The 57671-nt window shown below is 45.0% G+C and carries 54 protein-coding genes, 2 rRNA genes and 2 riboswitches (2 of these 58 only partly in view); of the genes, 42 read left to right on the top strand and 14 right to left on the bottom strand.

Annotation, left to right across the window (positions count from 1 at the left end; genetic code table 11):
• Positions 1-1069 (top strand): 23S ribosomal RNA (locus tag AABA11_RS04710) (it extends 1821 nt beyond the left edge of the window).
• Between the two features lie 235 nt (positions 1070-1304).
• Positions 1305-1419 (top strand): 5S ribosomal RNA (rrf, locus tag AABA11_RS04715).
• A gap of 110 nt (positions 1420-1529) precedes the next feature.
• Here the strand turns inward: rrf and AABA11_RS04720 are convergent.
• Positions 1530-2516 (bottom strand): LysR substrate-binding domain-containing protein, encoded by a 987-nt coding sequence (locus tag AABA11_RS04720; RefSeq protein ID WP_338265834.1) that lies wholly within the window; start codon positions 2514-2516, stop codon positions 1530-1532.
• Between the two features lie 64 nt (positions 2517-2580).
• Between AABA11_RS04720 and AABA11_RS04725 the strand changes: the two genes are divergently transcribed.
• Positions 2581-3489: a DMT family transporter gene (locus AABA11_RS04725; RefSeq protein WP_338265837.1), complete on the top strand. Its 909-nt coding sequence runs from the start codon at positions 2581-2583 to the stop codon at positions 3487-3489.
• On the opposite strand, the gene AABA11_RS04730 is transcribed toward AABA11_RS04725, so the two are convergent.
• Positions 3486-4199, bottom strand: a complete 714-nt coding sequence (locus AABA11_RS04730; protein WP_338265840.1) for a TetR/AcrR family transcriptional regulator — start codon at positions 4197-4199, stop codon at positions 3486-3488. The genes AABA11_RS04725 and AABA11_RS04730 overlap by 4 nt on opposite strands.
• Positions 4200-4211: 12 nt before the next feature.
• Between AABA11_RS04730 and AABA11_RS04735 the strand changes: the two genes are divergently transcribed.
• The gene (locus tag AABA11_RS04735; RefSeq protein ID WP_338265841.1) at positions 4212-6233 is read left to right on the top strand and encodes an NADPH-dependent 2,4-dienoyl-CoA reductase; all 2022 of its coding nucleotides are present in this window, start codon (positions 4212-4214) and stop codon (positions 6231-6233) included.
• Between the two features lie 45 nt (positions 6234-6278).
• On the opposite strand, the gene AABA11_RS04740 is transcribed toward AABA11_RS04735, so the two are convergent.
• Positions 6279-6668: a hypothetical protein gene (locus AABA11_RS04740; protein ID WP_338265844.1), complete on the bottom strand. Its 390-nt coding sequence runs from the start codon at positions 6666-6668 to the stop codon at positions 6279-6281.
• A gap of 13 nt (positions 6669-6681) precedes the next feature.
• Between AABA11_RS04740 and AABA11_RS04745 the strand changes: the two genes are divergently transcribed.
• From AABA11_RS04745 to AABA11_RS04850, 22 genes are all read left to right on the top strand, one after another.
• On the top strand, positions 6682-6846 hold the full coding sequence (locus tag AABA11_RS04745; RefSeq protein ID WP_338265846.1) for a hypothetical protein: 165 nt from the start codon (positions 6682-6684) through the stop codon (positions 6844-6846).
• Between the two features lie 277 nt (positions 6847-7123).
• Entirely contained in the window at positions 7124-7612 is a 489-nt protein-coding gene (iscR, locus tag AABA11_RS04750; protein ID WP_265728785.1) for a Fe-S cluster assembly transcriptional regulator IscR, read from the top strand.
• A gap of 74 nt (positions 7613-7686) precedes the next feature.
• Positions 7687-9123, top strand: a complete 1437-nt coding sequence (sufB, locus tag AABA11_RS04755) for a Fe-S cluster assembly protein SufB (protein WP_338265849.1) — start codon at positions 7687-7689, stop codon at positions 9121-9123.
• Between the two features lie 12 nt (positions 9124-9135).
• Positions 9136-9921 (top strand): Fe-S cluster assembly ATPase SufC, encoded by a 786-nt coding sequence (gene sufC / locus AABA11_RS04760; protein WP_338265851.1) that lies wholly within the window; start codon positions 9136-9138, stop codon positions 9919-9921.
• Between the two features lie 3 nt (positions 9922-9924).
• Entirely contained in the window at positions 9925-11184 is a 1260-nt protein-coding gene (sufD, locus tag AABA11_RS04765) for a Fe-S cluster assembly protein SufD (RefSeq protein WP_338265855.1), read from the top strand.
• 11 nt (positions 11185-11195) lie between these two features.
• The gene (locus tag AABA11_RS04770; RefSeq protein ID WP_338265858.1) at positions 11196-12413 is read left to right on the top strand and encodes an aminotransferase class V-fold PLP-dependent enzyme; all 1218 of its coding nucleotides are present in this window, start codon (positions 11196-11198) and stop codon (positions 12411-12413) included.
• 9 nt (positions 12414-12422) lie between these two features.
• A complete protein-coding gene (locus AABA11_RS04775) occupies positions 12423-12773 on the top strand; it encodes a HesB/IscA family protein (RefSeq protein WP_265728789.1) in 351 nt (116 codons plus the stop codon).
• A 4-nt stretch (positions 12774-12777) separates the two neighbouring features.
• The gene (sufT, locus tag AABA11_RS04780) at positions 12778-13308 is read left to right on the top strand and encodes a putative Fe-S cluster assembly protein SufT (RefSeq protein WP_265728790.1); all 531 of its coding nucleotides are present in this window, start codon (positions 12778-12780) and stop codon (positions 13306-13308) included.
• 118 nt (positions 13309-13426) lie between these two features.
• Positions 13427-13852 (top strand): SufE family protein, encoded by a 426-nt coding sequence (locus AABA11_RS04785; protein ID WP_265728791.1) that lies wholly within the window; start codon positions 13427-13429, stop codon positions 13850-13852.
• 21 nt (positions 13853-13873) lie between these two features.
• Positions 13874-15028: an IscS subfamily cysteine desulfurase gene (locus tag AABA11_RS04790; protein WP_265728792.1), complete on the top strand. Its 1155-nt coding sequence runs from the start codon at positions 13874-13876 to the stop codon at positions 15026-15028.
• A gap of 156 nt (positions 15029-15184) precedes the next feature.
• Positions 15185-15592, top strand: coding sequence for a nucleoside-diphosphate kinase (gene ndk, locus AABA11_RS04795; protein WP_338265862.1), 408 nt, complete (start codon positions 15185-15187; stop codon positions 15590-15592).
• 145 nt (positions 15593-15737) lie between these two features.
• Positions 15738-16853 carry a dual-specificity RNA methyltransferase RlmN gene (gene rlmN / locus AABA11_RS04800; RefSeq protein ID WP_338265864.1) on the top strand — a complete coding sequence of 372 codons (1116 nt, stop codon included), beginning with the start codon at positions 15738-15740 and terminating at the stop codon, positions 16851-16853.
• A gap of 39 nt (positions 16854-16892) precedes the next feature.
• Positions 16893-17618: a hypothetical protein gene (locus AABA11_RS04805; RefSeq protein WP_338265866.1), complete on the top strand. Its 726-nt coding sequence runs from the start codon at positions 16893-16895 to the stop codon at positions 17616-17618.
• A gap of 1 nt (position 17619) precedes the next feature.
• Positions 17620-18600 (top strand): RodZ domain-containing protein, encoded by a 981-nt coding sequence (locus AABA11_RS04810; RefSeq protein WP_338265868.1) that lies wholly within the window; start codon positions 17620-17622, stop codon positions 18598-18600.
• Positions 18601-18608: 8 nt separating this feature from the next.
• Positions 18609-19721 (top strand): flavodoxin-dependent (E)-4-hydroxy-3-methylbut-2-enyl-diphosphate synthase, encoded by a 1113-nt coding sequence (ispG, locus tag AABA11_RS04815; protein ID WP_265728796.1) that lies wholly within the window; start codon positions 18609-18611, stop codon positions 19719-19721.
• A gap of 9 nt (positions 19722-19730) precedes the next feature.
• On the top strand, positions 19731-21005 hold the full coding sequence (gene hisS / locus AABA11_RS04820; RefSeq protein WP_338265871.1) for a histidine--tRNA ligase: 1275 nt from the start codon (positions 19731-19733) through the stop codon (positions 21003-21005).
• A gap of 62 nt (positions 21006-21067) precedes the next feature.
• Complete coding sequence (locus AABA11_RS04825; RefSeq protein WP_265728798.1) at positions 21068-21709, top strand: YfgM family protein; 642 nt, start codon at positions 21068-21070, stop codon at positions 21707-21709.
• A 2-nt stretch (positions 21710-21711) separates the two neighbouring features.
• Complete coding sequence (gene bamB, locus AABA11_RS04830; RefSeq protein ID WP_338265874.1) at positions 21712-22845, top strand: outer membrane protein assembly factor BamB; 1134 nt, start codon at positions 21712-21714, stop codon at positions 22843-22845.
• A gap of 90 nt (positions 22846-22935) precedes the next feature.
• The gene (der, locus tag AABA11_RS04835; protein WP_265728800.1) at positions 22936-24273 is read left to right on the top strand and encodes a ribosome biogenesis GTPase Der; all 1338 of its coding nucleotides are present in this window, start codon (positions 22936-22938) and stop codon (positions 24271-24273) included.
• A 212-nt stretch (positions 24274-24485) separates the two neighbouring features.
• The gene (gene rimK, locus AABA11_RS04840; protein ID WP_338265875.1) at positions 24486-25391 is read left to right on the top strand and encodes a 30S ribosomal protein S6--L-glutamate ligase; all 906 of its coding nucleotides are present in this window, start codon (positions 24486-24488) and stop codon (positions 25389-25391) included.
• A complete protein-coding gene (locus AABA11_RS04845; protein ID WP_265728802.1) occupies positions 25391-26440 on the top strand; it encodes a succinylglutamate desuccinylase/aspartoacylase family protein in 1050 nt (349 codons plus the stop codon). The genes rimK and AABA11_RS04845 overlap by 1 nt, the downstream gene beginning before the upstream one ends.
• A 139-nt stretch (positions 26441-26579) precedes the next feature.
• Entirely contained in the window at positions 26580-27173 is a 594-nt protein-coding gene (locus tag AABA11_RS04850) for a hypothetical protein (protein ID WP_338265877.1), read from the top strand.
• A 351-nt stretch (positions 27174-27524) separates the two neighbouring features.
• On the opposite strand, the gene tnpC is transcribed toward AABA11_RS04850, so the two are convergent.
• From tnpC to AABA11_RS04870, 4 genes are all read right to left on the bottom strand, one after another.
• Entirely contained in the window at positions 27525-29075 is a 1551-nt protein-coding gene (tnpC, locus tag AABA11_RS04855) for an IS66 family transposase (RefSeq protein ID WP_338264682.1), read from the bottom strand.
• Positions 29076-29101: 26 nt separating this feature from the next.
• Positions 29102-29464 (bottom strand): IS66 family insertion sequence element accessory protein TnpB, encoded by a 363-nt coding sequence (gene tnpB / locus AABA11_RS04860; RefSeq protein ID WP_338265879.1) that lies wholly within the window; start codon positions 29462-29464, stop codon positions 29102-29104.
• Positions 29465-29713: 249 nt separating this feature from the next.
• Positions 29714-31978: a YgiQ family radical SAM protein gene (locus tag AABA11_RS04865; protein ID WP_338265881.1), complete on the bottom strand. Its 2265-nt coding sequence runs from the start codon at positions 31976-31978 to the stop codon at positions 29714-29716.
• A gap of 137 nt (positions 31979-32115) precedes the next feature.
• The gene (locus AABA11_RS04870; protein ID WP_338265884.1) at positions 32116-32754 is read right to left on the bottom strand and encodes a class I SAM-dependent methyltransferase; all 639 of its coding nucleotides are present in this window, start codon (positions 32752-32754) and stop codon (positions 32116-32118) included.
• Between the two features lie 179 nt (positions 32755-32933).
• Between AABA11_RS04870 and rsmS the strand changes: the two genes are divergently transcribed.
• Positions 32934-33095: a pleiotropic regulatory protein RsmS gene (rsmS, locus tag AABA11_RS04875; RefSeq protein ID WP_265728806.1), complete on the top strand. Its 162-nt coding sequence runs from the start codon at positions 32934-32936 to the stop codon at positions 33093-33095.
• Between the two features lie 137 nt (positions 33096-33232).
• Positions 33233-34474 (top strand): leucine-rich repeat-containing protein kinase family protein, encoded by a 1242-nt coding sequence (locus AABA11_RS04880; RefSeq protein ID WP_338265887.1) that lies wholly within the window; start codon positions 33233-33235, stop codon positions 34472-34474.
• Positions 34475-34545: 71 nt separating this feature from the next.
• Here AABA11_RS04880 and AABA11_RS04885 read toward each other — a convergent pair whose 3' ends face one another.
• Positions 34546-35037 (bottom strand): 6,7-dimethyl-8-ribityllumazine synthase, encoded by a 492-nt coding sequence (locus AABA11_RS04885; RefSeq protein WP_265728808.1) that lies wholly within the window; start codon positions 35035-35037, stop codon positions 34546-34548.
• 121 nt (positions 35038-35158) lie between these two features.
• Positions 35159-35320, bottom strand: a riboswitch (FMN riboswitch).
• Positions 35321-35568: 248 nt separating this feature from the next.
• On the opposite strand from AABA11_RS04885, the gene AABA11_RS04890 reads away from it, so the two are divergent.
• The 6 genes from AABA11_RS04890 (at position 35569) to AABA11_RS04915 (ending at position 44134) form a co-directional block, all read left to right on the top strand.
• Positions 35569-35934 carry an MliC family protein gene (locus AABA11_RS04890; RefSeq protein WP_338265891.1) on the top strand — a complete coding sequence of 122 codons (366 nt, stop codon included), beginning with the start codon at positions 35569-35571 and terminating at the stop codon, positions 35932-35934.
• A gap of 131 nt (positions 35935-36065) precedes the next feature.
• Positions 36066-36842 (top strand): precorrin-3B C(17)-methyltransferase, encoded by a 777-nt coding sequence (gene cobJ / locus AABA11_RS04895; protein ID WP_338265894.1) that lies wholly within the window; start codon positions 36066-36068, stop codon positions 36840-36842.
• A gap of 35 nt (positions 36843-36877) precedes the next feature.
• Entirely contained in the window at positions 36878-37651 is a 774-nt protein-coding gene (gene cobM, locus AABA11_RS04900; RefSeq protein ID WP_338265896.1) for a precorrin-4 C(11)-methyltransferase, read from the top strand.
• A 38-nt stretch (positions 37652-37689) separates the two neighbouring features.
• Positions 37690-38775 carry a cobalamin biosynthesis protein CobW gene (gene cobW / locus AABA11_RS04905; protein WP_265728812.1) on the top strand — a complete coding sequence of 362 codons (1086 nt, stop codon included), beginning with the start codon at positions 37690-37692 and terminating at the stop codon, positions 38773-38775.
• A 182-nt stretch (positions 38776-38957) separates the two neighbouring features.
• Entirely contained in the window at positions 38958-42821 is a 3864-nt protein-coding gene (gene cobN, locus AABA11_RS04910; protein ID WP_338265898.1) for a cobaltochelatase subunit CobN, read from the top strand.
• An 83-nt stretch (positions 42822-42904) separates the two neighbouring features.
• Complete coding sequence (locus AABA11_RS04915) at positions 42905-44134, top strand: sirohydrochlorin chelatase (protein ID WP_338265900.1); 1230 nt, start codon at positions 42905-42907, stop codon at positions 44132-44134.
• Positions 44135-44209: 75 nt separating this feature from the next.
• On the opposite strand, the gene AABA11_RS04920 is transcribed toward AABA11_RS04915, so the two are convergent.
• From AABA11_RS04920 to nspC, 3 genes are all read right to left on the bottom strand, one after another.
• Positions 44210-45424 carry a hypothetical protein gene (locus AABA11_RS04920; protein WP_338265901.1) on the bottom strand — a complete coding sequence of 405 codons (1215 nt, stop codon included), beginning with the start codon at positions 45422-45424 and terminating at the stop codon, positions 44210-44212.
• 163 nt (positions 45425-45587) lie between these two features.
• Positions 45588-46826, bottom strand: coding sequence for a saccharopine dehydrogenase family protein (locus AABA11_RS04925; RefSeq protein ID WP_265728815.1), 1239 nt, complete (start codon positions 46824-46826; stop codon positions 45588-45590).
• 49 nt (positions 46827-46875) lie between these two features.
• A complete protein-coding gene (gene nspC / locus AABA11_RS04930) occupies positions 46876-47973 on the bottom strand; it encodes a carboxynorspermidine decarboxylase (RefSeq protein ID WP_338265904.1) in 1098 nt (365 codons plus the stop codon).
• A 315-nt stretch (positions 47974-48288) separates the two neighbouring features.
• On the opposite strand from nspC, the gene AABA11_RS04935 reads away from it, so the two are divergent.
• The 4 genes from AABA11_RS04935 (at position 48289) to AABA11_RS04950 (ending at position 52705) form a co-directional block, all read left to right on the top strand.
• Positions 48289-48870, top strand: coding sequence for an NnrU family protein (locus AABA11_RS04935; protein WP_338265907.1), 582 nt, complete (start codon positions 48289-48291; stop codon positions 48868-48870).
• A gap of 273 nt (positions 48871-49143) precedes the next feature.
• Positions 49144-50508, top strand: coding sequence for a molecular chaperone (gene yegD, locus AABA11_RS04940; protein WP_338265910.1), 1365 nt, complete (start codon positions 49144-49146; stop codon positions 50506-50508).
• Positions 50509-50590: 82 nt separating this feature from the next.
• Entirely contained in the window at positions 50591-51658 is a 1068-nt protein-coding gene (locus AABA11_RS04945) for an FUSC family protein (protein ID WP_338265912.1), read from the top strand.
• An 82-nt stretch (positions 51659-51740) separates the two neighbouring features.
• Positions 51741-51969, top strand: a riboswitch (cobalamin riboswitch).
• 64 nt (positions 51970-52033) lie between these two features.
• A complete protein-coding gene (locus AABA11_RS04950) occupies positions 52034-52705 on the top strand; it encodes an energy-coupling factor ABC transporter permease (protein ID WP_338265915.1) in 672 nt (223 codons plus the stop codon).
• A 60-nt stretch (positions 52706-52765) separates the two neighbouring features.
• Here the strand turns inward: AABA11_RS04950 and AABA11_RS04955 are convergent, their stop codons facing one another.
• Positions 52766-53647 (bottom strand): LysR family transcriptional regulator, encoded by an 882-nt coding sequence (locus AABA11_RS04955; protein WP_338265918.1) that lies wholly within the window; start codon positions 53645-53647, stop codon positions 52766-52768.
• 110 nt (positions 53648-53757) lie between these two features.
• Between AABA11_RS04955 and AABA11_RS04960 the strand changes: the two genes are divergently transcribed.
• The 3 genes from AABA11_RS04960 (at position 53758) to AABA11_RS04970 (ending at position 56171) form a co-directional block, all read left to right on the top strand.
• The gene (locus tag AABA11_RS04960) at positions 53758-54960 is read left to right on the top strand and encodes an MFS transporter (RefSeq protein WP_265728867.1); all 1203 of its coding nucleotides are present in this window, start codon (positions 53758-53760) and stop codon (positions 54958-54960) included.
• Between the two features lie 183 nt (positions 54961-55143).
• A complete protein-coding gene (locus tag AABA11_RS04965) occupies positions 55144-55563 on the top strand; it encodes a tetratricopeptide repeat protein (RefSeq protein WP_265728823.1) in 420 nt (139 codons plus the stop codon).
• A 20-nt stretch (positions 55564-55583) separates the two neighbouring features.
• Complete coding sequence (locus AABA11_RS04970; RefSeq protein ID WP_338265921.1) at positions 55584-56171, top strand: 3'-5' exonuclease; 588 nt, start codon at positions 55584-55586, stop codon at positions 56169-56171.
• A gap of 561 nt (positions 56172-56732) precedes the next feature.
• Here the strand turns inward: AABA11_RS04970 and AABA11_RS04975 are convergent.
• Both AABA11_RS04975 and AABA11_RS04980 read right to left on the bottom strand, forming a co-directional pair.
• Positions 56733-57059 carry a type II toxin-antitoxin system RelE/ParE family toxin gene (locus AABA11_RS04975; RefSeq protein ID WP_338265924.1) on the bottom strand — a complete coding sequence of 109 codons (327 nt, stop codon included), beginning with the start codon at positions 57057-57059 and terminating at the stop codon, positions 56733-56735.
• Positions 57059-57334, bottom strand: coding sequence for a type II toxin-antitoxin system Phd/YefM family antitoxin (locus AABA11_RS04980; RefSeq protein WP_338265928.1), 276 nt, complete (start codon positions 57332-57334; stop codon positions 57059-57061). Before AABA11_RS04980 ends, AABA11_RS04975 begins: the two co-directional genes overlap by 1 nt.
• 197 nt (positions 57335-57531) lie before the next feature.
• On the opposite strand from AABA11_RS04980, the gene AABA11_RS04985 reads away from it, so the two are divergent.
• Positions 57532-57671, top strand: partial view of an IS110 family RNA-guided transposase gene (locus tag AABA11_RS04985; RefSeq protein ID WP_338264851.1) — the 5' portion only. 898 nt of this gene lie beyond the right edge of the window; only the first 140 of its 1038 coding nucleotides appear in the window; it begins with the start codon at positions 57532-57534; its stop codon lies off the right edge, out of view.

Genomic DNA, 57671 nt, shown 5'->3' on the forward strand with positions numbered 1-57671 from the left:
GCCCGGTGCTTGAAGGTTAATTGATGGGGTTAGCGCAAGCGAAGCTCTTGATCGAAGCCCAAGTAAACGGCGGCCGTAACTATAACGGTCCTAAGGTAGCGAAATTCCTTGTCGGGTAAGTTCCGACCTGCACGAATGGCGTAACGATGGCCACACTGTCTCCACCCGAGACTCAGTGAAATTGAAATCGCAGTGAAGATGCTGTGTATCCGCGGCTAGACGGAAAGACCCCGTGAACCTTTACTATAGCTTCACAGTGAACTTTGAACCTACTTGTGTAGGATAGGTGGGAGGCTTTGAAGTGCAGACGCCAGTTTGCATGGAGCCACTCTTGAAATACCACCCTGGTATGTTTGAGGTTCTAACTCAGGTCCGTAATCCGGATCGAGGACACTGTGTGGTGGGTAGTTTGACTGGGGCGGTCTCCTCCCAAAGAGTAACGGAGGAGCACGAAGGTGTGCTCAGCATGGTCGGAAATCATGCATAGAGTGTAAAGGCAAAAGCACGCTTAACTGCGAGACAGACACGTCGAGCAGGTACGAAAGTAGGTCTTAGTGATCCGGTGGTTCTGTATGGAAGGGCCATCGCTCAACGGATAAAAGGTACTCCGGGGATAACAGGCTGATACCGCCCAAGAGTTCACATCGACGGCGGTGTTTGGCACCTCGATGTCGGCTCATCACATCCTGGGGCTGAAGCCGGTCCCAAGGGTATGGCTGTTCGCCATTTAAAGTGGTACGCGAGCTGGGTTTAGAACGTCGTGAGACAGTTCGGTCCCTATCTGCCGTGGACGTTTGAGATTTGAGAGGAGCTGCTCCTAGTACGAGAGGACCGGAGTGGACGAACCTCTGGTGTTCCGGTTGTCACGCCAGTGGCATTGCCGGGTAGCTATGTTCGGACGGGATAACCGCTGAAAGCATCTAAGCGGGAAGCCTCCCTTAAGATAAGATCTCACTGGGACATAAGTCCCCTAAAGAGCCGTTCGAGACTAGGACGTTGATAGGTTGGGTGTGTAAGTGCTGTGAGGCATTGAGCTAACCAATACTAATTGCTCGTGAGGCTTGACCATATAACACCAAAGTGGTTTTAGATGAAGAGAGTGAAAGCTCAAGATCATCAAAATGACAAAGACACAGATACGATACAACATCAGCAATGATGAGCATCGGTTTGATACTTGGTTATCACTATTTCAAAATGAATTGTTAAAGATCCAAGCACGTATTCGCGTGTTTTGAGTCAAGCTAACCTTAAAAGGTCAGCGCACAACACAGTGCAGCTCAGAACAAACGCAAAACGAATTGCTTGACGGTCATAGAGGCGTTGAACCACCTGATCCCATCCCGAACTCAGAAGTGAAAAGCGCCATCGCCGATGGTAGTGTGGGAGATCCCATGTGAGAGTAGGTCGTCGTCAAGCTTTAAACAAAGAGAAACCCCATCCTGCTATGCAGGGTGGGGTTTTTTCGTTATGGGGAAGGCTTATTAATTTTAAGATAACCACCAGATTATCTTAAAATAGTAATTGGTTTATGTGATTGTTTTGGTCAAAGATCTTGCTTGTTCTTTTACCCAACGCTTTAAATATCCTATGGCTTCTTCATTTCTTCGACTTTCTTTATAAGCCAAGTAAAAATTATCACCTGTTTTAAAAGCTGGGCATGGAAGCTTAATCAAGGCTACTTCATTTTCTTTTTCATTCATCATGTAGTCGTTTACAAGAGCGATTCCAAGCGAGTGTTTCGCGGCTTCATAAGCCAGCATCAAGTGACTAAATCGATGGAATTGAGTATTTTCGGGTAGAAGCCTACCTTGGCTTGAAAACCATCGCTTCCAGTCTTCTGTGTGTCTGTCGTAAATGCTGTGAGATGTGATTAAAGGGAAGTCGGCTATTTTCTGTGGTGATACATTCAGCTTGCTTTGAAGGTCTTGGTAGCTGGTTACTCCTAACTTATTCTTTATAGTCTCAAAGTAGCCATGACTGCATATCGGAAATAGTTCTTCTTGGTATAGGGTTTCAAAGACAAAGCCTCTTTTTTCTCTTTCTACTGTGATAAAAAAGTCAGCTGTTTTGTCTGACAAATCGGGAGTGCCGTGACTCATTTCAATGCTAAGTTCTAGGTTAGGATACAGATAACGTAGACTAGGGAGCCTTGGGATTAGCCAGTACACGGCAAATGAACTATAAACGGCCAGTCGAATGTGGGTTTTTTGTTGTCCTTTGATTTTATTGGTTGCTTCTTCGATTAATGATAGCGAGTTACTGATCGAGTCCAGATACTGCTTGCCTTCTTTTGTCAGCTCTACGTTACGCCCTTGTCTATAAAAAAGGCTTTCACCTAAATGGTTTTCTAGTAGGCGTATTTGGTGAGATACGGCGCTTTGGCTCACATTAAGTTCATTAGCGGCAAGTGAAAAGCTATTTAGTCTTGCGACGGCTTCGAATACAGGAAGGGCTTTTAGGGGCGGTAGCATTTTATTTATCCAAATAACTAATAATGAAAGAAAATATATCATTTTATCTAATATATTGAACTGTTTAAGCTAGTAAGATGCATATTAGTTGTAAAGGAATAAGAGTGTGTCAGGAAAAACAGTAAGCAGCGCTATTTTCATTTTGGTATTAGGCAGCTTTTTTGCCACCTTATGTGACGTGTTTATCAAGATGGCGGGTGCTGATGTCGCTATTTTTCAGTTTACTTTTCTGCGAGCTGTCTTTATGTGTCTTATCCTTTCTCCTATTGCACTCGTTCAATTCCTGCGTTCTTCTAGAGTGAGCGCAATGCAGGGGCTTAAATTGCATTTTATCCGAGGAAACTTGTGGGTTTTGGCCGCATTGTTGTTAGTGGTGTCTTTGGCTGAGTTGCCTTTGGCTACTGCAAACGCGGTATTTTATACCGCCCCGATTTTTATCATGCTGTTTGGTGCTGTTTTTTATAAAGAGCGTTTGACTATAGATATTGCCTTTGCTGCCGTATTGGGGTTCATCGGTATTTTGGTGATTTTGAGACCAACGGCGTTATCGTTTTCAATGATCAGCGCAATTGCTTTTGCTATTGTTCTGGCGGCGAATAGTTTATTGATTAAGAAATTGCCGCAAGAGCAAAGTATGCTTTATGGTCTATTCATTACTCAGCTTTTTGCCTTACCTTTGGCTGGTAGTTTGGCGCTTTGGGAAGGGCAAGAATTTGACCTAGATGTTTTAATGTATTCTGTGCTTTCTTCAATATGCTCTATTTTATACAGCGTCTCTTGTCTGATTGGGTATCGCTTTATTGAGTCGAGTAAAGTGACGAGTGCGGAATACTCAGGATTGGTTTTTGCTTTTTTACTTGGGTGGTGGATATTTGGTGATACACCGGACTTATGGGTATTTGTGGGGTCTTTTTTCGTTATTGCTCCATTGCTTTACCTAAGTCACCGAGACATTAGAAGACTACGAAAGTCACAATCTTTGACAAATACTCGGTCTAGTTTAGGGGCTGGTTAAGCCTTTGTGTGAGTACATACATTTTCGATCATTTGTTCGATCATCTCAGATAAATCAGCTTTGTCTAAATAGATACCATCGATAAACAATCGTGCAAGTCCATGTAGGCTTGCCCATGTTGTTTGTCCAATTCTTAATGGGGTGTTGTTATTAGGTAGTATCTTTTGATGCTGTAGTTCTTCAACCCATTCAATCCAGCTTTTAAAAGTGTGTTTTGATGCTGCTTTTAGAGAGTCGCTTGGGTTCCCTGCTTTCCATAATGTTCTGCCGTACATCAAGTCGTAGATTTCACTGTGCTGTAACGCATATTCCAAATACGCGTAAACATATTTCTTAAAGCTTTCTTGAGCGGTATTTTGCTCAGCTCGTAAGCGGCCAAGAATTTTTCCTTGTTCATAAAAACCTTCTTCTGCCAACGCACACAGTAGGGCATTTTTATCTTTAAAGTGATGATATGGCGCGGTTCTCGACACGCCAACGATATCCGCTAGCTTTCGCATGCTAAGGCTTTCGACTCCGTGATCTTTAATAATGGCGGAGGCTGATTCAAGCAGTGACTTTGTTAAATCACCGTGATGATAATGTTTTTTATTGAGTGTTGTCATGACGGTATTAAATCTCTTCATCTTGACAATGTCAAAATTAGATTCTATCTTGACAGTGTCAAAATAAACTGCGTTTTTCGTTGTCTTTAAAAAAATAATAAACAAGCGAGTCCAAGTATGAGTCAGTCAATTTATCCTCACCTCTTTCAGTCACTAGACCTTGGTTTTACTCAATTAAAAAATCGAATCATTATGGGGTCCATGCACTTGGGCTTAGAAGAGGTTAAAGGCGGCTTTCCTCGGATGGCGGCTTTTTATGCAGAGAGGGCTAAGGGTGGGGTAGCCTTAATAGTCACGGGAGGTATTGGCCCTAACGCTGAAGGTGGTGTGTATGCTGGGGCTGCATTGATGGTGAGTGAGCAAGATGTCGAAAACCATCGTCAGGTAACCGCAGCGGTCCATGCTGAAGGGGGAAAGATTTGCATGCAGATCTTACATACAGGGCGTTATGCTTACAATCCCAAACTGGTGGCTCCATCCGCATTGCAAGCGCCGATCAACCCGTTCATGCCGCATGAGCTAACAAATGATGAAATTTCACAGCAAATAGACGATTTCGTCCGTGCTGCTGTGCTGGCGAAAAGAGCCGGTTACGATGGCGTAGAAGTCATGGGGTCAGAAGGCTATTTAATTAATCAGTTTATTGTGTCTCGTACTAATCAACGACAGGATGAGTGGGGAGGAGAATATGATAATCGGAGCCGTTTGGCATTGGAAATTGTTCGCCGTATTCGAGAGGCCGTTGGCGAGAAGTTTATCATTATTTATCGCTTGTCTATGTTGGACTTGGTTGAGCAAGGAAGCACGCTAGAAGAGGTGGTTACTCTTGGGCTGGGTATTGAGAAGGCCGGTGCAACGATCATAAATACCGGTATCGGTTGGCATGAAGCAAGAGTGCCAACGATAGCCACAAAAGTGCCTAGGGCGGCATTTACTTGGGTGACGGCGAAATTACGAGAGTCTTTGAATGTGCCTTTGATAACCTCTAATCGAATCAATATGCCAGATGTCGCTGAACAAGTGCTTGCAAGGGGGGACGCGGACTTAGTGTCAATGGCAAGGCCTTTTCTGGCGGACCCTGAGTTTGTGATCAAAGCCATGCAAAATAGAGCGGATGAAATTAACACGTGCATTGCCTGTAATCAGGCTTGTTTAGATCATGTGTTTGATCACAAAATGACGTCGTGCTTAGTGAACCCAAGAGCGTGTCACGAAACCGAGTTGGTGATTATTCCTGCGGATGGATCCAAACACATTGCCGTGGTGGGGGCTGGACCAGCAGGGTTGGCTTTTGCCACAACCGCAGCGAAGCGCGGCCATAAAGTGACTTTATATGATGCGGCAAATGAAATTGGTGGACAATTTAATATTGCGAAACGCATACCTGGAAAAAGCGAGTTCTATGAAACTCTGCGCTATTTTGCTCGCCAAATAGAGCTAACCGGTGTGAACCTTCAACTGAATACACGTGTGGATGGTAATTTACTGAAGCAGAAACGCTATGATGAAGTGGTGTTGGCGACAGGGATCCTACCGAGAAAACCTGATATCGAAGGGATTGATCACCCTAAAGTGCTTAGTTATTTGGAGGTGATGAGCGGTCATCCTGTTGGCCAGCGTGTTGCCGTTATTGGCGCTGGCGGAATTGGCTTTGATGTGTGTGAATACATCATTCACTCTTCGACGGACAAGGAGCATGATATTCCCAGTTTTATGTCGCAATGGGGAGTAGACATGAGTTTTACATCGAGAGGTGGAGTAGAGGGAGTGAGGCCTACGTTTAAAAAAGCGGAGCGTGAGGTGTTTTTGCTTCAGCGCAAAAAAAGTAAGGTGGGCGCCAACTTAGGAAAAACCACAGGCTGGATTCATCGCACGGAATTGCTGAAGAAAGGCGTGGAATTTTTGTCTGGTTGCGATTATCAACGCATAGATGATTCTGGCTTGCATGTTGATATAGACGGCGAGATTCGTTGTCTTGACGTTGATACGATTATTGTTTGTGCTGGGCAAGAGTCGAATAGGTTATTAGAGAGCGAGGTCGACAAACCAATACATTTTATAGGAGGGGCATCAGTGGCTTCTGAGTTAGACGCCAAACGAGCGATAAAGCAAGGTACGGTTCTGGCCTCAACCATATAAGGCTAGAATTCATATGTCTGTTTTGGAGCAGCCTATATCGCCCTTTTAAGGGGAAGGCTGCTCATTTGGTTCCCCTGTTTTTAGTAGTTTTAATAAGTCCTCTCTCTCCAAACTGCCTTTCAATGCTAAGTCGAGCTGATATTGGTATTTTTCGTTCCAGTCAATGGTTCTTGAACTCAACGCGGACAGCTCAGCCATCGCAGATTTCATGACTTTCAAATACGCCTGAATGTTCTGTTCTTGGTCTATTAAAATGTTTTTTAACGCGGTAGAGCTACTGTGCCTTAGGTAAAGCTTTAGTACTTCCGCTTGTTGTTCCATGGCTTGAATTTTCTCTTCTTGTTGTGACAATGATTTTTGCAGAAGGTCTATTGTGTTGCTTTGTTCAACAAGAGGGTTAGTTGCGATTGACTCCTCTGTAGAGGGGGATTGCATTAAGTAAAACGTTATGCCAGAAGAGCTCCCGACACTGAGTAGGAAGCAGGCGAAAAAAGTGATTAGCAACGTTTTGGGCTTCTTCTTTGGTGTGCTGATTTCTTCTTCTTTTTTTGGTGTGTTATTGGTTTTCGTTGGCATGGTGTTTTCCTCTCCTTTTTATGTCGGTGGTGTGTAAATCCATAAAAAGTGATTGATGAGCTTTATGTTAAATATAGACTCGACCTTTTACTGTAATGTTCTGTGGTTTTTTCTTTGTTGTGCGTTGCCGATTATGCTCGACATTTGTTCACAGATTGATTCTGCGGTTTTGTTTTCCTTGTAGTACACGTAAAATACGCGCTGATTATTTAAGATGCACAATAACCGACTAAAATAGTCAGGTAAATACTTGATAGAAATAGTAGGTTTTGTGTACTATTTGTTCTCACAGAATAATCTAGATTGGATAACTTATGCGCCTGACAACAAAAGGCCGTTATGCGGTAACCGCTATGCTTGATCTAGCATTGCATTCAGATCAAGGTCCGGTGTCTTTATCTGATATTTCAAGTCGACAAGGGATCTCACTGTCTTACCTTGAGCAGCTGTTCTCGAAACTTCGTAAGAAGGCGTTGGTGAGCAGTGTTAGAGGTCCAGGTGGTGGCTATCGTTTGAGCCGATCAAACAACGAAATTTATGTTGCACAGATAGTTGACGCCGTAAATGAGTCTGTCGATGCAACAGGTTGTAAAGGACGAAGTGATTGCCAAAGTGGCAATACTTGTCTTACCCACCATTTATGGTGTGATTTAAGCGATCAAATTCACGATTTTTTAAATCAAATTAGCCTAGATCAACTCGTACGTCGAAATGATGTACGACAAGTCGCAGAGCGACAAGAATTCGAAAGCCGTCAACGTTGTCTTGAAAATGACAAAATTAGCGCGGCCATTGTTGATTAAATAGAGAATAAATTAGTAGAGCTTAATGCACTGATTCACGGTGTATTAGTGACTATAATTGAGTGAGTTTTTATATGACTGAGCAGATTGATAAGGCGCTGGCACGGGAATACGAAGCGGGTTTTGTCTCTGATGTGGAATCAGAAACGTTCGAACCTGGTTTGAATGAGGATGTTATTCGTCGTATTTCTGGAATGAAAGGCGAACCTGAATGGATGCTCGAGTGGCGTTTAAGTGCATTCCGTGAATGGTTAGAAATGGAAGAACCAGAGTGGGCTTTGGTGGATTATCCAAAGATAGACTTTCAATCCATTTCTTACTATTCAGCCCCTAAAAGCATGAAGGACAAGCCTAAGTCTTTGGACGAGATAGATCCAGAGCTGTTGCGTACATACGAAAAACTGGGCATTCCTCTTATCGAGCAACAAATGCTTGCTGGTATTGCCGTTGATGCGGTGTTTGACTCGGTTTCTGTTGTGACGACATTCCGTGAAAAATTGGAAGAAGCGGGCGTTATTTTTTGCCCTATTTCAGAGGCGGTTCATAAATACCCAGATCTTGTTAAAAAATACATTGGCAGTGTCGTTCCTAAGAAAGACAACTACTATGCCGCATTGAATTGCGCCGTATTTACTGACGGTTCTTTTGTCTATATTCCAAAAGGCACTCGCTGTCCGATGGAGCTGTCTACTTACTTCCGTATTAATGAACAAAACACCGGTCAATTCGAGCGCACCTTGATTATTGCGGACGAAGGTAGCCATGTTAGCTACCTCGAAGGTTGTACAGCGCCACAGCGTGATGAAAACCAGTTGCATGCTGCTGTTGTAGAACTGGTTGCTATGGATAACGCTGAGATTAAATACTCAACAGTCCAAAACTGGTATCCAGGCGATGAAAATGGCAAAGGCGGCATTTACAACTTTGTCACCAAGCGTGGTATTTGCCATACGAATGCCAAAATTTCTTGGACGCAGGTAGAGACAGGTTCTTCTGTTACTTGGAAATACCCAAGCTGTATTTTGAAAGGTGATAACAGTGTTGGTGAGTTCTACTCAGTTGCTTTGACGCGCGGTCGTCAGCAAGCCGACACGGGTACGAAAATGATTCACCTTGGTAAAAATACTAAGTCTACCATCATTTCTAAAGGCATCTCAGCAGGCAGAAGTAACAACAGTTACCGTGGTCTTGTTCGCATGAACCCAGGTGCAGAAGGTGCTCGTAACTTCACTCAGTGTGACTCTTTGTTGATCGGTGATCAGTGTGGCGCACACACTTTCCCTTACGTAGAAAGTCGTAATCCGTCCGCTATTGTGGAACACGAAGCGACGACGTCTAAAGTCAGCGACGAGCAGATGTTCTTATGTCGTCAGCGTGGTCTTGATCCTGAAAAAGCCGTGTCCATGATTGTGAATGGCTTCTGCAAGGAAGTATTTAAAGAATTACCAATGGAATTTGCCGTTGAAGCGGGCAAGTTACTAGAAATAAGCCTTGAAGGCTCAGTAGGTTAAGGAATTATAGAAATGTCGAACACGAACAGTTTGTTGACGATAAAAGATTTGCACGCCAGCGTGGAAGAAAAACAAATCATCAAAGGGTTAGATTTAGAGATCAAACCGGGCGAAGTACACGCTATCATGGGGCCAAACGGTGCCGGTAAAAGTACCTTAGGTTATGTTTTGTCTGGCCGTGATGGTTATAGTGTCGAAAGCGGCAGCGTTACTCTTGATGGTGAAGATTTATTGGACATGGAAACAGAAGACCGCGCTCGCGCTGGTTTGTTTCTGGCGTTCCAATACCCAGTTGAGATTCCTGGTGTGAGTAATTTGGAGTTCTTAAAAGCCTCTGTCGATGCGCAGCGTGAAGCGCGTGGAGAAGATGCGATTACCTCTGCTGATTTTTTAAAAGAAGCGAAAGCGGCTTGTAAACAAGTTAACTTGCCAGTGGCTTTCTTGAAACGCGGTGTCAACGAAGGTTTCTCTGGTGGTGAGAAAAAGCGTAATGAGCTAATGCAAATGTTGTTGCTTAAGCCAAAGCTTTGCATCCTTGATGAAACAGATTCAGGTTTGGACATCGATGCGCTGCAAGTGGTTGCGGAAGGTGTAAATAGCCAACGTTCTGCAGATCGTAGCTTTATTGTCGTGACGCATTATCAGCGTCTATTGGATTACATCAAACCTGACTTCGTGCATGTTTTGTCTGACGGTAAAATCGTTAAGAGCGGCGATGCATCTCTTGCTCTTGAGCTAGAAGCTCAAGGTTACGCTTGGTTGCAGAAAGAGCCTGCTGAAGACGAACTTGAGGGGTAATGCATGAGTGAATGGTTAGAAAGCGCCATTGCTCGAGCGCAAGGTATTAATGACTGGTTGGCCCCAAAACGAGCACATGCGCTTGATTTATTGGCGAATACCAAATGGCCAAATCGCAAAACCGAAGCATGGCGTTACACGCCGCTTCGACCAGTAGAACGTACAGCAGCGAAAGTAATGGCTGACAAAGTGAATTTGTCGCCTGTCGTTATTGCGGAATTATCTGCCATTGAATTGGTGTTTGTGAACGGTCAGTTTGATCAAACTCAATTAGCGCAAACCTTGCCGGAAGGTTTGTCTATTGCTTTGGGCAGTGATTTAGGCTCAGCTGAACAAGCTGACGCGTTAAACGTTTTTTCAACGATTAAGCCTGAGCGTCATCTCTTTGGTTTGGTAAACGATGCACTGGCAAAAGATGTGGTGGTTGTATCGGTTGCACAAGGTGTTGAGATTGCTGAGCCGATTCGTATTAGTTCTTTGTTGAGTTCAGGTGCCGAATCTCATACACGTGTTCAAGTTGCTCTAGCTGCAGGCTCTAAATTAACCGTGATTGAAGATGTTCAAGCGCAAGGTGATAGCTTTAATACCGCGTTTGTTGAATACAATGTGGCCGCCAATGCCCGTTTAGAACATTACCGTTTTGCCCTGCAAACAGGCAGTAATGTTGCTATTGGCGGTAGTCATTTTAACTTGCATGACCATGCGAAAATGAACAGCACGATTGTTGGTTTTGGTAGTGAGTTGTCTCGTTTGGATACAGACATTATCCATGCTGGCGAGTTTGCAGATGCCAAGCTCAATGCTATGTATTTGCTGGATGGAAAAGAGTTGTTCGACCTTCATGCAACCGTTGAGCACGCCATGCCTAATGGTAAAACAGAAGAAAATGTTCGTTGCATCGTTGCTGACCGCTCTCGTGCTATTTTCAATGGCCGTATTCATATTCATCGTGATGCACAGAAAACCTTGGCAGAGCTGAATAACCGCAACTTATTGTTATCGGATAAAGCTGAGATTAACACCAAGCCTGAGTTAGAAATTTACGCTGATGATGTGAAGTGTGCTCATGGTGCGACGGTTGCTCAGATTGACAAGCAAGCTTTGTATTACTTGCAGACTCGCGGTGTGAGCCGTTCGAAGGCGCAAGTGATGCTTAACTTTGGTTTTATTAATGAGTTAATTGATTTAATGCCAAATGCGGCGCTAGCGGAGTGGATTCGTCCGATTATCCGTGAACGTTTTGCGCAGATGGAAGTGAAATAAGCGAGAATCGAATGAGTTTTGATGTAGCGGCTATCCGCGAGCAATTTCCGATTTTAAAGCGCGTCATTGACGGTAATCCGCTTATTTATCTCGATAATGCAGCGACAACGCAAAAACCGCAATGTGTGATTGATGCTTTGGTGGATTACTACACGACATGCAATTCCAATGTGCATCGTGGAGCCCATCGTCTTGCAGATGAAGCAACGCGTCGTTTTGAAGACGCACGCGACATCGTAAAAGGCTTTATCAATGCGCCGAAACGCGAAGAGGTGATTTGGACGACGGGAACCACAGAGGCCATTAATATTGTCGCCAATGGTTTGGGTTCTTTGTTGTCTGCGGGTGATGAAATTATCGCAACAGAAATGGATCATCACGCCAATCTTGTGACATGGCAGCAAGCCTGCAAAGCGTCTGGGGCGGTTCTAAGAACCATCCCTGTGACCGATGCGGGTGAATTAGATCAAGCGGCTTATGATGCCATGTTAAATGAGCGTACTAAGTTTGTGGCTTTTCCGCATGTTTCTAACGCATTGGGCACAGTGAATCCAGTCAAGGCAATGACGGCGAAAGCAAAAGCGGTTGGTGCTTGGGTTTTAGTGGATGGTGCGCAGGGCGCCGCACATGGCTACGTAGATGTGCAAGATATCGGTTGCGACTTTTATGCACTTTCGGGACATAAAATTTATGGCCCAATGGGAATTGGTGCATTGTGGGGCAAGGAATCGGTACTGTCTACTTGGCCTGTTTGGCGCACCGGCGGGGAGATGATTTCTACCGTAACACTGCAAGATGCGACGTGGAATGTGTTGCCTTATCGCTTTGAAGCTGGCACGCCTAATGTGGGCGATGCTATCGCAATGGGTGAGGCGATTCGTTGGTTTAGTGCCTTGGATCAAGAGGCTGTAGCGGCCCATGAAAAAGCATTATTGGATCGAGCAACTGAACTTGCTGAGCAATTTGAAGGTTTAACCATCATTGGTACGGCCAAAGAAAAAATCGGCGTGTTGAGCTTTGTTATGGATCAGGGGCATCCTGCGGATATTGGTTTCTTGTTGGATCGACAAGGTATTGCCGTTCGTACGGGAGATCATTGTGCGCAGCCACTGATGGCGCGCTTTGGTGTTCCAGGTACGGCGCGAGCTTCGTTCGCGATTTATAATACATTAGAAGAAGTTGACGCGTTGTTTGTTGCACTGAAAAAAGTGCGAACAATGCTGGCTTAGGAGGTTTCAATGACAGTAACAACATTTGATCCTGTCTCTAGCGTGTCCTTAACCGCTTCTGCGCAGAAATATTTTGCCTCGAAATTGACAAAACAGCCCGGCAAGCTGATTCGACTGAGTACCAAAGAAAGTGGCTGTACGGGGTTTTCTTATGTGCTGGATATTGTTGATGCGGCGTCAGATGAAGACACGGTATTAGAATTTGGCAGTGTCACGCTTGCGGTTGATTCTCAGTCGACAGCCATGCTGAAAGGCACGGAGATTGACTTGGTACGCGAAGGCGTTAACGAAGTTGTGAAGTTCAAAAATCCTAACGTTGTAGCTGAATGTGGCTGCGGCGAAAGCTTTAGTGTGAGTTAACTTCATGCAAAAAATGGTAGTAACAAATCGTGCTTGTCCTGCAAGACGAGTTCCAAGCGGCGAGCCGATTAGTATTCCTGAAGGTCAATTTATTACAATCAACCAAAGTTTGGGCGGCAATTACACTGTTACGTGGCAAGGCAATATGCTGCGCATTGATGGCACAGACGCTGAAGCGATTGGTCAGCAACCTGAGGTTTTGGATTTCGAAGATCTTGGTACTGGCGAAGTAAACGAAGAACAAGTTTGGCAGGCGCTGGATACCATTTACGACCCTGAAATCCCTATCAGTTTGGTGTCGTTAGGCTTGGTATACAAAGTGACGATAGATCAAAAAGCAAAATCGGTTTTGATTGATATGACATTAACCGCGCCGGGATGTGGAATGGGGCCTGTTTTGGTTGGTGATGTTAAGTATCGAGTGGCGAAAGTACCGAATGTTGATTCTGTCAAAGTGGATTTGGTATTTGATCCACCTTGGTCACGAGAAATGATGAGTGAAGAAGCGCAATTAGAAGCTGGTCTTTTCTTCTAATGACTTTCTTTTGATCGCTTCGGTCATCGATTAAAATCGAATACAATAGGAAACGGCCTTGGCGCTTAGCCAAAGCCGTTTTTGTTTTAATAGGCTTTAGTGCACAAAGAGGGTAGTCATGGCTTTACCTAGTACGGAAGACATCGTAGACGATCTGTCGTTTTTTGACGATTGGGAAGATAAGTACAAGTACATTATTGATTTAGGTAAATCTTTGCCCGCATTTGATGATGCGTGGCGCACGCCTGAACGTTTAGTGAAAGGTTGTCAGAGCAGCGTTTGGATCCAACCTGGCAGTGAGCAGGATACAGAAAAAGGTGAAGTGCTGACTTTTTCTGTCGACAGTGATGCGATTATTGTTCGCGGTTTACTGGGTTTGGTGTTGGCGGCATTGGATCATAAAACACCGCAAGAAATTTTAGATTTCGATATTACAGCGTATTTTGAAGAGCTGGATCTTGAGAGACATTTGAGCCCGACCCGTGGCAATGGCTTGCGTTCTATTGTGGGCCGCATCAAAGGTATCGCGCAGGCTGCTGCTTAATTTTTTATTGGAGAGCGTTAAATGAACACCCCGGTTTACCTAGACAATTCTGCCACCACACCCGTTGACCCAAGAGTGGCTGAGAAAATGATGGCGTGCCTAACGCAGGACGGTAATTTTGGAAACCCTGCTTCGCGTTCTCATCTTTTTGGTTGGCGAGCAGAAGAAGCGGTAGAAGAAGCTAGGTTGCAGGTGGCGAGTTTGATCAACGCAGACTCCCGTGAAATCGTGTGGACGTCAGGTGCAACGGAAGCCAATAATTTAGCGCTGAAAGGTGTTGCTCACGCTTATCGTCAAAAAGGCCGCCATATAATTACGTCTATGATTGAACATAAGGCGGTTTTGGACCCTTGTAAGCAGCTAGAGAAAGATGGCTTTGAAGTGACCTACTTGCAGCCAGATGTTCATGGCGTGATTTCACCGAGTCAAGTGGAAGACGCGCTTCGTGAAGACACTGTTTTAGTTTCCTTGATGCATGGCAATAATGAGCTGGGTGTGTTGACCGATATTGCGGCGATTGGCGAGTTAACACGTTCTCGTGGCGTGTTTTTTCATGTAGATGCCGCACAAACCACTGGCAAAGTTGAGATTGACGTTAATGCCATGAAAGTGGATTTAATGTCGCTTACGGCTCATAAAACCTATGGCCCAAAAGGCATTGGTGCATTATTTGTGCGTCGCTCACCGAAAGTGAAGTTAGAGGCGCAAATTCACGGTGGTGGTCATGAACGCGGTATGCGTTCTGGTACCTTGGCCACTCATCAAATCGTCGGTATGGGAGAAGCGTTTCGTTTAGCGGGTGAAGAAATGGAGCAAGATTGTGCTCGCATCAAAGCTTTGCGTGAGCGTTTGTGGGCGTCGTTAACAGAGTTGTCTGGTGTACATCTTAATGGTGATGCTGACAGTCGCGTTGCGGGTGTATTGAATGTGGGATTTTCAGATGTTGACGGTGAAGTTTTGTTGATGTCCTTGAGTGATGTTGCCGTTTCTTCGGGTTCTGCTTGTACATCGGCAAGCTTAGAACCGTCTTATGTTTTGCGCACCATTGGTTTGGCCGATGATCTGGCACACAGCTCTTTGCGTCTCTCTGTTGGGCGTTTTACGACAGAAGAAGAGGTGGATTTTGCTGCTGGAACCATCAAAAATGCGGTAACTCGTCTTCGTTCGATGGGTTAGGCGTGAGAATTGGTGCTTTTATTCTTATTTGAATAAATAATGTTCTTTTGATCATACAATTTTAATAAATTGATGCGTATAATACGCGCGCTGAACTTTTATGTCCTGGGTCATGCAAATGGCATCACCCTTTAAAATTTAATTTGGAGTTATACCATGGCGTTAGAACGCACTCTATCTATCATCAAGCCAGATGCTGTTGCTAAAAACGTAATCGGCGAAATCTACACTCGTTTCGAGCGTGCTGGTTTTAAAATCGTTGAAGCTAAAATGATTCAACTAGACGACGAATTGGCTGGCGGTTTTTACGCTGAGCACAAAGAGCGTCCTTTCTACAAAGATTTGGTTACTTTCATGACGTCTGGCCCTGTTGTTGTTTCTGTTCTTGAAGGTGAAGGCGCTGTACTTCGTCACCGTGAACTGATGGGTGCTACTAACCCTAAAGAAGCGACTGCTGGTACTTTGCGTGCAGATTATGCAACGTCTATCGATGCGAATGCTGTTCACGGTTCTGATTCTGTTGAATCTGCAACTCGTGAAATTGCTTACTTCTTCGGTAAGTAATTGACAGCTAGGACTTTCGTGTCCGATCTGTTTTAAAAAAGCGGGCGCTAGCCCGCTTTTTTACAGAGGCTTCTGAAAAGACTTTTCTTTTCAGAGGCTTTTTTCGTTTACACTTAATGCTAACCATAGCAAGCGACATTGAATTATGACTGACATCAAAAAAGTAAACCTATTGGGTTTATCTCCGGAGAAACTGATTGAGTTTTTTGAATCCATTGGTGAGAAGAAGTTTCGCGCCACTCAGGTAATCAAATGGATCCATCAAAAGGGAGCGGAGAGCTTCGATGAGATGACCGATGTCAGTAAGGCGCTGCGTGCTAAGTTGGAACAAATCTGTGAAATTCGTGGGCCTGAAGTAGTGTCACAGAATATTTCTACCGATGGTACACGTAAATGGATCATCCGTACCGAAGGTGGTAAGAACGATTGCGTAGAAACGGTTTTGATTCCAGATGGTGACAGAGCGACCTTGTGTGTTTCTTCACAGGTTGGTTGCTCTTTGGATTGCAGCTTTTGTTCAACGGGTAAGCAAGGTTTTAACCGTAATTTAACACCGGCTGAAATTATTGGTCAGGTTTGGATTGCGATTAAGTCGTTTGGTCCTATGGATCCAAATGGTCCTCGTCGTGTTACCAACGTGGTAATGATGGGGATGGGTGAGCCGCTGATGAACTTCGAACCCGTTGTTGATGCTATGATCCTAATGATGCATGACCATGCCTACGGTTTGTCCAAGCGTCGAGTTACTTTAAGTACATCCGGTGTCGTGCCAAAAATCTATGAATTGGTAAAACGTACCGATGTGTCTTTGGCCATTTCATTACATGCGCCAAATGACACTTTGCGAAATGAGCTTGTGCCAATCAATAAAAAGTATCCTATCGCTGAATTGCTTGAGTCTTGTCAGTTTTATTTGGCTAATTTGCCTGATAAACGTCACATTACGATAGAGTACACCTTAATGTCTGGGGTGAATGACAATGAAGAGCAGGCACATGAGTTGGCTGAGCTTCTTAAAGAGTTGGAATGTAAAATCAATTTGATTCCATTTAACCCTTTCCCTCATTCCGGTTATGAGAAACCGTCTAATAATCGAACACGTCGTTTCCAGAAGATTTTAGCGGATGCCGGTTATACTGTGACCGTTCGAACGACTCGTGGTGATGATATTGATGCGGCTTGTGGTCAGCTGGTGGGCGATTTTCATGACAAAACTCGTCGCAGCCAAAAGTACATTGAGTTACGCGAAGTAAAAGATTAATTTCTGAATTAATTTTCTGTGTATGACAAGGATGTCAGTATGCGATTTTGGTTTTTACCACTTTTGTTGTGTTGCTTATTAAACGCGTCTTGTGCTTATCAAGTTGTTTCCCCGCCTCGACCTTCACTTTCTGATGCTAAGCGATTGTCTGTTATTCAAGCGCATTTGCTGCTTGGGCAATGGGCGCTGGCAAAAAAACAGTTAGATCAAGTGAGTGTTGCAGATCAGGGACGTGAATATTGGCGCTTATTAAGTTTGTATTGGTTGAGTGTTGAAGAGTACGAGCGCGCATTTTTAGTCTATGAGCATGCCTTAGAAAAATATCCAGAAGACGACTTTATTTTGAACAACTACGGTGTACTGCTTGGGCATAAATTGCGTTGGAGGCAGGCATGTGAAGTGTTCGAAAAAGCGGACAAAAACAGCCTTTCTAAACGTCAATCAGTGCAGATTAATCTTTCTAGATGTGCAATACGTCAGAATCACGTAAATTTAGCGAGTATCTATCTGAAACAGGCAAAAGAAATTGCGGATTTGCCTCTGATTGGTTTGATGACAGAGCTCAATCTTGTTTTAATACAAGGTAGTAATGACAAAGCTCGCTTAATTTTTAATAATATCCAGGCGAATAAGCAAATTGCCCGAGGATCGGTGCATTTTGATGAGTACAACTGTCTGTCGCGGCATTTAATTGCACGCGAGACTGACCCTACACTGTCCTCATCTGCGAGTAATTTTACATGCCTGAATGGCTCAAGGTATTGACATGACAACTGAATTTCAAACTGATGTTTCTGTAAGTAAAGCAAATGTAGACACGATTAATATTGGTAAGCGACTTAAAGTTAAGAGATTAGAACTAGAGTTTGATGAAAGACATGTTGCAACAGAGTTAAAAATTCCTATTGATCAAGTTCGCGCCCTTGAGTCCAATAATTTTAAATATTTTCGATCCACGACATTCGCTCGTGGGTTTCTAAAAAGCTACTGCCGTTTGCTCGGTGTTGAGCCGTCCGAAATATTGAATGCATTTGATGCAGAATTGGCCGATGCAGAACCAACAATAAAACCCGTTGATAAGGTAAATAAACAAACGCACCTAGGGGATCCTATTGTGATGCTTGTTTCAGTGGTTATTGTTGCTGTATTGGTGTTTTTGGTGTTCTGGTGGCCAGCGCAATCGAATAAAGACTTTGAAGCGGCTGGAACGAATGTGGAAGCCTCAAGCGAGAATACCGCGTCGGCTGCTAATGATGAGCGCGAAGCGCCAGTGTTGTCTAATGAAGCTAATGAGCCTGAAGTGATTGCTGAGGTCGTATCTGACAAGCAGCCACAAGCAACCAGCGAAGTTACCGAAGAATCACTAGAACAAGGTGATGTGGTGACTGGATTGTCAGCGGAGACAATGGCCATTTTAGAAGAAGCTGGTGTGAGTCCTGAAGAGGTTGTGAGAGCAACCGCTGAAGTGCCAGCAGAATTGGCCACTGAAACAAAAGCACCTTCTTATTCGAACGATGTGGTTGTTACCTTTGATGCGGATTGTTGGACTGAAGTCCGTGATGCATCAGGCAAAATTTTATTCTCTGGTGTTAAATCCGCTGGCAGTGAATTAACACTGACAGGAAAAGCGCCTTACCGAGTGGTATTAGGTTATGCCAAAGGTGTTTCATCCTTGAAATACAAAGGTGAAGATTTCGATTTTTCTTCTTTTACACGTAAAGATTTGGCTCGCTTTGAGCTCAAGTAGAGACTTCTATGCATTTTGAATCACCTATAAAACGCCGCCATTCTCGTCAAATTATGGTCGGGAATGTTCCGGTAGGCGGTGGAGCGCCAATTAGTATTCAGAGTATGACGAATACTGAAACCTGCGATGTGGATGCCACGGTCGCGCAAATTCGTGCAATAGCGGACGCCGGTGCTGACATAGTACGAGTATCGATTCCTTCTATGGACGCAGCAGAAGCGTTTAAGAAAATACGAGAAGCGGTGTCCACACCGTTAGTTGCGGATATTCATTTTGACTATAAAATTGCATTAAAAGTGGCTGAATATGGGGTAGATTGTCTCCGTATTAATCCGGGCAACATCGGCAATAAAGACCGTGTGCGTGCCGTTGTTGATTGTGCAAGAGACAAGAATATTCCGATTCGAATTGGTGTGAACGCTGGATCGTTAGAAAAAGATTTGCAAAAAAAGTACGGTGAACCAACACCCGATGCGTTGGTGGAATCGGCTTTTCGCCAAATTCAGTATTTCGATGAATTGGATTTTCATGAGTACAAATTAAGTCTGAAAGCGTCCGATATTTTTATGACGGTCGAGGCTTATCGTAAAATTGCTAGCCAAATTGACAACCCTTTGCACTTGGGTATTACAGAAGCGGGCGGATTACGCTCGGGAACGGTAAAGTCTTCTATCGGGTTAGGTCTGCTTTTGATGGATGGTATCGGTGACACGCTACGCGTTTCTCTGGCGGCAGATCCAGTTCAAGAGGTGAAAGTGGGTTGGGACATGTTGCGTAGTTTGAAATTGCGCAATCGGGGAATCAACTTTATTGCCTGCCCAAGCTGCTCTCGTCAGAACTTTGATGTTATTAAAACGATGAATGAGTTAGAAGAGCGTTTAGAGGACATTACGATTCCGATGGACGTGGCGGTTATTGGTTGTGTTGTTAATGGCCCCGGTGAAGCAAAAGAAGCGGATATCGGCTTGGCTGGCGGCACGCCAAATAACTTAATTTATCAAGATGGTAAACCAAGCAGCAAGACGAAAAATGAAACGCTTGTTGATGATTTGGAAAACATGATTCGTAAAAAGGCGCTCCTGAAAGAACAGGAATTAGCCAATATTATTGTAAAAAATTAAGGATCCATTGTGGCTCGTAAAATTCAAGCAATCAGGGGAATGAACGATATTTTGCCTGATCAGTCCTCTGTTTGGTTATATTTAGAAAAAACAGTAGCGAGTGTTGTTAAGTCTTATGGATACCAACAAATCCGTTTTCCTATTGTCGAAAATACCGATTTGTTCAAGCGCGGTGTTGGTGAGACAACGGATATTGTTGAAAAAGAAATGTACACCTTTGAAGATCGTAATGGCGAGTCGTTGACGTTACGCCCTGAAGGAACGGCGAGTTGTGTCCGTGCGGCCGATCAGGCTGGCCTACTATTTAACCAAGTACAACGCTTGTGGTACACCGGTCCTATGTTCCGTTATGAACGTCCGCAAAAAGGTCGTTATCGTCAATTTCATCAAATTGGCGTGGAATCTTTCGGTATGGGATCGGCGGATATCGATGCGGAATTGATTATTTTGTCTGCTCGCTTATGGAAAAAGCTCGGTCTTTTAGAGCATGTTGAACTGCAATTAAACACAATTGGATTGGCTTCTGAGCGTGAGACTTATAAAGCCGCTTTGGTGGATTACCTAACGCAATATAAAGATCAGCTTGATGAAGACAGTCAGCGTCGTCTTACCACTAACCCACTACGAATTTTGGACTCTAAAGACGAAGCAACTCAAGCTGTTCTCAAAAATGCGCCAAATTTAGAAGACTTTATTGGGGAAGAATCCCAAGCGCATTTTGACCGTTTGCAGGCGGCACTGAAGGCGAATGGAATCTCCTATGTGATCAATCGTCGTTTGGTTCGTGGTTTAGATTATTACGGTAAGACAGTGTTTGAATGGGTGACGACTCATTTAGGCTCGCAAGCAACCGTTTGTGCGGGTGGTCGCTACGATGGTTTGGTTGAGCAGTTAGGTGGCAAGCCAACACCAGCGGTCGGATTTGCTATGGGAATTGAACGTTTGGTGTTATTGCTTGAGACATTAGATCTAATCCCAGAGGACGCTAAATTCTCAACGGATGTGTTTGTTATCAGTATGGGAGACGATGCCGAGATAGCCTCCTTTGTTCTGGCCGAAACCTTGCGCGAAGCACATTCTGATTTGGTGATATTGCGCCATTGTGGTGGTGGTAATTTTAAAAACCAAATGAAAAAAGCGGATAAGTCCGACGCTCGATTTACGATTATTGTAGGTCAAGACGAAGTGGAGCAAGGTATTTGTCAGGTTAAAGATATGTCAACGGGCGAGCAAAAAGCGCTTCCTTTTGATGATGTTGCTGCTTTTATCAATGCTGCGTTGTAATTGAATTGAACAGTGTGCGCCTTTAAATTATTTGGCAGTATACCTTGTATGAGGAAACGAAAGTGTCTGAACTAAAGACTGAAGAAGAACAAATCGAAGCATTTAAATCTTGGTGGAAGAAAAATGGTCTGATGACCGTTGCTGCTGTCGCTATTGCTGTCGGTGGTTATTTCGGCTGGCAGGCTTGGAAAACAAGTCAAGCGAATTACACCAGTGAGGCGTCTGCACTGTATCAAAACTTGGTTCAGGCAGCCGCAGACTTAAGTGATGAGAATAATCAAAAAACAGTAACCTTTATTGCCAAGCAATTGTCTGAGGATTATGGCGATACGGGTTATGCTATGTTTGGGCAATTATTTTTAGCTCGAGTCGATGCTGAAAAAGGCCAGTATGATCAAGCAATTACTGATCTAGAAAATGCTATAGGTAAAACAGAAGATGCTTCTTTTATTGCCATTGCTGATTTGCGAATTGCGCAACTGATGCTGCAAAAAGACGATTTCAGTGGTGCCTTGGCTCGTGCTGAAAAAGTGACTGAGCAAGAGTTTGATGCGCAAAAACAAGAGTTAATAGGTGATATTTATATACAGCAAGGAAAGCGTGATGAGGCTCGATTGGCGTATCAAAAAGCCAGCGATGCTTTAGGTGTCGGTGTCAATCATCCATTGCTTGATATAAAACTGAAGGATTTGGTGAAGGGATAACTATGCGTAAGTCGTCTCTGTTCATCATAGTGTGTGCCACACTTGTGCTTCAAGGGTGTTCTAACTCTCGTCCTGCATTGCCAGATCTTCCGTCTTTAGAGAATAAAGTGGATTTGTCAAAGTCGTGGCGCTCTGGCGTCGACAGTAATTTCGGCGAATCGAGCGAGCGTTTTAATCTTGTGGCAGAAGACGGTTCTCTTTTCTTTGTCACTGATAAGGGAACGCTGTACGAACTTAATCAGGAAAATGGTAAAGAAAAAGACGCCTTTGAGACCACTTACAGAGCAAGCTCTGGTGTGACTCGTCATGATGACGTTTTGTATTTTGGTACTTATGATGCTCAGTTAGTAGCTGCGTCAATGTCGAGCAAGTCCATCTTGTGGGAGAAGACGCTTAGTTCTGAAGTTTTGTCTGAATCAGCTTACGCGGCCGGCAAGTTAGCGATTCAGACTGCCGATGGATGGCTGAGCGTGTTAGATGCCAATACGGGTGATACTCAATGGCGAGCAAAAGAAGATTTGCCATCATTGACAGTTCGTGGTACAAGCGCGCCTATTATTGCAAATGGCAAAGTCATTGCAGGTTTTGCTGATGGCAAGTTGAAAGCGTACGACCTTCAAACAGGCAGTCTCGTTTGGTCTTATGAAGTAGGCAAACCAGAAGGGCGTTACGAAATAGAGCGGTTAAGCGATATTGATGGTCGATTGATTGTCGCAAATGGGGTGGTTTATGCGGTTGCATATAACGGCACCTTGGTCGCACTTTCTATTGAAAATGGTCGTCCACTTTGGCAGCGTAGTATCTCTAGTTCCGTAGGGGTAGCCGTCAAAGGGGAGCTATTGGTTGCAGTTGATATGAAGAGCAAGGTGATCGCTCTGAACGCAAAGAATGGCACCGAAATATGGGAAAATTCAGATCTTATTGAACGAGATTTGATTACGCCAGAATTTTTTAGAGACTATGTTGCTGTGATGGACCGTGGTGGCTATGTTCATTTACTTGACCTAGTAACAGGTGAAGTGGCTGCGCATCGATTAGCGGATAATAGTGTTCCATCTGGTAGTCGTATGGTAGCAAAAGATAAGCAATTATTTCTTTTAACGCCGAACGCTAATGTGACGGCATTGAGCTACTGAAATCGATTCTGATTTTTGTAGCGAATTTTAGAAGCGGCTGCCATCCCCCTATGGAGATGGTGGCCACTTTGTATTTTTATAGGTAAAAAAATGATTCCAGTTATTGCATTGGTAGGTAGACCCAATGTTGGCAAATCAACGCTTTTCAATCAGTTGACGAGATCTCGTGATGCTTTGGTTGCCGATTACCCAGGCTTAACTCGTGACCGTAAATACGGTGATGGAAAGCTTGGTGAGCATGAATTTATTGTTATTGATACTGGCGGTATCAGTGGTGATGAACAAGGTATTGACGAAAAAATGGCTCGCCAGTCTTTGCTGGCAATAGAAGAAGCGGATGCCGTTTTGTTTTTGGTGGATGGACGTCATGGATTGAACCCAGCCGATGAAATGATTGCGAATCACTTACGTCGTTCCAATAAGCCGGTTTCTCTTGTTGTAAATAAGACGGACGGTATTAACGAAGACATCGCGTTAGCGGATTTTTATTCTTTGGGTATGGGTGAACTTCACCCTATCGCAGCTTCTCATGGTAAAGGCGTACATATCTTGATTGACAAGGTAATGTTGCCGTATGCCGAGCGTGTCGAAGAAGCGAAGAATCAAATTAACCTTGAATCGCGTGGTATTCGTATTGGGGTGGTCGGTCGTCCGAATGTGGGGAAATCTACATTGGTAAACCGAATGTTGGGCGAAGATCGTGTTGTGGTATATGACATGCCTGGTACGACACGAGACAGTGTTTACATTCCTTATGTTCGTCACGATAAAGAATACACACTTATTGATACCGCAGGGATTCGTCGTCGTAAGCATGTAAAAGAAGCGGTTGAGAAGTTTTCTATTGTTAAGACTTTGCAGGCTATCCAAGACGCCAATGTGGTTATTGTGGTCATCGACTCCCATGAGGATTTGGTTGAACAAGATCTTCATATGATTGGTTATGTGTTGGATGCGGGTCGCGGCGTAATCATTGCCATTAATAAATGGGATGGTTTGAAGAAAGACGATCGTGAGCACATTAAGAGTGAGGTTGAACGTCGTTTGGGTTTTGTTCCTTATGCTAAGGTGCATTACATCTCGGCCTTGCACGGTACAGGTGTTGGTGACTTGTACGATACGATAGAAAGTACGTATGAATCTTGTTATGCGAAGTGGTCGACCAACCGTTTGACTCGTATTCTTGAAGACTCTGTGGCTGAGCATCAGCCACCAATGGTTAATAGCCGTCGAATTAAATTACGTTACGCGCACCAAGGTGGATCTAACCCGCCGCGTATTGTTGTGCATGGTAATCAGACAGATTCATTGCCAGGTAGCTATAAGCGTTATCTAGAGAATAAGTTCAGAACCGTGTTAAACATCACGGGTACGCCAATTATTTTCGAGTTCAAATCTTCTGAGAACCCGTTCGCTCCTAAGAAATAACAACTATTTTTTATAAGAGTGTCTAAGAATCTCTGAGTGCCTGTTTTTTACATGGGGACTTGGAGATTTTTTTATGTAAAATGAATGAAATCTCTTTCTAAATATAAGGTTATTCACTATTCTCGCGCCGATGGCGTTAACCTTTTAATATGCGCCTTATTTTCTAAGCATCGTTTTTGCGTTTGCTTTCTTTTTTTGTTCAAAGGACATCTATGAAAATCGCAATTCTTTCTCGTAATCCTCGACTTTATTCCACTCGTCGTTTGGTTGAGGCCGGTGAAAAGCTTGGCCATGAGGTGGATGTAATTGACACGATGCACTGCTATATGGACATTACAAGCAGCAGCCCTTCCGTCCGTTACGATGGCAAACCGCTGCCTAAATACGATGCGGTTATCCCTAGAATTGGTGCTTCCGTCACGTTTTATGGAACGGCGGTGGTTCGACAGTTTGAAATGATGGGGACGTACAGCATCAATGAATCGGTCGCCATTAGCCGTTCTCGTGATAAGTTAAGATCCTTGCAATTGATGTCCCGTAAAGGGCTTGGCTTGCCTAAAACAGGTTTCGCACACCATCCGGATAAGATCGGCGACTTGTTGAAAAACGTCGGCGGAGCCCCAGTGGTTATTAAATTATTAGAAGGAACGCAAGGAATTGGCGTGGTTCTGGCTGAATCAAATAAAACAGCGGAATCTATTATCGAAGCCTTTATGGGGCTAAAAGCCAATATTTTGGTGCAGGAATACATTAAAGAGGCGGGTGGCGCAGACATACGTTGTCTTGTGGTGGGCGGTAAAGTGATCGCGGCAATGAAACGTCAAGGTGCTGAAGGAGAGTTTCGCTCAAACCTTCACCGTGGTGGCACGGCATCGTTAATTAGATTATCACCAGAAGAGCGCCGTACGGCGGTAGAGGCTGCGAAAGTGATGGGCCTGAACATGTGTGGTGTTGATATTTTAAGGTCTAACCATGGCCCATTGATTATGGAAGTGAATTCTTCGCCTGGTCTGGAAGGAATTGAATCCGCAACAGGAAAGGATGTGGCTTCGATGATTATTCAACATATCGAAAAAACCGCGTTGCAAAGTAGCACAAAGACGAAAGGAAAAGGCTAATGGGCAAATCAACTTTAACCATTGGCGGTGTCGACATCCCATTGGGTGGTACAGCTCGCATTAAACTACCAATGGTGAAGTTGTATACCGACACTAACATGTCGATGCCTGTGTTTGTAAAGCGTGGTAAGCGCTCAGGGCCGACCTTGTTTATTAGTGCTGCTATTCATGGTGATGAGTTAAATGGCATCGAGATTATTAGCCGTATTATTCAAAGTAAATACCTTGAAAACCTGAAAGGGACCTTGATCGCTGTGCCCATTGTTAATGGGTATGGCGTATTGAGCCAAAGTCGTTACTTGCCTGACCGCCGCGATTTAAACCGTTCTTTTCCCGGCTCTAAACGAGGCTCCTTAGCAGGGCGCGTTGCGGATCGGTTTTTGAGTGAAATCGTTGCCAAGGCAGATTACGGCATAGACTTACACACCGGAAGTTTACACCGCACGAATTTACCGCAAGTAAGAGCAAATTTGGATGACCCTGAAACATTGTCAATTGCCAAGGCGTTTGGGGTGCCTGTACTGATGAACTCTAACCTTCGTGATGGCTCATTACGAGAGTGCGCGAATGACGTTGGTGCCAAGGTAATACTCTATGAAGCAGGAGAAGCCTTACGGTTTGATGAGCTATCAATAAGAGCAGGCGTAAAAGGGATTGTAGGGGTGATGAGGCACCTGAGTATGTTGCCTAAATCGCGCAGCAAAAAGTCACTGTCTGAACCAAGGATTGCTCGCAGTAGTAGTTGGATTAGGGCTACGGACAGTGGTTTTACCACACACATCAAAGAGCTGGGTGACTTGGTTGAAACAGGCGATGTTCTGGCTGAAATAAAAGACCCTTATGGCGATATCTTGGATAAAGTATTGTGCAAAAATGGCGGTATTATTATCGGTAAGCAAAATATTCCATTAGTGCAAGAAGGCGATGCTATGTACCATATTGCTCACTTTACTTCTCCTGATGAAGTGGCAGGGCATGTTGAAAGCATGCAGGATGAGCTAATGGACAGTGAAGCCTCACTGAGTTTAATTGACTATAAATCGTCTTAAATCATGGATTCATGCTATTTGTTGTATAAGTTGCATTAGATCAGCACGCAATAAGAAATGACGGTGTCATTTCATTCCGTTAAGTCGTTATTACACTTTTTTTTCATTAAAATCTCAGCATCAAATGTTGAGGTTTTTCATGTTCATTCTTCGTAGTGTTATTTACCTTTTTGCTGTCGCTGTTGTTGCGCAGCTTATTTCCTTAGAAGGCTATCAGTCGGGTTCTGTTGCAGAATACAGTGAGCATTCTCTTACAGAACACTTGCAAGATATGATGTCTTTTCTGAGTTGCTTATTGTTTCTTTATGTCGCGAGAAAGGACGCACAACTGAATATAGCGTCGACACTATTGGCGGCTTTATTGGCGATGATGTTCGTTCGAGAGTCCGATTCTCTGTTAGATCACTATGTGTTTGATGGGGCTTGGCAAGCTCTAGTGGGCCTTATTTTTGTTTGTGTTATTGTTTTTTTATGGGGGCGGTTTTCGTCAATATATGCCTCGCTAAAGGCGTATTCACAACAGTCAAGCTTCGGTACTTTTTTAGCGGGTTTTGTGGCCATTTTGGCCTTTTCCAGACTCATGGGTAGAGCGTCATTTTGGCAAGCGGTAATGGGCGATTCGTATATGCGCATCGTAAAAAATATAGTGGAAGAGGGTATTGAAACCCTAGGTTACACTTTGATTGTAAGCGTGCGGCAAACCACACATTTTAATCTTTCCCAAACCCCTTAAAGTCTGTTGTCTTTTAAATAGGAGCAACAGACTCATGTTTACTGCATCTTCCCAACTGAACGTTACACTGTCGTCCCTGAAAAACTCTCAACCTATTGAATCTAATGTGTTTTTATAAGATAGTGAATGCCTAAATCTTGCTATAAATGTAAGCGTGCGGTAAACCACATATAGGCCGCGTTAATTTTTTATTGCCATAAAACTTGTATCTGACACGTGATTGTAATAATTTAAGATTTGACAGAGGGTAAAGGATTTACCTATGCCTCCAGGACGGAGGCTCTGTCTCTTTTCAGGAAGATTCAAGGCTGCATGGATGCAGCGGGAAGATTTTTATCTTTATTCTCAATCTTAAGTCAGCTTGATATTCCACGGCAATAATTCTTCCATGTCATCGTTTTCTTTTCTTCTCGGCAGCTCTTCAAACAATCTTACTAAGTAATCATAAGGGATAAGCCCATTGGCTTTGGCTGTTTCTATTATGCTGTAAAGCGTTGCACTGGATTTTGCACCATTCCCCGTATTGGAGAACAACCAGTTTTTGCGTCCAATCACGAAGGGCTTGATGGCGCGCTCCGCTCGGTTGTTATCGATGTTGATACGATAATCGGTCAAGTAAACGCTCAGTTTGTCCCATTGATTGAGATTGTATTGGATCGCTTTGCTCAATAAGGATTTCGGTGGCACTTGTTGAGCCGATTTTTCAAGCCAGGCTTTGTAGTTCGCTAAGACTTCGGGCGCTTGCTCCTGACGGATTTTAAAGGCGGCTTCTGCATTGTCAGCCTGTTGGGCCAACGTCTCGATAGCGTACAGCTTTTTGATGTGATTGATCGCCATCGTTGCTTTTCCTGACTTGCCTTTCGGCATGCCTTTTTCCGCTTCAATAAACTTACGACGTGCATGTGCCCAGCAACCAGCCAGCTTGGCTTGGGTCGATTCGTACGCTTGGTAGCCATCGACATTAAGATAGCCATCGAAGCCTTGTAAAAAGTCGACGGCGCATTGCCCACTTCGTGTCGGTTGGTAATCGTATAGGACGATATTCGGGATCGGATTGCGTTTGTCTGGGGCATCTTTGCCTGTGCAATACACCCACATGTAACATTTCGAACGAGCTTCTTTGATCACATTGAGGGTGGTTTCATCCGCTTGGATAACGGACTGTTTCAGTAATTCTTGATGCAGCCGTTCATAAAGCTTCTCTAAGGCATCGGCACATTTTTTCATCCAATCTGACATGGTTCGTCGGCTCAACTCGATACCGTATTGCTTAAATAAGGTTTCTTGTCGATAGAGTGGTAAGCTGTATTGGAATTTGCCCGTGATAATCTGACTCAGCAGACTAGGGGTCGCGATGCCTTTGGGGATAATGCTCGGTGGCACAACCGCTTGCTTAATCGCATTCTGGGTGCCTGTTTTCTCACACTCACGGCACGCGTATTTAGGGCGAACCGTTTCGATGACCTTGAGTTGAGCCGGGATAAAATCAAGCTTTTCAGAACGGTCTTCACCTATGCGATGAAGTGCACCTTGGCAACATGAGCAGACTTTGTCTGACTCAGCGATATCCAGTACAACCGTTTCGCGAGGTAAATCCTTTGGCAGGGGCTGACGCTTAGGTTTCGAGCGAGTGTAAGAGACGGTCTGCGTTTCAGTCTCCGTGTCGATGACATCAGATTCGGCCGCCATTTCATCAAACAACTCACCTTGCCCAGGTGAGGTTTCCGAGCTTTTGCCAAACTGCTTTTGCTGCGCCAAACGCCACTGCTCTAAAATGAACGTGTATTTCGATTGCCACTGTGCAAGCTGCGAGTCTTTTTCACCCAACAGCCGAGCTTGCTCAAGCAAGATAGCCTTGAGTGACTCAACGTCATTGGGTAAGTTTTCTGGAAGCATTTTCATGGGTTGGATTATACCAACCTAATGGGTTATTCGTCATGATATCGATAGGTTAAATGCGGATGAGCCTCTTGAGAGTGAAGAGGCAAACCATCCAACAACCAATTAAGTTGTCGATGGGATATGTGCCGCGATAAATGTTCATCCTCAATGCCAGGCCATTGGAAAGAGCCTTTTTCCAATCGTTTGTAATGCAACCAAAAACCATTATTAGACCACTGCAATATTTTGATCTTGTCACGTGCTCGACCACAGAAGACAAAAATGTTCTCACTACAAGGTTCTTTTTCAAGATCGTAGGCGACGATATTGCAAAGCCCATCAATGGCTTTACGCATGTCGGTAGGCCCACAAATCAGTGTAACGTTAAGCTGGGAAGACGCGGTAAACATGAGTCTGTTGCTCTGATTTAAAAGACAACAGACTTTAAGGTGTTTGAAGATAATTAAAATGTGTGGTTTGCCGGACGCTTACCTTTGATTTTAATCTCAGCCGTGGAATTGGTGATTGTTTGCCGTCGACGCCATCGTGAGTTGCTCGCCTTAAAGTAAAGAACGGATGTTCAACAACAAAAAAGCACGCCATGTTAAAACGATGGCGTGCTTTTTTTTGGGCTTATTGTCTTAGCCTATACAGTTAAGTTATTGGCGAGACTTAACCTTTGGCTTACGGCGCTTCGCTGAAGGCGCTGTGCCACTATTAGAGCGTCCCGCTGAATGTTTAGCCTCATTATTGGTTTTTCGGCGAGCTTTCTCTGCTGCCGTATTTTTCTCAAGAGTTGGCCGGTTTGAAGAATGAGAAGCACCGGTTGCTTGGCCAGGTTTGGCTTTTTGAGGGCGTCGGTGAATCTGTTTGTCTTTTTCTTCCGCAGGTACTAATTTGTTGTCGCCATGGCCGATTAGGTCAGCACGCCCCATTTTAATTAGGGTGTTGCGTAAATCTTGCCAATTGCTGGCATCGTGATAGCGTAAAAACCCTTTTTGTACGGTACGCTGTTTGGCGTCTTTAGGGGTGTATACGTCTTCACTCTTGTACGTTACCGGCTTCAGCGGGTTTTTGCCCGAATGATACATGGCGGTGGCCAATGACATCGGTGACGGGTAAAAGGTTTGTACTTGGTCTGGTTTAAAATCATGAGTTTTTAACCATACCGCGAGGTTCAGCATGTCTTCGTCTGAGCTTCCTGGGTGAGCGGCGATAAAGTACGGAATTAAATGCTGCTTTTTCCCCGCTTCTTTGGAATATTTGTCGAACATCCGTTTGAAACGGTCGTACGTCCCCATGCCTGGCTTCATCATTTTCGATAATGTGCCTTGCTCTGAGTGCTCAGGCGCAATTTTTAATAGGCCGCCAACGTGGTGTGTAACAAGTTCACGAACGTATTCTGGGTCTTCCACCGCCAAGTCATAACGTAAACCAGAGGCAATAGACACAGTGTGAATACCTTCTATTGCGCGGGTCTTACGATACAGTTCCGTCGTTGGGCTGTGATCGGTGTTTAAGTTAGAGCAGATGGTTGGATAGACGCAAGACAATTTGCGGCATGACGCTTGAACTTCATCGTCGTTACAGTTCAGGGTGTACATGTTAGATGTAGGGCCACCTAGATCGGAAATGTGTCCAGTGAATCCAGATACTTTCGCTTTAATATCTTCAATTTCGTTCAAAATAGATTCGTGTGAACGGGACTGAATGACGCGACCTTCGTGTTCGGTGATGGAGCAAAATGTACAGCCTCCAAAACAGCCGCGCATGATGTTGATTGATGTTTTTATCATGTCATAAGCAGGAATGCGGGCTTTTTTGTATTTTGGGTGCGGCACTCGGGCATAAGGTAAATCGAAGACGCCATCCATCTCAGGTGTTTCGAGTGGAATTGGCGGCGGGTTTACCCAGATTTCTTTTTTACCGTGTTTTTGAATCAGCGCACGCGCGTTATGGGGGTTTGATTCAAGATGTAAAATACGCGATGTGTGTGCATACAAGACAGGGTCTTTGGATACTTTTTCGAAAGAAGGTAAGCGAATGTAGGTTTTCTCTGGATCGAGTTTCTCGCCACGACGTAAAGGCGCAGGAATAACGCGAATGGGCATGACGTCCGATTCTTCTTCGTCTTTAGTTTGGCACTTACCCTCTGGGATGTATTCATATGGGCTGTAGATTTGGTCTACTTTGCCAGGCCAATCTACCCGAGTTGAATCGATTTCAGTGAAGCCACCTGGCGGCGCGTTACGCACAATGGTCGTACCACGAATGTCGGTGAGTTCGTCTAAGGTTTTGCCCATCGCCATCTGGTGGGTTACTTCGATCATAGCCCGTTCCGCATTACCGTAAAGCAAAATGTCGGCGGTGGAATCGATCAACACCGAGCGGCGAACTTCGTCACTCCAGTAATCGTATTGTGCGATGCGGCGTAGGCTGGCTTCAATTCCACCAATCATAACCGGAACATCTTGGAAAGCTTCTTTGCAGCGCTGAGAATAAACAATGACCGCGCGATCGGGGCGTTTCCCACCCACACCGTATGGTGTGTAGGCGTCGTCATTGCGTACTTTTAAATCGGCGGTGTAACGATTGATCAACGAATCCATATTGCCTGCAGTGACACCGAAATACAGATTAGGTCGTCCAAGACGCATAAAGTCGTCTGTATTGCGCCAATCTGGTTGGTCGATAATACCAACGCGATACCCTTGAGCTTCAAGCAATCGACCTAATACCGCCATGCCAAAACTTGGGTGGTCCACATAAGCATCTCCTGACACTATGATCACATCACAGCTGTCCCAGCCAAGAGCGTCCATTTCCTCTCGGGTGGTGGGTAGGAATGGAGAAACGCCGTAACATTCTGCCCAATACAATGGGTAAGAGAAAAGTTGTTTGGCGGTTTTATGTCGTTTGATCATTGTCTACTCTTGGTATCGGATGCAATACGCGCTGCGATTACGAGGATACATGGATTATCGGTGAAAAATTGTGCCGTATTATCCCAGAAAATGGTAAGGGTAGACAGTGTAATCTGTGTACCTTACCGCTTTCTTATTCATGGCTGAATGCGCCAAACACTTTCTTCAAAAACAGAGTGTCCTCTCTCTTTGTATTGTGGGTGGGTTGGCGCCAAATTTTCGGCGACGATTTTGTGAATTTTTTCTCCCCACATGGATGTGATGCTGTGTTCCTCAACGGAAAAGGGCGGCCCTTGGTTCTCACCATCATAGTACAATGAGATGAGCAGTACCCAGGCTGAAGGGGACAATCGGTCAAGTGTATGACGCACATATTCGGCGCGTTTTGAGTCTGGCATGGCGACCATGGCAGCGCGATCATAGCAGGCATCGAAGTGGCTTTCGTTAAATTGAAAATAGTCGCCTTCGACAATGCGCAGAGGCAAATCATGGACGGTATGAATCTTTAATTCACCCTCTTGGTGAGTGTCATAGCTGAAGTCGTTATCCCCCAAAAATTGCACGACAGCCAAAGACGAAAGCTCAACGCCTGTCACCTGATAGCCTTGTTCTGCGAGCCAGATCATGTCATTGGATTTACCGCACAAAGGCACCAGAACGTGACTGCTTTTAGGCAATGTGGGCCAAAATTCTACGAGCTTAGGGTTCACGCCTTCCATATGAAAACCGATGCGGCCCGTTTTCCAACGATCTAGCCAAAATTCATTTGTAATCACGATAACCTCATTAAATGTGGGCTTGTTTAAAGTTCTGTATGTCTTATCCTAAACGGTGGAATTAGGTGATTGGATTTTCCAGTTAGGTCAAGGCTAGTATAGACATCTGCGGTGACTTTTCATTGCCACTTTCGTCCATTTTTACATACAGAGGCTGTCATTTTGAATATGGGGTTACTATGTCTTTAGAGTCTGCGCCAGATCACATTAAACTTGCTGTTGATTTGATTGAGCTATTGGAAGAACACGAAGTTGAGCCCGAGGTTGCCGTAGAAGCATTGTCTATTGTGTTGAAAGACTTTCAAAATAAGCGTGATAAAAACAACATAAAAGGCGGCTAAGTTTTTCATTTTAAAGCCTAAAATGGACGAAGTTCTGACTTTGCTTATCCAACATTATTCGCCGGTAACGTAGACATTTGCCTTGTTACATTCGCTATAATGGCCGCCATCCTATTTTGTTAAGAAGATTTACTATTTTGCACACACTTGATCAACTGAATCGTGGAGAGCTAAAAGGGGTGGTCCGTCTGCAGCTGTCTGAAGAGTTAACGACGTTTCCAGACGCTATTTTTGACCTTGCCGATAGCTTAGAAATATTGGATTTATCGAATAATAACCTAAGCTCTTTGCCTGCGGATTTATCTCGACTCAAAAAACTGCGTATTCTCTTTTGCTCCAATAACCAATTTACGCATTTGCCAGCCGTGTTAGGCGAGTGTGCGCAGCTGGAAATGATCGGCTTCAAAAGCAATAAAATCGTGTCGGTGTCTTCTGATTCATTACCAACGTTGACCCGTTGGCTGATTTTGACTGATAACAAAATTGAATATCTTCCCGAAGATGTTGGACGCTTAGCTCGTTTGCAAAAGCTAGCGTTGGCAGGAAACCGTTTAACGGCTCTGCCTGACTCTCTTGTTAATTGCCAAAAATTGGAGTTGGTTCGGCTGTCGGCCAATCAGCTTAAGGCTTTTCCAGATGTCTTATTGCATTTGCCACGTTTAGCTTGGTTGGCGTTTTCGGGCAACCCATTTTGCGCTGAGCGTGACCCGCATAATGAATTTAAAACGGTACCTTTTTCGGATTTGACGTTGCACCAAGTGTTAGGTCAAGGCGCGTCAGGGGTTATTTCATTGGCAACCTGGCACCATAACCGATTTGATTTTTCCGATTCTGTAGCAGTCAAAGTCTTTAAAGGTGAGGTGACCAGTGACGGCTATCCAGAAGATGAGCTGGATGCGTGTTTGGCCGTTGGAAGTCACAGCAATTTGGTTCAGCCTTTGGCGAAAGTCTCAGAGCCCAACTGTTCGGCTTTGGTGATGGAGCTGATTCCTGCGCATTATACAAATTTAGGTCAACCGCCGAGTCTGGACTCGTGCACCCGAGATACGTTTGTGAAAGAGCAAGAGTTCTCGATTGAAAAAATCGCTTATGTTATTGAGCAGGCGGATCGGCTGGTGGCGCATTTTTGTGAGAGAAAAGTCAGCCATGGTGATTTCTATGCACACAATACTTTGATCAATCAAGATGGTCATATTTTGTTTGGAGATTTTGGTGCCGCATCAAAGTATGCGAATTTATCGGAGCAGCAACAGGGTGGTATTGAACAAATAGAGCAGCGCGCTTTAGGCTTCTTTATTGATGATATGTTGAATTTGTGTGACGAAGTTGGGCAAAAAAGCGTGTTGTATGATTCGCTAAGCAAGCGCCGTTTCGTTTAATCGCTCAAAAAAACGCCTCGCAGGGTAAATAATGCGAGGCGTTTTATGTTGAAACGTGTTAGATCATAGGCTTAAAGCATTTGCTTGGCTTTTTCGGTCAAACGAATGGTTTGATCGCACGCGTTAGCCAATTCGATGCCTTTCTTAACAAAATGACGACTAAAGTAGTCTTTATGCTCGTCGTGTTCATGGAAATTATGAGGTGTCAGCACCGCCGTAAGAACCGGAACTTCTGTTTCCAATTGAACTTGCATTAATGCATTGCAAATTGCCTGAGCAACAAAGTCATGACGGTAGATGCCGCCATCTACAACCAAGGCTGTACCAGCAATCGCGGAATATTGACCGCTCTTTGCCAGTAGTTTGGCTTGTAATGGAATTTCATATCCGCCAGGAACGGGAATGATGTCGATCAAAGACGCATCGTAGCCGCGAGAAACAAGTTCTTTTGTGAAGCCTTCAACGCAATTTAAAACGATGTCTGTGTGCCAAGAAGCGTGCAGAATCGCAATGCGTTTTGTTGCTGGAGTAAATTCAGTGTTATTCGTTGAGCTCTGATTCATGTGTTAATCCTAAAAATCTAAGGTGAATCAGGGCGAACGGGCAGGCAAATATACCACGATAAAATGGCATACCTTAACATGATGAGCCTAAAATAGGCACCATCATTAGAGGTTTTGTCTGACGCGCTCTCTATCATCCGGACTGTAACCGTCGGCTCTGGATTCACACCAGATCTGCTGACCCTAAAAGAAAGACTTCTTGTAGGCGCTCGCGGGCTTAGACTGTGATTAAAACAGGGTCTTTACCGCCGGTGGGGAATTTCACCCCGCCCCGAGAACGAAGTCGGATACATCCGACAGACGAAATATACTCGTTTTTGCCGGTGGCTGTCAAAGTGTCTGCCTTCCTCAACTGTGGTGACTTTGTGACAATTTTATGGATAACAAAAAGTAACCAAGAATGGGGGGGGCTAGTAGTGCTTTTTGTCTAGCTGGATATAAAATTACTATTAAGAGATTTTAATGTTTTGTTACAATAGCGCGCTGTTTATAACGAATAGCTTGGAATATTAGTCTGGAATGGAGTCTTACATGGTGAATATACACAAGACATTTGTGCATCGAGTGTTGATTGATCTGTCTGTTTTTGGCTTAGCGGCATGCAGTTCGGTTCATAAAGACACCACACATCTTAATGAAAGTGATGAGATGGAAGATATTTCTCAAACCAACTCGGCTGAATACCTTTGCAACAACACGCTTTTAACTGTGTTGTTCCATGCAGAAAATGCCCAAGTAAACTGGAAGGATAAAAACTACCATCTGACACATGCCATCAGTGCTTCTGGTGCTTTTTATCTAGGGGAAGGTTTGTCATTTTGGATTCATGGCGATGAAGCCGAAATTGAGCAAGGTGTCGTAAAAACTCAATGTCACCTTGTTCGAGTTGACTCTTAAATAGCTTTCAAATTAGATCACCTGAAGGGCGTTCACTTTAAATCGTGGTGTTTTCATCCCGTCACATTTGCAATACGTGTACAATGGCTTCATTCGCGCCTTAGGGCGCATGATTCCATTGTAGAGAACGTATGAGTAAGCTATTTGTCATGGGCATGGGCCCAGGTGATTTGGGTTTGGTTGCCCCTAATGCAACCGCAGCATTGTCTGTTTGCAGCGATTGGGTTGCCTACGGGTATTATCTTGATTTGCTTGGCGAACTGAGCGAAGGAAAAACTTTCCACAATTTGCCACTTGGTGAAGAAATTGGTCGCGCTCGATTGGCCTTAGATCTTGCAGCAGAAGGCAAAAATACCGCGTTAATTTCCAGTGGCGATATTGGCATTTACGCCATGGCAACCTTAGTATTTGAGTTGCTGGACATGCAATTACAAGGCAAAGAAAACCACCCTGAATGGCTCGATGTGGACATTGAAGTCATACCCGGAATTTCAGCAATGCAAGCCGGCGCCAGCCGCGTGGGTGCCATGTTAGGGCACGACTTTTGTACCATTTCACTTTCCGATCTTTTAACGCCATGGGAAACCATCGATAAGCGCTTGCATGCCTGTGGCGCTGGCGACTTTGTCGTGTCTTTTTACAACCCCGTGTCGAAAAAACGTGATTGGCAACTTAACCACGCGCGTGATGTCCTATTGCAATACCGTCCTGCCAGCACGCCAGTCATGATTGGCCGTCAACTGACACGCCCAGAAGAAGAGATTACTTTTACAACACTGGGAGAATTAGACGCAAAAGACGTGGACATGTTTACCATGGTAAGTGTTGGCAACTCGGATACGAAACACATAGTGAATGGTGAGAAACAGTGGATTTATACGCCACGTGGTTACTCAAAAAAACTTTAGTTAATCAAGATGTTAATACGATTAAGAGACACAATATGACGGTTTATTTTATTGGCGCCGGCCCAGGTGACCCAGACTTGATGACAATCAAAGCCGTCAAAACAATGGAGCGTTGTCCTATTGTTTTGTACGCAGGTTCATTGATTCCTCCTCAGGTGATAGACAGTGTTCGCGGTTCTGCTGAAGCCATTTATGACACAGCGGAAATGAATTTAGACGAAACCACCGCGGTGATAGAAAAAGCGGCGCAAGAAGGCAAAGACGTTGCGCGTTTGCAGTGCGGAGACCCTGCGTTGTATGGCGCGATCGGTGAACAGATTCGTCGATTGGAAGCATTAGATATAGATTACGAAGTGATTCCAGGGGTTAGTGCTGTTGCGGCTTCCGCCGCTATGCTAAGAAAAGAATTGACCTTGTCTGGCGTTTCTCAGACGGTGATTATGACGAGATACGAAGGCAAAACTCCTTTCCCTGAGCGTGAGCGTTTACCTGCGCTTGCTCAAAGTGGTGCGACCTTAGCAATTCACCTAGGCGTAACGCGTATTCATAAAATAGTTGAAGAACTGATTCCTCATTATGGTGAAGATTGCCCCGTTGCCGTCTGCTATCGCACAAGTTGGCCAGATCAGGATTATGTAGTGGGTACTTTGTCGGATATTGTGGCAAAAGTACGCGAGAAAAAATTCACTCGCACCAGTTTGATATTGGTCGGGAAGGTATTAGACACAGAAGATTTTGCAGACTCCTATTTATACGACAAAGGACAGGCGCACATCTTTCGTAAGATACATAAGTCTAAGAAAACATAATTTTAAAATATTATCCCTTAAAGTAAGAAGGATGAATCATGCAGTTGAATAAAATTCCCACAACAATTGTGACTGGCTTTTTGGGCAGTGGTAAAACAACCTTATTATCCAATGTGCTAAAGCAAGCTGCAGGAAAGCGCATTGCGGTTATCGTTAATGAATTTGGTGAGCTAGACATTGACTCAGAGCTACTGCGCTCTTGTCCATTGGATTGCCCGGATGAAGGTCAGGAAGCGACTGGACAACGCGGTGATGATGGTTTCTATGAATTAGCAAATGGGTGTATTTGCTGTACGGTAGAAGAAGAGTTCTTACCGGTGATGGAACAGCTGGTGGCGCGCAGAGATGACATAGACCATATTTTAATTGAAACCAGTGGATTGGCGTTGCCAAAGCCTTTAGTACAAGCGTTTAACTGGCCAGGTATCAAAGAGTATTGCACCGTTGATGCGGTAATCACTGTGGTCGATGGTCCTGCTGTAGCCGCAGGGCGTTTTGCTCATGATGAAGACAAAGTTCAGGCACAGCGCCAAGCGGACGAGAGTCTAGACCATGACCCAAGCTTGCAAGAGCTGTTAGACGATCAGTTGAGTGCAGCAGATCTAGTTGTTGTCAGTAAAAATGATCTATTGAACGACGAAGAGAGAGCACGAGTGCAAGACATTATCAGTCATGAAGTGCCAAATACGGTGAAAACCGTGTACATCGAAAATGGAGAAGCCGCACTTGATATGTTGCTAGGCATTGATGCTGCAACGGAAAGCCGAATCGACGAAGTGCATAACCACCATGATCATCATCATGCTCACGGCGCGCACCACGATCATGCCCATGACCACTTTGATTCTTTTGTTATTACCTTGGGTGAAGTGCAGTCTGACCTTTTGCAAGAAACCCTCACACAGCTGGTTGAAGAGCATAATATTTTTCGTATAAAAGGGTTTGCGGCAGTACATGGCAAACCGATGCGCCAAGTGTTTCAAGCAGTAGGAACGCGTTTAGACCGTTATTTTGATCGCTTATGGCAGCCTGAAGAGGTGCGTAAAACCCAGCTGGTATTTATCGGTAAAGGCATTAGTAAAGAGCAGGTTGAGAATATTCTTCATGATGCTTTGAGTGCTTGATCACGGCTACTGCGCTTGCCAATACTTTGTTAAAAATAGACTCGAATTGCTCATTTATAACTATAAACTCCGCTTTCTCGTCTATTTTTGCCTCGTCTTGGCTTCGCTCGTAACACCGTGAATAAGTGTCGAATAACCGAATAACTAGATTGATTTAATAAAAGAACGTAATTGGAGAAACCGTGCACTTATTAGCAGCCAAACCGGGTGGCTTTGTTGACGACGAAGGGATTGTCGATCTTGGGCAATCCCCAGCAGACTTGGTTATTTTGGCCGCGGCGGACAGTGTGCTCGGTGCTTTAGGCAGTGCTCTAGATCAATTGATTACAGAGCTAGGATCTCTGCCATCAGTTCGGCTTGCAAATTGGATGCAGTTGGTCAAACCCGCGGCTTACGATTTGTACGAACACAAGGTGCTCGATCACGCTAAAGTGGTCGTGGTGTCTTTGTTGGGCGGTGAGCATTACTGGGCATACGGTTTTCAGCGCTTGCAAGAATGGGCGCAAGCCAAAGCAGGTCGCACGCTTATCATCGTGCCGGGCGACGATTCACAAGACCCTTCACTAATGAACGTTTCCACTGCAAAACCAGAAGACTGTCATCGAGTATGGCGTTACTTGCGTGAAAGTGGCCAAGTTAACTCTCAGCAATTGTTCTATTTCCTCATTGATCGTTATTTTGGGTCGCCGTGTGCTTGGCAAGAGCCTACTCCTTTACCCAGTGCTTTGATTTATCATGCGGGGCATTCTGCTGGCTTTGCCCAGTGGCAAAATCATTATTCCGATGAATTAGCGCAAGGCTCTCCGGTCGCTATTTTGGCGTTTTATCGTTCTCATCTTCAAAGTGGCAACACCGTGATGTTTGATTGCTTGATCGAAGTGCTAGAGCAAGAAGGTCTGGTTCCGCTGGCGGTGGCGGTAAGCTCCTTAAAAGACGATGTCTCGGTAGGCTTGATCGAATCGTTAGTGGAACGCACTCAAGCCAAGGTGATTTTAAACACCACAGGTTTTGCGGCAAATCGCGTGGGCAGTCCAGATTTGGCTTCTGAGCCAACGGATTTTCAATCGGCTTTTGCTTCGCCGATACCCGTTTTGCAATTGATTTTGTCTGGAAGTACCGAAGAAGATTGGCAAGTGCAAACTCAAGGCCTTCGCAGCCGTGATGTGGCCATGCAAATTGTCTTGCCAGAAATGGACGGTCGCATTATTACTCGTGCAGTCAGTTTCAAAGCATTAAGCCATTACAACGATATCGCCCAAGTCGATTTAGTGCGTTACGAATTGCAAGAAGAGCGAGCGCGTTTTGTTGCTCAACTGGCTAAGCGTTTCGCCAATTTAGCCAGCAAACCGAATCATCAAAAACGCATCGCTTTGGTGTTGGCTAATTACCCAACCAAAGACGGTCGTATTGGTAACGGCGTAGGCTTGGACACACCGGCCTCGACAGTGAATCTATTAAAAGCCTTAGAATCGGCGGGCTATCCGATTGCGAATATTCCCGACCACGGCAACGCTTTGATCGAAGAGCTACTTGGCGCGGTGACCAATAACCCCAATACCTTACATGAACGTGGCTGTTGGCAAAGTATCGCCTTGGAAGACTACTTACACTATTTTTATCAGTTGCCATTGGAATGCCAACACGCCGTTTGGGATCGCTGGGGGCCACCGGAAGAAGACCATAAATGCCGCGAGCAAAACGGCCAACGTCGCATCATGCTAGCGGGTATTCGCTTAGGAGAAACGTTTGTCGGTATTCAGCCGGCTCGTGGTTTCAATTTAGATCTCGCGGCGAATTACCATGACCCAGATTTGATTCCGCCCCACAGTTATTTGGCCTTCTATTTTTGGTTGCGCTATGTCTATAAGGTCGACGCTTTTGTGCATGTGGGCAAACATGGCAACCTTGAATGGTTGCCGGGCAAAGGCACGGCATTATCAGATCAGTGTTGGCCAGATATTGCGTTAGGGCCGATGCCGCATTTTTACCCTTTCATTGTGAATGATCCGGGTGAGGGTGCGCAGGCCAAGCGCCGCACACAAGCGGTGATTGTTGATCATCTTATGCCGCCGATGACCCGCGCTGAAACTTATGGCGATATGGCGGAGTTAGAAAGTTTAGTTGATGAGTATTACCAAGCCATGGGCATGGACGTACGTCGAGAAACTTGGCTGCGTGAACAGATTCTTGAAAAAGTCCAAACCACACATTTGCTTGAAGAGCTGGCAGGGATAGAAGCGGACAACGATGAGTCCGTGCTGGAAGGGTTAGATACTTACTTATGTGAGATAAAAGAGGCGCAAATTCGTCATGGATTGCACCGTTTAGGGGAGTTACCCGAGGACGATAAACTGGCCGATACGCTGGTGGCATTATTGCGATTACCGCGCGGAAGTGAGATCACCAGTCAAGGGATTCTCCACGCTTTAGTCAAAGATTTATCGTTGCAACAAGACGATTTTGATCCGATGAAAAGTGAGCGAACGTTATGGCTTGGCAATAAGCCCGAGCGTTTACAGTCTGTAAGCGAACTAACGTGGCGGACTCATGCGGATACCAAGGAGCGCTTGGAGCTAATGGCCAAGGCGTTGGTCCTGAGCCATTTGATTGGTAAAGCTTCCATTGATGAGCTGGCCATACTCTTGCCGCAAACCGCTGCGTTGTTAGCTCACAGTAAAAAACGCTTGTTCGTCGCGCTGCAGCAAAGTGCAAACGACGAGATTCAGGCATTAATCACGGGCTTGGCGGGCGGTTTTATTCCTCCTGGACCAAGTGGTGCGCCGACGCGCGGCCGATTAGATACCTTGCCCACAGGGCGCAACTTTTTCTCCGTTGATAACCGCGCGATTCCGTCTCCGGCGGCTTGGGCGATTGGCCAGCAGTCCGCTGAAGCGCTCATTCAGCGGCATTTACAAGAACATGGTGATTACCCTAGAGACTTAGGCTTGTCCGTGTGGGGAACGGCCACCATGCGAACGGGCGGCGATGATATTGCTCAAGCGTTTGCTTTAATGGGAGTTCGGCCGATTTGGGCGCCGGGCTCGAATCGTGTGACGGATTTTGAGGTGCTTTCTTGCATGCAGTTAGGTCGTCCGCGAGTGGATGTCACCTTACGTGTCTCCGGTTTCTTTCGAGATGCTTTCGCCAACGTTATGCGGCTTTACGATGCGGCGGTGCAAGCCATTGCCGATTATCAAGAGCCGGGCACAGGCAATGTTATTCGTGACAATGTGGAAGCGCGAAAAAGCACATTACTGGCTCAAGGCATGGGTGAATCCGAGGCAAATCGTCAAGCCACCTATCGCGTTTTCGGCAGTAAACCGGGGGCTTATGGCGCGGGTTTGCAAGGTTTAATCGACGAGCGTTGCTGGGACACCAAAGCCGACTTAGCGGAAGCTTATGTTAACTGGGGGGGGTACGCTTATGGTTCTTATGGCGACGGGGCTGACAATCAAGGAAATGGCGAAGGCGTAGAGGCAAAAGACGCGTTTGTGGCGCGTTTGTCGCAGTTGGACGCGGTGGTGCAAAACCAAGATAACCGCGAGCACGATATACTTGATTCGGACGATTATTATCAGTTTCAAGGCGGTATGACCAATGCCGTTACCGAGTTTAGTGGTCAAGCGCCCAGTGTTTATCACAGTGACCACTCGAATCCGAGCTCGCCTAAAATTCGCACCCTAAAAGAAGAGCTAAATCGCGTCGTACGTTCGCGAGTGTTGAATCCAAAATGGATCGACGCCATGCAAACGCACGGTTATAAAGGCGCGTTTGAAATGACCGCTACGGTGGATTATTTATTTGCTTATGATGCGACGACCGATTTGGTCTCGGATTATCAATACGAACAAGTCACCGATAGGTTGTTGCTCGATCCAGACAACCAAGCCTTCATGCGAGATAATAATCCTCATGCATTAGAAGAAATGGGCGAGCGTCTATTAGAAGCAATACAGCGCGGCATGTGGCAAAATGCGGGCGATTATAAAGACAGCATTCAATCCTTGTTGCTTGATTTGGATCAGCAACAAGAACAAAGCCTGTGATCTTGGGCAGAAGGTCACTTGTAACCTTGTTGGCAGTCACTAGACTGATTGTCAGCTAAGTCGAATACAGAAAGAGAGAAAGCATGAAAAATTCAGAACAGGCCAAAAAGGGCATTATGATTTGTGGCCACGGCAGCCGTGATAAAGACGCAGAGCGTGAGTTTGGTCTAGTAGCAAAAGGACTAAAAGAGCGTTTTCCCGATTTACCTGTCGAGTATGGCTTTTTGGAATTTTCTGCCCCTAACATTCATATGGGTTTAAACAGCTTGGTTGACCAAGGTGTTGAAGAAATTTATGCGGTGCCTGGCATGTTGTTCGCAGCAACGCATGCGAAAAACGACATTCCTTCGGTGTTAACCACTTACGAAGAAAAGCACCCAGGTTTGCACATCACTTATGGCCGTGAGTTAGGCTTACAAGATGACATGATCGATGCCTTCCAAGCGCGCATTTATGAATCACTGGGATTGGACCCTGAAAACCCGCCAGCCAACCTTTATGACACTCTGTTGGTTGTCGTTGGTCGTGGTACCTCGGATACGTCTGCGAACGCAGAAGCGGCGAAGTTGACGCGCATTGTTAACGAAAATATGGGCTTTGGCTGGGCGGATACGGTTTACTCTGGCGTAACATATCCGTCTGTAGGGGTTGGTTTAGAAAACCTAATGAAGTTAGGCTACAAGCGCATAGTGGTTGCCCCATATTTCTTATTTACTGGTCGCTTGATCAAACGTATTCAAGGTTATGTCGACAAGGTGGCTCAAGCTTACCCAAGTATTGAGTTCATTCAAACACCTTATCTAAATGACCATCCGCGGGTTATTGATGCTTTTCAAAATCGTGTGGAAGAAATCATGCAAGGGGAATCGCAGACCGGCGAAGAAACCTTGATGAATTCTTTTAAGCGACGTTTGGCAGCAGGTGAGGTGGATGTTCACCACCACCATGCTGAGTTTGTTGACCCACAAGACGACACGCAAGGCCTGTCTAGTTTTGACCTTAAGCATGCTGTTGTCTCTTCGGGTGAGTCGTCTCACTCTTCTGTGCTTAAACCGCATTCACACGATCATAGTCACGGACATTCGCATGATCATGGACACTCTCATGGTCATAGTCATAGCCACGGACATTCACATGATCATGGGCATTCTCATGGTGTTTACAAGCACATTGGTCACCCAATGGGGCCACGCACTATGATTGGTGAAGGGATTTGCTGTTGTTTTATGGGGCAGTTTACACAAGACATTCTTGAAGAAGAGAAAGACAAAATCGACGGTGATTGCACGAAAACCGCGTTTGCCCACAAATAATTCAAACGTTGCGGATAAAAAAATGCCAGCTTCTTTATGTAAAGTTGCTGGCATTTTTTATGGTTTAACCAAATGTTATTGGTTTGAAGTGTCCATTTTAGTCTCACTTTCTACCGTCTCAGCTGCTGTCGCCACGGTGTCTTTTTCCTGTGTTTCTTTATCTACTAGAGGCTGTTTTAGTTCAGCTAAGTCCTTGTTTAGTTTTTCAATTTTGTCTTCGAGAAGTTTAGAGTACGCCACTTGGTTAGACAGCTTTTTACGAAGTTGTTGCTGAATGTCTTCGGATTCATTTAAGTTTTTCATTTCAGTGTTGATGAAAGTAACCAATGCTTTTCCTTGCTGCTCAAACGATAGGTCACGTTTGTCTTCTGTGCCAAGTGTGTAACTGATTTCAAAAAGAATTTTTTCGTAGCCAGTAACGAAGTCTTCATAATCTTTTGATGACAAAGCTTTGAGTTTTTTCACTGTCAACGAAATCCGCTCCGCTCTTTTCACCGAAAAAAGAACCGCATCTGCTTTTTCTTTAATTGCATCGATTGCTCTTGGGTCGGCGGCAATGAACGCAATTGTAGCATTCAATGATGCGGATACTTGAGACAGGGACTTCGGCGCATGTTGTGAAATGTCTGATTTAATGAGTCGATCGAGTTCTTTTTGAGCATCCGCTAAGTAAATTTTACTGACGGTTTTGACTTCAAGAGCGCGCAGATTTGCGACCAACGCAGGTTGAGCGGCAATGGCATCTCCTGTTTTTTCGTCTGCAATTTGATCAACCAGTTTTTTTAACTCTGTGTTGAGTTCTTTGACTGTACTTGGAAAGTATTTTTCAGCGTCAATTTTTTTCAACTGTGCGTGATAATCAAAGGCTTCAGACAGAGTGGACAGGGATGTGGCTTTTAAGCCTCTTGCTTTGTCCATGCGGCTGTTAAATTGATTAAGACTTTCTTTGGCTGCGCCGATGTTGGTGGTAGAAGTAAAAAGCCCAGTGCTGCTGTTGGCTTCGGATGGATCAAACTCAAATTTTGCGTAATATTCTTTCGCTTCCGCCAGTGCTTTATTGGCTTCTTCTACGTGCTTTGCTGCAAACCAGTCTAGCTCTTCTTCGACGCCTTTCGAGACTTGCTGTTCTGCTTGGTCTAACGAGGCTTTGAATTCGCTGATTTGACTGATGGTTTCAGACTGTTTAGCGTCTTCGCTTAGGTTGGATGCAGAGTCAGGGTTCGAGGCGCAACCTGCCAGTGTTAAAGTGATAGTGGTGAGCATTAACGCTAGCTTGAGTTCCTTTTTCATAACAGAGTTCCTTATCGGTTGATCAGTTCATAAATAAAACAGAAAGAGACAGTGTCGAAACTATAGCATTATTGTGCATGGTTTGAGTAAAGAATGAGCAGGAAAAAAATAACCCCGACAAAGCGGGGTTATGTAAAGTCAGGCTGGCTTTAGGGTATTGCTATTAAAGTGTGAAAGGGCGGTCGCCGTTTTCGTCTTTAATTCGAGTCGGCAAGCCCATGTCATTCAACAAACCTAAGAAAGGTTTTGGATCAAGTTGCTCAACGTTACGCATCTCTTTCGCATCCCACGTGCCATTGGCAACCAAGATGGCTGCTGCAACAGGTGGCACGCCAGCTGTATAAGAAATACCTTGGCTGCCGACTTCGTTGAACGCGTCTTTGTGGTCTGCAACGTTGTAGATGAAGACTTCTTTCTCTTTGCCATCTTTGATACCTTTCACTACATCACCAATGCAGGTTTTTCCTGTGTAATCAGGGGCAAGAGAAGAAGGGTCAGGCAGTACCGCTTTTACCACTTTAAGTGGCACGACTTCTAAACCTTCCGCGGTTTTAACGGGCTGTTCAGACAGCAGGCCAAGGTTTTTAAGCACGGTGAATACGTTGATGTAGTGTTCGCCAAACCCCATCCAGAAACGCACGTTTGGTACATTCAAGTTTTGTGAGATGGAGTGCACTTCATCATGGCCTGTCATGTAGGCTGTTTGTTTGCCGACGACAGGTAAATCGTCTGTGCGGCTGACTTCAAACATTTTATTTTCTTGCCACGCGCTGTCTTGCCAAGAGTACACACGTCCGGTGAATTCACGGAAGTTAATCTCTGGATCAAAGTTGGTTGCGAAGTATTTACCGTGGCTGCCGGCGTTGATATCAATGATGTCGATATCACTCACACTGTCAAAATAATCGTTGTACGCAAGGGCGGCGTAAGCGTTGACAACACCTGGATCAAAGCCCACGCCAAGAATGGCTGTGATGCCTTTTTCTTTACACGCGTCGCGGCGTTTCCATTCGTAGTTTGCGTACCAAGGTGGGGTTTCACAAATTTTAGCTGGGTCTTCATGGATGGCGGTGTCTAGGTAAGCGGCACCCGTTTCCATGCAGGCTTCAAGCACAGACATGTTGATGAAGGCTGAGCCTACGTTGATGACGATTTGAGATTCGGTGTCTTGAATCAATTTAACCGTTGCTGGCACGTCAAGAGCGTCTAGGGCGAATGCTTGAATGCGGCCCTCTACCTTCATGCTGCCTTTGTCGAGGACACTGGATACAATATCGTCGCATTTCGTAACGCTGCGCGAAGCAATTGCGATATTGCCCAGTGTGTCATTGTGTTGGGCGCATTTATGGGCCACAACACGAGCCACGCCTCCACCGCCGATGATTAGGACATTTTTTTTCATAGTAACGCTATCTCCAAAATAAAAAGTGTTGAACCGTATTAACTTATGATTAAGACAAGTTCTGCTCAAAATCGTTGTAGTCGAATTCCCTAACGAGCTCGATAGTGCCATCCAGTTGGCGTATGGCAATAGACGGCATTTTTACACCGTTAAACCAGTTCTTTTTCACCATGGTGTAGCCTGCGGCGTCTTGAAACGATAGGCGGTCACCAACTTGCAAGGGTTTTTCAAATTTGAATTCGCCGAAAATATCACCCGCTAAGCAAGATTTTCCACAAATCATGTATTCCTGCTCGCCTTCACACGGTGCCATTTTAGCATTTTCACGGTAGATCAATAAATCCAGCATGTGCGCTTCGATAGAGCTGTCTACAACGGCTAAGTTTTTGCCATTGAATAACGTGTCCAATACTGTCACTTCAAGCGTGGTACTTTTGGTAATACTGGCTTCACCTGGCTCTAAATACACTTGAATGTCGTACTTCTCAGCAAACGCTTTTAGGCGTTGGCAAAACTTATCGATAGGGTAGTTTTCCCCTGTGAAATGTATGCCGCCGCCAAGGCTTACCCATTTCACTTGCTGAATCAAATGACCAAAACGTTCTTCGATCAGGTTCAGCATGTCATCAAAGCGATCAAAATCGTTGTTCTCACAGTTATTGTGGAACATAAAACCGGATATGTCGTGAATCACTGTTTCAATTTTTTCTGGGTCCCATTCGCCAAGTCGGCTAAAAGGGCGCGCTGGGTCGGCAATCAAAAACTCAGATGTACTGACCTGAGGATTCACGCGTAGCCCCCGAGTTTTGTCTTTGCTGGCGTCTTTAAAACGGTTGAATTGGCCGATAGAGTTGAAGATTATTTTGTCGGAGTGGTCTAATACTTCGCTAATTTCATCGTCAGAATACGCCACGCTGTAGGCGTGAGTTTCACCCTTGAATTTGGTTTTTCCAAGCTTCACTTCGTACAGAGATGAAGACGTCGTGCCGTCCATGTACTCTTGCATCAGGTCAAACACTGACCAAGTGGCAAAGCATTTTAAAGCAAGCAAAGACTTGGCTCCGGACTGTTGGCGCACATAGGCGATCTTCTCTAAATTCTTCAGAAGAGCCGCTTTATCAATGAGGTAATATGGTGTCTTGATCATGGCAACCTGCCCGTTAGTCAAAACGGTGTATTCTAGAGCAAAGGTGGGGGCTTTTTCTAGCTTAAAAACGCTATTTTACAGGGCTTTTTGTGACGTTTTGGTGACTTCCTTGGGGTTTTAAGGGCTTGAAATTTTGTGGCATAAGGAATTGCACTTTTAGAATTGGCTGCAATGAGTAATAGGCCTATTGTCTGTTTCACTTTATAATTCTGTTTAACAACGGTATGGCGGTTTTGGTCGTTCTATACACGGCGTTTATAAAAGCCAAAGCCGCACGGGTAAATGATTTTTTAAGAGTATGAGGAACATCTTAGTATGTTGATTTTAGTAATAGGGTTGGTGGTTTTCTTTTGTCTGCATTCTGTTCGCTTGGTGGCTCCTCATTGGCGTGAGACGATTATGCAGCAGCATGGCGCGATGCGTTGGAAAATGCGCTTTGGGATGATCACACTATTGTCGACCGCGTTTATTGTGATGGGGTATCTACAAATGCGCGTTGAGCCAGTTTGGTTGTGGTTCCCACCCGTTTGGACACGCCATTTGGCGGGATTGCTGGTATTGGTTGCGTTGTTCTTTGCAGGCTCTGCGTTGGTTCCCAATACCACAATGAAAAAGAAAATCGGTTATCCAATGTTGATCGCGGTGAAAATCTGGGCATTTGCGCATTTGATCAGTAACGGTTCGTTGGCTGATGTGATGGTATTTGGCAGCTTTTTGGTGTGGTCTATTGTGAGCTTTGCTGTGTATCGTCGTCGTGATAGAAAAGCTGGAGTCATTAGAGACTTTGAATCTGGCGTGCAATATGACTTAGCGGCGTTCGCGTTTGCTATGGTGTCTTGGTTTGCTATCGCGTTTTACCTGCATCAAGCCATTATTGGTGTGTCTCCATTGGTTTAGTGCTCTCCCAACCTGTAACAATGCCCTATCAGACTAAAATCTAATAGGGCATTTTTTTGTCTGTTCGGCAATGCCTGAAATGGTAGTAAGGAGAGTATTAATGCCATCAGCAATTTATTGAGTGGCTTGCCTACATGTTCATCACGTAAAGCGGATAGTTCCATTGAGTATTAAGCGTTTTTTCAAGTTAGCCGTCATTTTCAGCTTTTGATACTTTGGGGGCTTTCTGTTATCGTCCGCGGCCATTTTATTCGTGTTGATAGGTAAAAATAGATGATTTGTGGTTTTGATTACGGAACATCCAATTGCGCGTTGGGCGTTATGCAAGATTCGTCAGTGCGTTTAGTCGCGTTGGAAGGAGATCACTCTTTTTTACCTTCTACTTTATACGCTCTAGATCGTGACTTAATCACCGAAGCCGTTGGTCGAGGCCTTCAAGATATTCATGTAAGACAATCCTTTGCAGAGCTTAGACAAAATGCGTTAACTCGTGCCAAGCGCGCTCGTTACGAAGAAGACATCGCGGATGAAGATCAGACGTTATTTTTTGGTCGCGCTGCATTTGAAGAATACTTTCAATGGCCTGAAGAAGGCTATTTTGTAAAATCTCCCAAATCTTTCCTTGGTGGTGCTGGCTTACGTTCTGAGCACATTCACTTCTTTGAAGACATCGTCACAGTGATGATGCAAAACATCAAACAACGCGCTGAAAAGTCTCTTGGTCAGGAGATTACTCACACGGTGATTGGGCGACCAGTCAACTTCCAAGGCCTTGATGCCGAAGCCAGTAACCGACAAGCCTTAGACATTCTCACAACGGCTGGAAAGCGCGCAGGGTTTAAGGAAATTGAGTTCCTTTATGAGCCAATAGCGGCGGGGTTAGATTTTGAAATGACCTTGCCAGACAACAAAACCGTCTTGGTTGTGGATATTGGTGGTGGTACTACGGACTGCGCGATGGTGCGAATGGGGCCAGATTATCTAAAAAAAGCGGACCGTCGTGACGATTTTCTGGCTCATACTGGAGAGCGTGTTGGCGGTAATGATTTGGACATACAAATTGCCGGCCGACATTTTATGCCTCTGTTCGGGATGAATAGCTTGTTAAAAACGGGGTTGCCCATGCCAACACAGCTTTACTGGAACGCCGTGACCACGAATGACGTGTCAGCGATTGCAACCTTTAATAGTATGGAAACCAAACAGCAAATCGAGCAACTGAAATTAGACGCGGCCAACCCCAAATTAATAGAACGTTTCTTGCGCATGAGAGAAGAGAAACACAATTACCACATTGTAAGAAGCGCAGAAGAAGCCAAAATTGCACTGTCTGACTCGTTTCATTATACCGCCGCGCTGGATTACATCGAAGCGGCCTTAGGAGCCGACATCACGCGGGATGCATTGGCAAAATCCATCGATTCTCCATTAGAAAAAATGCTTAACCTGATGAAAGCCGCCATTGCGCAGGCAGGTGAAACCCCAGATTTAATTTACATGACTGGTGGTTCCGCCAAATCGCCCGTTATTCGTGAGGCGATTCAAGCCAGTATTGGTGATATCCCCGTCTTGGATGGCGATCACTTTGGCAGTGTTGCCGCTGGGCTAACGGTTTGGTCTGAACGTATTTTTAGATAACGCCGATCCAAATTTTTCATCTTTGATGGTGCTTGTTGGTGCTATAATGTTGTCCTACTAAACATTTGTATGGAGTACCAACTTGCTAAAGTCTGTGATGATTCAGATAAAAGACCTTTTTGCATGGAGCGATATCAAGCGACCTTGGCATCTTGCGGTTTTAGCCGCCGTCGCTGTTGGGACGCCCGCCTTGATCGGCGCTGCGACCAATCAATTTGCCGTTGCCACCTTATCCAGCTTGGGCGCCATGGTTATCTTGTATCTACCAAAAACGCGTATTGCCCATAGAATGGTGACCTTGGCCATGTGTTCTTTTGGCTTTATGGTGTGTTTTAGCGTGGGCTCGTTGGCCAGTGTTAACCCTTACCTTGCTGCGCTGGCGCTTGGGATCTTGTCATTTAGTGCCATTGTCATTACGCGCTATTATCGTCTTCCTCCACCGGGCAGTTTTTTCTTCATTCTTGTGTCTGCGCTTGCGATTTATTTGCCATTTGATTTGAGCCGGTGGTCTGCGAACATTGGCATGGTGGGGTTGGGGGGCATGTTGGCATGCATACTGGCTTTCTTTTACAGCTTGATGACGCACGCAAATGACTTACCTCCCGTTAAGATAGAGACGGATCCTCAAGTAAACGCCATTATTTTAGAAGGCGCTCTGGTCGCATTCTGTATTGCTTTTGCTTATTTCGTGGCCGTGTTGTGCCATTTACCAAACGCATTGTGGGTGCCTATTTCTTGCGCGGCTATTTTGCAAGGCGCTACTTATCGGATGATCTGGCACCGTAACATTCATCGCATTGTGGGAACGGCATTAGGGATGGGCGTTGCTTCTGTGCTGTTTTCTTTTCAACCTAATTACTGGGTGTTGGCACTTAGCATGATCTTTTTCCAGTTTGTTGTGGAATTATTGATCGTAAAAAACTACGGTGCCGCGGTGATTTTTATTACGCCGCTCACCGTCATCATGGCCGAAATCACCAGCGCAAACATGAGCACAGAAGTGTTGTTGCATCACCGTTTGGTTGATATCTCCATTGGCAGCACCATTGGTATTATAGGCGGTACTGTTTTTCATCGCACTTCTCTTCTCAAAAATATTGAATCGAGAATGAACGCACGCAGTTCTTTATCAGGTCGTAAGCCTTCCTAAGCGCAATTTGCAATTCGTTTGTTGCTTAACGCGGACTTAAAACGTACGCTTCGAACTTCGGTCAACGTCGTTACTTAATGAGGTTGACCGTTCTTGTGAAGGTGCCAGTCTGACTGGTGAAACGGGAAACAGGTGAGTGGACTTACACAAACCCTGTACTGCCCCCGCAACGGTAAATAAGTGATGTATTTTTTCTCGTTTCCACTGTTCGTGAGCGTAATGATATCGGATGGGAAGGGGCGAGAGACGTAAAAATACAGTTCGATCCCACACTTATGAGTCCGGAGACCGGCCTTCATTGACTCGTATTTGGGTAAACCAATACGTTAATTTGAATCATACGGGTGAGTATGAGATCCATTTTGGAGGCACATCGTGCACATTGAACCGGGCGTCGTTGACGGCGCAAAAATTGTTTTAAGTTACGCGACGGCCTTTGCCGCGCTTGGTCTATCCGCTAAAGCGTCCATCGAGATGATAAAAAAAGACGGCTTGCTGTCTTTGATCGGTCGTAGTGCGTTAACCACTCTTTTTGTCTTTGCTTTTTTTGAGATACTGCCTCATCAGGCTGTGGGCGTATCGGAAGTGCATCTCATCTTGGGGTCGACGTTGTTTCTTGTTTTTGGCCCGGCCGCGGCATCTATAGGCCTGATATTAGGCTTATTAACACAAGGTGTTTTCTTTGCTCAATTCGACTTGCCTCAATATGGTATGAACGTCACGACGTTATTGTTGCCTTTGTTTGCTATGTCTGCGGTGGCTCGTCGCACTATCGCGGAGAATACGGCATACGTCGATATTAGCTATAAACAGGCATTGAAACTGTCCTTAACTTACCAAGGCGGCATTGTCGCTTGGGTGGCGTTCTGGGCATTTTATGGTCAAGGTATGGGTGCTGATAACTTGGCCTCTGTGGCGACGTTTGGTATCGCGTATTTGAGTGTTGTGCTGATTGAACCTATTCTGGACCTTGCTGTTCTGGCTGGGGCGAAAAGCCTGCACCGTTTTAAACAGTCGTCTTTGTTTGAAGCGCGTTTGTTTAATTAAACGCAGTTGATCGATAGCAAATGCCCGTTCTGAGTCTACTTAGGACGGGCATTTTTGTCTTCAGCGTTTGTAGCGACCGTGTTCACTCACAAACTCCAAAAAGGCGCGATTGGCTTTCGATAGATAGCTGTCTTTACGCCAAGCAATACCAAGGTCTAACCAAATGGGTGGATCAAATGATCGGGTTATTAGCTCGTCGTCGTCTTCTATTACCATAGAGAGTAAGGTTGAGATGCCAAAACCTTGTTGAGTAATGGATTTGATTAGTGGAATTAAATTGGTTTCGAAGCCAATTTTAGGTTGTTTATTACACGCTTTGGCCAGTTTATCGACGATGCGACGATGAAAATACCCCTCTTTAAACATCACCAATTCTTCATCGAAAAACGCGTCTGGCGTGATGCGTTCTAGTTGGCTAAAGGGGTGATCTGTCGCAATGGTGACTCGCATTTCTTCACGAATCAATGCCTGAGTTTCCAAGCCGTCGGGCAGGGTTTCCGCGACGATCACACTCAGATCCAACTCGCCATTTTCGAGCATTTGTTGCAGTTGCCACGTACCGCCTTCAATGACTTTAAGCGCAATGGTAGGGTATTTGTGGCGAAACGCCATCAAAATGGGGGGGAAATAATACGAGCCCAACATGCTGGGAATTCCTACGCGAACTTCGCCCTGACTTAATCCCTGTAGTTCACCCATTTCCAGCAGAGCGTCATCGGTTGCCTGAACGATTTTTTCCGCATGAACCAATAACCTTTTACCTTCATCCGTTAAACCCACGTGACGATCGGCTCGATGGATGAGAGTCAAACCTAAATCGGCTTCCAATTTTTTGATCGCCATACTCACGGCAGGCTGAGCGACACTCAACTGCTGAGCCGCTTTCGTGAAACTGGCGGTTTTTGCAATGGCAACAAAGTAACGCAATGGTTTAATGTCCATCAGAGATCCTTATGGATTCTATAAGATAGATATATTTTATTGATAAAATCACTGGGCGTATAGTGGCACTGTTATTTCATTTTATGGGTGTTAACCCAGCGGAGTTGCGTGTGATTGAAGTTGGCAGTGCGGTATTTTGGCGAGGCACTTTGGCCTTGGTGATTGGCTCATTCATGATTTTTGCCAATGTGTATGTAACACAGCCTTTATTGCCGATGATCGCGAATGAATTCGCCATCAGCCCACTGCAAGCCAGTGGCAGCTTCACCATTACCACACTGACTCTGGGCATTTCATTGCTTTTTTATGGGCCGATCTCTGACGCTCTTGGTCGAAAAGGCATCATGGTGATGACCATGGTGGGCATCACCTTAACCACCTTTTGTTTGTCCTTAGTACAAAGCTACGAATCACTGCTTGCATTACGCGCGTTGCAAGGCTTCTTTCTGGCAGGGTTGCCAGCCATTGCGGTGGCGTATTTGGGAGACGAGTACACGCCTGAAGCGTTACTGGTGGCGGTTGGTTTGTACATCAGCGGTAATACATTGGGTGGTATTGGTGGTCGTCTTATTGGCGGCTTCGTCGGGGAGTGGCTGGGCCGCTCTGCCACTTTTGCCGTAATGAGTGCCATCAGTCTGATGTGTTTGCTCGCTTTTTTCTTCCTGCTACCAAAATCTCAACACTTTGAGCCAAAGCCTCTTCGTGTTGGTCATATATTGAATAATATGAAAAGCCATTTGCAAAACCGTCGATTACTTACCTGTTATTTGATTGGTGGCTTCAGCTTCTTCATTTTTATCAATCAATACAGCTATGTGACCTTCGTTTTAGAGGCTGAGCCATATAACTTAACTGCGAAGTACGTCGGCTTGCTGTTCTTAACTTATTTATCTGGCACCTTGGGTTCGGCAATCTCGGGTAAACTCGCCAAGCGTTGGAGCCAGCCCAATATTATGGTGTTAGGCACCTGTATCTTTATGTTTGGTTCACTGGTGACGCTTGGAAATTCGTTATTGGCGATCATTGTGGGCTTACTCATAAACAGCTTTGGCTTCTTTCTATGTCACTCAACGGCCAGTGGGTTTGTTAGTCGCAACGCCAAACACGCCAAAGCCAGCGCCTCTTCTTTGTACCTTGTTTTCTATTATCTTGGGGCAAGTTTAGGCGGATTCTACCTAGACCCATTTTGGCAAGCGAACGGTTGGACCGGCGTTGTATTGGGGTCTTGGATAGTGCTCGGCGCGGTTGTTTTGGCGGGAGTGAGTTTGGTTTTAGACAACAAAAAAACCTTGTCGCTGAATGTTTCCCATTAACAGGGTAAAATTAGTAGTACCTACTAACTCTTAATAGAGCCAAATGCCGACAGGAGCGCTGGAACTGAGTCGAGCCTAGCGTTTATTTTATTGCCCTGATATTCATGAAAAGCTGTCATAAATAGCGTATTAAAATTACCATGCCCCCTAATACGCTATTGAAGATTACATGCTGAGTAAAATATGAACACTAAAATATACAAAGAAGTCCTATACCTCGCCAAGGAACTAATGACCTGCGCCAATAAAAAAGACCAAGCGGGTTTTGATGGGTATTACCAAGAATTAAAAACCATCTGTGATGACAACGACGGCACAGACAAAGACCACCCAGTTCAGTGGGAAACCCTAGGCGACTTTACCGACGACTTAGAGCAAGCCATTGTCATCTACGATAAAGCCTTAGAAAAAGCCGCTGCTATAAACTCCAAAGATTACCTTTCCTCCATCGGCTTTTCGGCAGCGCAATTGAAACTAGAGCTTGGCGACAACGCGGGTGCCATTGAATACCTAGAACAAGCTAAAATTCACAGCAACAAGATAATCGACAAAGAACTAAAGGCAGAGATTCACGACGTATTGTTTGATCTGAAAAAAGCCTAACGCAACAAAAGAGACACAGAATGGAACGTCCGACCAAGGAACAGATCAGCGCATTGCCTTTGTACATTGGCCTTGGTCTTTCTAATATCTACATCGTTGAAAATGAGCAGCAGGCGACGGACGCTTTGCACGTATTGTTAACGGAACCTCGGCTTGGCTTCGACACCGAAAGCAAACCGATTTTCCAAAAAGGCCAAGTTAGCCCCGGCCCATCGCTGATTCAACTAGCGACGGAAACAACCGCTTTCCTTTTCCCAACACGATTTCCCTGTGCGGTAGCGGCTGCCAAGCAAATACTGACCAACCAAAATATCAAAAAAATTGGCTTCGGCATCAAAGACGACAACAAAGAACTGCGCAATAAACTCAACATCGACATCACCAATACGCAAGACTTATCCGTCACCTTAAAGCAACTGGCAGGTGAGAAAAACAGCATCGGCGCCCGCGCCGCCGTCGCCATGGTACTGGGGAAACGTCTTGGCAAAGGCGCCCAAAAATCCAACTGGGGCGCGTATCCTCTTAAAGAAAATCAGATACTTTATGCGGCGAATGACGCGCATTCGGCTATTTGTGTGGAGAGGGCGTTGGTTTCATCGAGGCCTTAGTCTCTTCCCCTTTTCAAGGGGAAGACGGAAGATGGGGTTATTGGTTCCATTCAAACGCTTTGTATTTCCGACCTTTATTTCCGCTCTGCTGAGCGGGTAACTTTTTGCAAGCGCCCAAAAAGTAACCAAAAATTCGCTTTAAGATCTTTAATGCCTGATTTTCTTCATAAGCGCATGATTGCTACCTACGCTCGTTATATCGTAAGGCATAGATTGTTTTTGCAGGCTGGAGAGAGGATGTTTTTAACTGACTCTGAAACTCCATAAGGTCGCGCAACTTCGTTGCGTCGAACTGACTTCTTCGGAATTGCAATGATGGAGAACCAAAAGCGTAGGGCGTCATGAATGAAGCGACTATTTAATAAATAAATGCCGTTGAAGACGAAGCTTTTATTGCAGGGCTGATAGGTGGTTTTGTAACAAATAGGCGCTTATCCACTGAAAGAACATCAAATACTGTATGCCGCGAATGATGTCCATTCGGCTGTTTGTGTGGAGAGGGCGTTGGTTTCATCGAGGTCTTAGTTTGTTCCCCTTTTCAAGGGGCTGTTCGAATGTTTCTCAGGCTTGAAACAAACGGCGTTCGAGAAGAGATTGCATATCACGACGACCATCGGCGATCACCATGACATAAACCGACTGCGAACTGATTCGATAAATAATACGGTAGGGTTTGAAATAGATTTCTCGATATTCGCGTAGGCCGACAGCTAGCAACTCATTTGGATAAGTCCCGCGTTCTGGATTATCGGCAAGGCTTAAAAATACCTCTTCAATGTTGTCTAGAACGTAATCTGCTTTTTCTAGAGCATCATGAGATTCGATATAGTTGTATAGAGTCTCAAGATCGTAAGCAGCATCATCAGTGAGAAATACCTGATAACTCATTAGCGGCTTTTACTCCGATTACGAAGCTTGGCGACAAGATCACCAGCAGGCTGAACTTTACCTTCTTCTATTTGACGCTGACCTAGGGCTAACATCTTAAGTAACGCCATCGTTTCTTGAGTTTGCTCATAGCTTTTGATGTCTTGTATAACCGCCTTAGCTTCACCGTTTTGAGTGATTACCATCGGCTGCATGTTAGTCGACAGGCTACGCACTACCTCAGCAGCATGAGCTTTCAAATAGCTAATAGGTTTGATTTGATCTGATAACTTCATGAATACCTCTTCGTTACGACCAAATATAGTCCTTAAATAGGTTGTCGGTCAATGAATGGTCTTGATGCAAGCTTAACTCAGGAGTTTAATTTTCATCTAATGGAATGGTCCACCCCGCCCCCATATCGGCTTCAAATGAGCCATGATGAAGTGAGTTGTGTAAACAATGTCATTCATCAAAAGAAACGGAGCGAACCATGAACGAGCATAGCAAAAAAGGTCAGGTATGTACTCTCGGAGTCGATTTGAGCAAAACCAGCTTTCAACTACACGGCGTAGACAGCCACGGGCAAACGGTTATCAGAAAAAAGCTCAGCCGTAGTAAGTTGTTGCCTTG

Origin of the sequence: Marinomonas pontica (assembly GCF_036322735.1) — a bacterium.
Classification (GTDB): domain Bacteria; phylum Pseudomonadota; class Gammaproteobacteria; order Pseudomonadales; family Marinomonadaceae; genus Marinomonas; species Marinomonas pontica.

Excerpts from the sequence above, each read along its gene's own strand:
- AABA11_RS04735 (WP_338265841.1), top strand. The coding sequence starts at position 4,212 with ATGAGTCAGTCAATTTATCCTCACCTCTTTCAGTCACTAGACCTTGGT.
- AABA11_RS04775 (WP_265728789.1), top strand. The coding sequence starts at position 12,423 with ATGACAGTAACAACATTTGATCCTGTCTCTAGCGTGTCCTTAACCGCT.
- sufD (WP_338265855.1), top strand. The coding sequence starts at position 9,925 with ATGAGTGAATGGTTAGAAAGCGCCATTGCTCGAGCGCAAGGTATTAAT.
- rlmN (WP_338265864.1), top strand. The coding sequence starts at position 15,738 with ATGACTGACATCAAAAAAGTAAACCTATTGGGTTTATCTCCGGAGAAA.
- cobJ (WP_338265894.1), top strand. The coding sequence starts at position 36,066 with ATGAGTAAGCTATTTGTCATGGGCATGGGCCCAGGTGATTTGGGTTTG.
- ndk (WP_338265862.1), top strand. The coding sequence starts at position 15,185 with ATGGCGTTAGAACGCACTCTATCTATCATCAAGCCAGATGCTGTTGCT.
- AABA11_RS04920 (WP_338265901.1), bottom strand. The coding sequence starts at position 45,424 with ATGAAAAAGGAACTCAAGCTAGCGTTAATGCTCACCACTATCACTTTA.
- tnpC (WP_338264682.1), bottom strand. The coding sequence starts at position 29,075 with ATGAAAATGCTTCCAGAAAACTTACCCAATGACGTTGAGTCACTCAAG.
- AABA11_RS04885 (WP_265728808.1), bottom strand. The coding sequence starts at position 35,037 with ATGAATCAGAGCTCAACGAATAACACTGAATTTACTCCAGCAACAAAA.
- AABA11_RS04890 (WP_338265891.1), top strand. The coding sequence starts at position 35,569 with ATGGTGAATATACACAAGACATTTGTGCATCGAGTGTTGATTGATCTG.
- der (WP_265728800.1), top strand. The coding sequence starts at position 22,936 with ATGATTCCAGTTATTGCATTGGTAGGTAGACCCAATGTTGGCAAATCA.
- AABA11_RS04865 (WP_338265881.1), bottom strand. The coding sequence starts at position 31,978 with ATGATCAAACGACATAAAACCGCCAAACAACTTTTCTCTTACCCATTG.
- sufT (WP_265728790.1), top strand. The coding sequence starts at position 12,778 with ATGCAAAAAATGGTAGTAACAAATCGTGCTTGTCCTGCAAGACGAGTT.
- AABA11_RS04935 (WP_338265907.1), top strand. The coding sequence starts at position 48,289 with ATGTTGATTTTAGTAATAGGGTTGGTGGTTTTCTTTTGTCTGCATTCT.
- yegD (WP_338265910.1), top strand. The coding sequence starts at position 49,144 with ATGATTTGTGGTTTTGATTACGGAACATCCAATTGCGCGTTGGGCGTT.
- AABA11_RS04845 (WP_265728802.1), top strand. The coding sequence starts at position 25,391 with ATGGGCAAATCAACTTTAACCATTGGCGGTGTCGACATCCCATTGGGT.
- cobW (WP_265728812.1), top strand. The coding sequence starts at position 37,690 with ATGCAGTTGAATAAAATTCCCACAACAATTGTGACTGGCTTTTTGGGC.
- AABA11_RS04970 (WP_338265921.1), top strand. The coding sequence starts at position 55,584 with ATGGAACGTCCGACCAAGGAACAGATCAGCGCATTGCCTTTGTACATT.
- AABA11_RS04955 (WP_338265918.1), bottom strand. The coding sequence starts at position 53,647 with ATGGACATTAAACCATTGCGTTACTTTGTTGCCATTGCAAAAACCGCC.
- AABA11_RS04965 (WP_265728823.1), top strand. The coding sequence starts at position 55,144 with ATGAACACTAAAATATACAAAGAAGTCCTATACCTCGCCAAGGAACTA.
- bamB (WP_338265874.1), top strand. The coding sequence starts at position 21,712 with ATGCGTAAGTCGTCTCTGTTCATCATAGTGTGTGCCACACTTGTGCTT.
- AABA11_RS04745 (WP_338265846.1), top strand. The coding sequence starts at position 6,682 with ATGCCAGAAGAGCTCCCGACACTGAGTAGGAAGCAGGCGAAAAAAGTG.
- AABA11_RS04770 (WP_338265858.1), top strand. The coding sequence starts at position 11,196 with ATGAGTTTTGATGTAGCGGCTATCCGCGAGCAATTTCCGATTTTAAAG.
- AABA11_RS04915 (WP_338265900.1), top strand. The coding sequence starts at position 42,905 with ATGAAAAATTCAGAACAGGCCAAAAAGGGCATTATGATTTGTGGCCAC.
- AABA11_RS04790 (WP_265728792.1), top strand. The coding sequence starts at position 13,874 with ATGAACACCCCGGTTTACCTAGACAATTCTGCCACCACACCCGTTGAC.
- nspC (WP_338265904.1), bottom strand. The coding sequence starts at position 47,973 with ATGATCAAGACACCATATTACCTCATTGATAAAGCGGCTCTTCTGAAG.
- sufB (WP_338265849.1), top strand. The coding sequence starts at position 7,687 with ATGACTGAGCAGATTGATAAGGCGCTGGCACGGGAATACGAAGCGGGT.
- rimK (WP_338265875.1), top strand. The coding sequence starts at position 24,486 with ATGAAAATCGCAATTCTTTCTCGTAATCCTCGACTTTATTCCACTCGT.
- tnpB (WP_338265879.1), bottom strand. The coding sequence starts at position 29,464 with ATGTTTACCGCGTCTTCCCAGCTTAACGTTACACTGATTTGTGGGCCT.
- AABA11_RS04785 (WP_265728791.1), top strand. The coding sequence starts at position 13,427 with ATGGCTTTACCTAGTACGGAAGACATCGTAGACGATCTGTCGTTTTTT.
- cobM (WP_338265896.1), top strand. The coding sequence starts at position 36,878 with ATGACGGTTTATTTTATTGGCGCCGGCCCAGGTGACCCAGACTTGATG.
- ispG (WP_265728796.1), top strand. The coding sequence starts at position 18,609 with ATGCATTTTGAATCACCTATAAAACGCCGCCATTCTCGTCAAATTATG.
- iscR (WP_265728785.1), top strand. The coding sequence starts at position 7,124 with ATGCGCCTGACAACAAAAGGCCGTTATGCGGTAACCGCTATGCTTGAT.
- rsmS (WP_265728806.1), top strand. The coding sequence starts at position 32,934 with ATGTCTTTAGAGTCTGCGCCAGATCACATTAAACTTGCTGTTGATTTG.
- AABA11_RS04980 (WP_338265928.1), bottom strand. The coding sequence starts at position 57,334 with ATGAAGTTATCAGATCAAATCAAACCTATTAGCTATTTGAAAGCTCAT.
- AABA11_RS04810 (WP_338265868.1), top strand. The coding sequence starts at position 17,620 with ATGACAACTGAATTTCAAACTGATGTTTCTGTAAGTAAAGCAAATGTA.
- sufC (WP_338265851.1), top strand. The coding sequence starts at position 9,136 with ATGTCGAACACGAACAGTTTGTTGACGATAAAAGATTTGCACGCCAGC.
- AABA11_RS04975 (WP_338265924.1), bottom strand. The coding sequence starts at position 57,059 with ATGAGTTATCAGGTATTTCTCACTGATGATGCTGCTTACGATCTTGAG.
- AABA11_RS04850 (WP_338265877.1), top strand. The coding sequence starts at position 26,580 with ATGTTCATTCTTCGTAGTGTTATTTACCTTTTTGCTGTCGCTGTTGTT.
- AABA11_RS04720 (WP_338265834.1), bottom strand. The coding sequence starts at position 2,516 with ATGATATATTTTCTTTCATTATTAGTTATTTGGATAAATAAAATGCTA.
- AABA11_RS04925 (WP_265728815.1), bottom strand. The coding sequence starts at position 46,826 with ATGAAAAAAAATGTCCTAATCATCGGCGGTGGAGGCGTGGCTCGTGTT.
- AABA11_RS04805 (WP_338265866.1), top strand. The coding sequence starts at position 16,893 with ATGCGATTTTGGTTTTTACCACTTTTGTTGTGTTGCTTATTAAACGCG.
- AABA11_RS04740 (WP_338265844.1), bottom strand. The coding sequence starts at position 6,668 with ATGCAATCCCCCTCTACAGAGGAGTCAATCGCAACTAACCCTCTTGTT.